53 protein-coding genes (2 of these 53 cut by a window edge) are annotated in these 57671 nt (G+C 37.8%); 36 read left to right on the plus strand and 17 right to left on the minus strand.

Annotation, left to right across the window (positions count from 1 at the left end):
* A protein-coding gene (locus tag ACE025_RS03975; protein ID WP_485937691.1) for a DEAD/DEAH box helicase crosses the window boundary here: on the plus strand, window positions 1-855 show its 3' portion. 597 nt of this gene lie to the left of the window's left edge; only the last 855 of its 1452 coding nucleotides appear in the window; its start codon lies off the left edge, out of view; it ends in the stop codon at window positions 853-855.
* Window positions 856-1109: 254 nt separating this feature from the next.
* On the opposite strand, the gene ACE025_RS03980 is transcribed toward ACE025_RS03975, so the two are convergent.
* Window positions 1110-2738 carry an ABC-F family ATP-binding cassette domain-containing protein gene (locus tag ACE025_RS03980; RefSeq protein ID WP_485937693.1) on the minus strand — a complete coding sequence of 543 codons (1629 nt, stop codon included), beginning with the start codon at window positions 2736-2738 and terminating at the stop codon, window positions 1110-1112.
* 202 nt (window positions 2739-2940) lie between these two features.
* On the opposite strand from ACE025_RS03980, the gene ACE025_RS03985 reads away from it, so the two are divergent.
* The gene (locus ACE025_RS03985; RefSeq protein ID WP_485937695.1) at window positions 2941-3402 is read left to right on the plus strand and encodes a Dps family protein; all 462 of its coding nucleotides are present in this window, start codon (window positions 2941-2943) and stop codon (window positions 3400-3402) included.
* A gap of 248 nt (window positions 3403-3650) precedes the next feature.
* A complete protein-coding gene (locus ACE025_RS03990) occupies window positions 3651-4604 on the plus strand; it encodes a phosphoglycerate dehydrogenase (RefSeq protein WP_485937697.1) in 954 nt (317 codons plus the stop codon).
* Window positions 4605-4651: 47 nt separating this feature from the next.
* Here the strand turns inward: ACE025_RS03990 and ACE025_RS03995 are convergent, their stop codons facing one another.
* On the minus strand, window positions 4652-5665 hold the full coding sequence (locus tag ACE025_RS03995) for a LacI family DNA-binding transcriptional regulator (protein WP_485937699.1): 1014 nt from the start codon (window positions 5663-5665) through the stop codon (window positions 4652-4654).
* 138 nt (window positions 5666-5803) lie between these two features.
* Between ACE025_RS03995 and brnQ the strand changes: the two genes are divergently transcribed.
* Window positions 5804-7156, plus strand: a complete 1353-nt coding sequence (gene brnQ / locus ACE025_RS04000; protein ID WP_485937701.1) for a branched-chain amino acid transport system II carrier protein — start codon at window positions 5804-5806, stop codon at window positions 7154-7156.
* A 98-nt stretch (window positions 7157-7254) separates the two neighbouring features.
* Complete coding sequence (locus ACE025_RS04005; protein WP_485937703.1) at window positions 7255-8013, plus strand: MerR family transcriptional regulator; 759 nt, start codon at window positions 7255-7257, stop codon at window positions 8011-8013.
* A 99-nt stretch (window positions 8014-8112) separates the two neighbouring features.
* Here the strand turns inward: ACE025_RS04005 and ACE025_RS04010 are convergent, their stop codons facing one another.
* From ACE025_RS04010 to ACE025_RS04020, 3 genes are all read right to left on the minus strand, one after another.
* On the minus strand, window positions 8113-10197 hold the full coding sequence (locus ACE025_RS04010) for an RNA degradosome polyphosphate kinase (RefSeq protein ID WP_485937705.1): 2085 nt from the start codon (window positions 10195-10197) through the stop codon (window positions 8113-8115).
* Between the two features lie 24 nt (window positions 10198-10221).
* Window positions 10222-11781, minus strand: coding sequence for a Ppx/GppA phosphatase family protein (locus ACE025_RS04015; protein ID WP_485937707.1), 1560 nt, complete (start codon window positions 11779-11781; stop codon window positions 10222-10224).
* A gap of 130 nt (window positions 11782-11911) precedes the next feature.
* Window positions 11912-12391 (minus strand): nucleoside 2-deoxyribosyltransferase, encoded by a 480-nt coding sequence (locus tag ACE025_RS04020; RefSeq protein WP_485937709.1) that lies wholly within the window; start codon window positions 12389-12391, stop codon window positions 11912-11914.
* A gap of 161 nt (window positions 12392-12552) precedes the next feature.
* Between ACE025_RS04020 and ACE025_RS04025 the strand changes: the two genes are divergently transcribed.
* The 3 genes from ACE025_RS04025 to uvrC all read left to right on the plus strand — a co-directional run bounded on the left by ACE025_RS04025 (window position 12553) and on the right by uvrC (window position 15922).
* Window positions 12553-13716, plus strand: a complete 1164-nt coding sequence (locus tag ACE025_RS04025) for a 3D domain-containing protein (RefSeq protein ID WP_485937712.1) — start codon at window positions 12553-12555, stop codon at window positions 13714-13716.
* Between the two features lie 24 nt (window positions 13717-13740).
* The gene (locus tag ACE025_RS04030) at window positions 13741-14001 is read left to right on the plus strand and encodes a hypothetical protein (protein WP_485937713.1); all 261 of its coding nucleotides are present in this window, start codon (window positions 13741-13743) and stop codon (window positions 13999-14001) included.
* 148 nt (window positions 14002-14149) lie between these two features.
* A complete protein-coding gene (uvrC, locus tag ACE025_RS04035; protein WP_485937715.1) occupies window positions 14150-15922 on the plus strand; it encodes an excinuclease ABC subunit UvrC in 1773 nt (590 codons plus the stop codon).
* A 42-nt stretch (window positions 15923-15964) separates the two neighbouring features.
* On the opposite strand, the gene ACE025_RS04040 is transcribed toward uvrC, so the two are convergent.
* Together ACE025_RS04040 and ACE025_RS04045 are read right to left on the minus strand one after the other, a co-directional pair.
* Window positions 15965-16312 (minus strand): iron-sulfur cluster biosynthesis family protein, encoded by a 348-nt coding sequence (locus ACE025_RS04040; protein ID WP_485937717.1) that lies wholly within the window; start codon window positions 16310-16312, stop codon window positions 15965-15967.
* Between the two features lie 87 nt (window positions 16313-16399).
* Window positions 16400-16744, minus strand: a complete 345-nt coding sequence (locus tag ACE025_RS04045) for an iron-sulfur cluster biosynthesis family protein (protein ID WP_485937719.1) — start codon at window positions 16742-16744, stop codon at window positions 16400-16402.
* 294 nt (window positions 16745-17038) lie between these two features.
* Between ACE025_RS04045 and ACE025_RS04050 the strand changes: the two genes are divergently transcribed.
* Window positions 17039-17605 carry a GNAT family N-acetyltransferase gene (locus tag ACE025_RS04050; protein WP_485937721.1) on the plus strand — a complete coding sequence of 189 codons (567 nt, stop codon included), beginning with the start codon at window positions 17039-17041 and terminating at the stop codon, window positions 17603-17605.
* A 64-nt stretch (window positions 17606-17669) separates the two neighbouring features.
* Here ACE025_RS04050 and ACE025_RS04055 read toward each other — a convergent pair whose 3' ends face one another.
* Entirely contained in the window at window positions 17670-18194 is a 525-nt protein-coding gene (locus ACE025_RS04055; protein WP_485937723.1) for an LURP-one-related/scramblase family protein, read from the minus strand.
* Window positions 18195-18437: 243 nt separating this feature from the next.
* Between ACE025_RS04055 and ACE025_RS04060 the strand changes: the two genes are divergently transcribed.
* Entirely contained in the window at window positions 18438-18707 is a 270-nt protein-coding gene (locus ACE025_RS04060; protein ID WP_485937725.1) for an ACT domain-containing protein, read from the plus strand.
* A 14-nt stretch (window positions 18708-18721) separates the two neighbouring features.
* Window positions 18722-20077 carry a DUF711 family protein gene (locus ACE025_RS04065; protein ID WP_485937727.1) on the plus strand — a complete coding sequence of 452 codons (1356 nt, stop codon included), beginning with the start codon at window positions 18722-18724 and terminating at the stop codon, window positions 20075-20077.
* Window positions 20078-20428: 351 nt separating this feature from the next.
* On the opposite strand, the gene ACE025_RS04070 is transcribed toward ACE025_RS04065, so the two are convergent.
* Window positions 20429-20593 carry a YvrJ family protein gene (locus tag ACE025_RS04070; RefSeq protein ID WP_092479180.1) on the minus strand — a complete coding sequence of 55 codons (165 nt, stop codon included), beginning with the start codon at window positions 20591-20593 and terminating at the stop codon, window positions 20429-20431.
* Window positions 20594-21000: 407 nt separating this feature from the next.
* On the opposite strand from ACE025_RS04070, the gene ACE025_RS04075 reads away from it, so the two are divergent.
* The 5 genes from ACE025_RS04075 (at window position 21001) to ACE025_RS04095 (ending at window position 25327) form a co-directional block, all read left to right on the plus strand.
* Window positions 21001-21837 (plus strand): Gfo/Idh/MocA family protein, encoded by an 837-nt coding sequence (locus ACE025_RS04075; RefSeq protein WP_485937729.1) that lies wholly within the window; start codon window positions 21001-21003, stop codon window positions 21835-21837.
* Window positions 21825-22142: a hypothetical protein gene (locus tag ACE025_RS04080; protein WP_485937731.1), complete on the plus strand. Its 318-nt coding sequence runs from the start codon at window positions 21825-21827 to the stop codon at window positions 22140-22142. The genes ACE025_RS04075 and ACE025_RS04080 overlap by 13 nt, the downstream gene beginning before the upstream one ends.
* Before the next feature lie 30 nt (window positions 22143-22172).
* Window positions 22173-23243, plus strand: a complete 1071-nt coding sequence (locus ACE025_RS04085; RefSeq protein ID WP_485937733.1) for a Gfo/Idh/MocA family protein — start codon at window positions 22173-22175, stop codon at window positions 23241-23243.
* A complete protein-coding gene (locus tag ACE025_RS04090) occupies window positions 23188-24054 on the plus strand; it encodes a sugar phosphate isomerase/epimerase family protein (protein ID WP_485937735.1) in 867 nt (288 codons plus the stop codon). Before ACE025_RS04085 ends, ACE025_RS04090 begins: the two co-directional genes overlap by 56 nt.
* 214 nt (window positions 24055-24268) lie before the next feature.
* A complete protein-coding gene (locus ACE025_RS04095; protein ID WP_485937737.1) occupies window positions 24269-25327 on the plus strand; it encodes a Gfo/Idh/MocA family protein in 1059 nt (352 codons plus the stop codon).
* A gap of 292 nt (window positions 25328-25619) precedes the next feature.
* Here the strand turns inward: ACE025_RS04095 and ACE025_RS04100 are convergent, their stop codons facing one another.
* Window positions 25620-26510 (minus strand): Cof-type HAD-IIB family hydrolase, encoded by an 891-nt coding sequence (locus ACE025_RS04100; RefSeq protein WP_485937739.1) that lies wholly within the window; start codon window positions 26508-26510, stop codon window positions 25620-25622.
* Window positions 26511-26661: 151 nt separating this feature from the next.
* Between ACE025_RS04100 and ACE025_RS04105 the strand changes: the two genes are divergently transcribed.
* The 13 genes from ACE025_RS04105 (at window position 26662) to ACE025_RS04165 (ending at window position 38400) form a co-directional block, all read left to right on the plus strand.
* Entirely contained in the window at window positions 26662-27357 is a 696-nt protein-coding gene (locus ACE025_RS04105; protein ID WP_485937741.1) for a uracil-DNA glycosylase, read from the plus strand.
* A gap of 136 nt (window positions 27358-27493) precedes the next feature.
* Window positions 27494-28468, plus strand: a complete 975-nt coding sequence (gene pta, locus ACE025_RS04110) for a phosphate acetyltransferase (RefSeq protein WP_485937743.1) — start codon at window positions 27494-27496, stop codon at window positions 28466-28468.
* 171 nt (window positions 28469-28639) lie between these two features.
* Window positions 28640-29113, plus strand: a complete 474-nt coding sequence (tsaE, locus tag ACE025_RS04115; protein ID WP_485937745.1) for a tRNA (adenosine(37)-N6)-threonylcarbamoyltransferase complex ATPase subunit type 1 TsaE — start codon at window positions 28640-28642, stop codon at window positions 29111-29113.
* Between the two features lie 4 nt (window positions 29114-29117).
* Window positions 29118-29648, plus strand: a complete 531-nt coding sequence (locus ACE025_RS04120; RefSeq protein ID WP_485937747.1) for a GNAT family N-acetyltransferase — start codon at window positions 29118-29120, stop codon at window positions 29646-29648.
* 121 nt (window positions 29649-29769) lie between these two features.
* Window positions 29770-30513 carry a tRNA pseudouridine(38-40) synthase TruA gene (gene truA / locus ACE025_RS04125; RefSeq protein ID WP_485937749.1) on the plus strand — a complete coding sequence of 248 codons (744 nt, stop codon included), beginning with the start codon at window positions 29770-29772 and terminating at the stop codon, window positions 30511-30513.
* A gap of 279 nt (window positions 30514-30792) precedes the next feature.
* Window positions 30793-31320, plus strand: coding sequence for a GNAT family N-acetyltransferase (locus tag ACE025_RS04130; RefSeq protein ID WP_485937751.1), 528 nt, complete (start codon window positions 30793-30795; stop codon window positions 31318-31320).
* Window positions 31321-31422: 102 nt separating this feature from the next.
* Window positions 31423-31809, plus strand: a complete 387-nt coding sequence (locus ACE025_RS04135) for a GntR family transcriptional regulator (protein WP_485937753.1) — start codon at window positions 31423-31425, stop codon at window positions 31807-31809.
* A 22-nt stretch (window positions 31810-31831) separates the two neighbouring features.
* On the plus strand, window positions 31832-32950 hold the full coding sequence (locus tag ACE025_RS04140) for a DUF1648 domain-containing protein (protein ID WP_485937755.1): 1119 nt from the start codon (window positions 31832-31834) through the stop codon (window positions 32948-32950).
* A gap of 193 nt (window positions 32951-33143) precedes the next feature.
* The gene (locus ACE025_RS04145) at window positions 33144-33968 is read left to right on the plus strand and encodes an aldo/keto reductase (protein WP_485937757.1); all 825 of its coding nucleotides are present in this window, start codon (window positions 33144-33146) and stop codon (window positions 33966-33968) included.
* Between the two features lie 85 nt (window positions 33969-34053).
* Window positions 34054-35331 (plus strand): extracellular solute-binding protein, encoded by a 1278-nt coding sequence (locus tag ACE025_RS04150; RefSeq protein ID WP_485937759.1) that lies wholly within the window; start codon window positions 34054-34056, stop codon window positions 35329-35331.
* Between the two features lie 220 nt (window positions 35332-35551).
* Entirely contained in the window at window positions 35552-36430 is an 879-nt protein-coding gene (locus tag ACE025_RS04155) for a carbohydrate ABC transporter permease (protein ID WP_485937761.1), read from the plus strand.
* A 13-nt stretch (window positions 36431-36443) separates the two neighbouring features.
* Window positions 36444-37271: a carbohydrate ABC transporter permease gene (locus ACE025_RS04160; RefSeq protein ID WP_485937763.1), complete on the plus strand. Its 828-nt coding sequence runs from the start codon at window positions 36444-36446 to the stop codon at window positions 37269-37271.
* 97 nt (window positions 37272-37368) lie between these two features.
* Window positions 37369-38400: a glycoside hydrolase family 43 protein gene (locus tag ACE025_RS04165; protein WP_485937765.1), complete on the plus strand. Its 1032-nt coding sequence runs from the start codon at window positions 37369-37371 to the stop codon at window positions 38398-38400.
* Window positions 38401-38918: 518 nt separating this feature from the next.
* Here ACE025_RS04165 and ACE025_RS04170 read toward each other — a convergent pair.
* The 3 genes from ACE025_RS04170 to ACE025_RS04180 all read right to left on the minus strand — a co-directional run bounded on the left by ACE025_RS04170 (window position 38919) and on the right by ACE025_RS04180 (window position 41850).
* Window positions 38919-39650, minus strand: coding sequence for an amino acid ABC transporter ATP-binding protein (locus ACE025_RS04170; RefSeq protein ID WP_485937767.1), 732 nt, complete (start codon window positions 39648-39650; stop codon window positions 38919-38921).
* Window positions 39643-41106 (minus strand): amino acid ABC transporter substrate-binding protein/permease, encoded by a 1464-nt coding sequence (locus tag ACE025_RS04175; RefSeq protein ID WP_485937769.1) that lies wholly within the window; start codon window positions 41104-41106, stop codon window positions 39643-39645. Before ACE025_RS04175 ends, ACE025_RS04170 begins: the two co-directional genes overlap by 8 nt.
* Window positions 41107-41316: 210 nt before the next feature.
* Window positions 41317-41850, minus strand: coding sequence for a 3'-5' exonuclease (locus tag ACE025_RS04180; RefSeq protein ID WP_485937771.1), 534 nt, complete (start codon window positions 41848-41850; stop codon window positions 41317-41319).
* A gap of 163 nt (window positions 41851-42013) precedes the next feature.
* Here ACE025_RS04180 and ACE025_RS04185 point away from each other — a divergent pair, with 163 nt between their 5' ends.
* The gene (locus ACE025_RS04185) at window positions 42014-43417 is read left to right on the plus strand and encodes a glycoside hydrolase family 1 protein (protein ID WP_485937773.1); all 1404 of its coding nucleotides are present in this window, start codon (window positions 42014-42016) and stop codon (window positions 43415-43417) included.
* A gap of 61 nt (window positions 43418-43478) precedes the next feature.
* Here ACE025_RS04185 and ACE025_RS04190 read toward each other — a convergent pair whose 3' ends face one another.
* Window positions 43479-44351, minus strand: a complete 873-nt coding sequence (locus ACE025_RS04190; protein WP_485937775.1) for a DUF368 domain-containing protein — start codon at window positions 44349-44351, stop codon at window positions 43479-43481.
* 331 nt (window positions 44352-44682) lie between these two features.
* On the opposite strand from ACE025_RS04190, the gene celB (ACE025_RS04195) reads away from it, so the two are divergent.
* Window positions 44683-46026, plus strand: a complete 1344-nt coding sequence (gene celB, locus ACE025_RS04195) for a PTS cellobiose transporter subunit IIC (protein ID WP_485937776.1) — start codon at window positions 44683-44685, stop codon at window positions 46024-46026.
* A gap of 62 nt (window positions 46027-46088) precedes the next feature.
* Here celB (ACE025_RS04195) and ACE025_RS04200 read toward each other — a convergent pair whose 3' ends face one another.
* Window positions 46089-46949, minus strand: coding sequence for an MBL fold metallo-hydrolase (locus tag ACE025_RS04200; protein ID WP_485937778.1), 861 nt, complete (start codon window positions 46947-46949; stop codon window positions 46089-46091).
* 207 nt (window positions 46950-47156) lie between these two features.
* Here ACE025_RS04200 and ACE025_RS04205 point away from each other — a divergent pair, with 207 nt between their 5' ends.
* Window positions 47157-48587 carry a 6-phospho-beta-glucosidase gene (locus tag ACE025_RS04205; RefSeq protein ID WP_485937780.1) on the plus strand — a complete coding sequence of 477 codons (1431 nt, stop codon included), beginning with the start codon at window positions 47157-47159 and terminating at the stop codon, window positions 48585-48587.
* Window positions 48588-48918: 331 nt separating this feature from the next.
* Here ACE025_RS04205 and ACE025_RS04210 read toward each other — a convergent pair whose 3' ends face one another.
* A complete protein-coding gene (locus ACE025_RS04210) occupies window positions 48919-51555 on the minus strand; it encodes a cation-translocating P-type ATPase (protein WP_485937782.1) in 2637 nt (878 codons plus the stop codon).
* A gap of 618 nt (window positions 51556-52173) precedes the next feature.
* Here ACE025_RS04210 and ACE025_RS04215 point away from each other — a divergent pair.
* The 3 genes from ACE025_RS04215 (at window position 52174) to ACE025_RS04225 (ending at window position 55986) form a co-directional block, all read left to right on the plus strand.
* Complete coding sequence (locus ACE025_RS04215; RefSeq protein ID WP_485937784.1) at window positions 52174-53568, plus strand: glycoside hydrolase family 1 protein; 1395 nt, start codon at window positions 52174-52176, stop codon at window positions 53566-53568.
* A gap of 245 nt (window positions 53569-53813) precedes the next feature.
* A complete protein-coding gene (celB, locus tag ACE025_RS04220; protein WP_485937786.1) occupies window positions 53814-55100 on the plus strand; it encodes a PTS cellobiose transporter subunit IIC in 1287 nt (428 codons plus the stop codon).
* A 175-nt stretch (window positions 55101-55275) separates the two neighbouring features.
* Entirely contained in the window at window positions 55276-55986 is a 711-nt protein-coding gene (locus ACE025_RS04225) for a GntR family transcriptional regulator (protein ID WP_485937788.1), read from the plus strand.
* A gap of 74 nt (window positions 55987-56060) precedes the next feature.
* On the opposite strand, the gene ACE025_RS04230 is transcribed toward ACE025_RS04225, so the two are convergent.
* Window positions 56061-56816 (minus strand): exodeoxyribonuclease III, encoded by a 756-nt coding sequence (locus ACE025_RS04230; RefSeq protein WP_485937790.1) that lies wholly within the window; start codon window positions 56814-56816, stop codon window positions 56061-56063.
* A gap of 124 nt (window positions 56817-56940) precedes the next feature.
* Here ACE025_RS04230 and ACE025_RS04235 point away from each other — a divergent pair, with 124 nt between their 5' ends.
* Window positions 56941-57671: the 5' portion of a Gfo/Idh/MocA family protein gene (locus ACE025_RS04235; RefSeq protein WP_485937792.1), read on the plus strand. The gene runs 172 nt beyond the window's last position; 731 of the gene's 903 nt are visible here — the first part of the coding sequence; the start codon lies at window positions 56941-56943; the stop codon falls past the right edge of the window.

Below are 57671 nucleotides of genomic sequence, written 5' to 3' on the forward strand. Positions count from 1 at the left end.
ATGAAAGAGGAAACTACCTCAATCAAAATCGAAGCTAGTGAAACCAACAAATCAACGATCCATCAATCATTTGTTAAAGTGCAAGAAGAAGACAAAGAACGCCAACTGTTGAATTTATTGACTGTCGAAAATCCAGATAACTGTATGATTTTCTGCAACACGCAAGTAGCGGTTAACGAGGTCTATGCTTACTTGAACAAAGCTGGATTACCGATTGACAAACTTCATGGCGGGATGTATCAAGATGATCGATTTGAAGTTATGAAAGAATTCAAAGAAGGTCGTTTCCGTTATTTAGTCGCTACAGATGTAGCAGCCAGAGGAATCGACGTGGATAACGTGACACACGTAATCAATTATGATGTGCCAGTTGAAAAAGAAAGCTTTATTCACCGCACAGGTCGTACAGGCCGTGCAGGTAAAGCGGGATTAGCATTGACGATGGTAACACCAAAAGAAATGAGCTGGTGGAGAGAAATACGTGAGTATGCGCAGCAAGAGTTCGAAGAAGTTCCATTGCCGAATGCTCGTTTAGTTCAACGTCACCAAAATGCATTTGATGAGAAAATTTCTAAACGCCCACCTTTAAAGCGTCCGCGTGAAAAAGACCTGAATAAAAATATTACTAAAGTCTATTTCAATGGCGGGAAAAAGAAGAAATTACGTGCAGTTGATTTCGTAGGAACGATTGCTAAAATTCCTGGAATCAATGCAGAAGACATTGGAATTATCACTATTCAAGAAAGCTCGACTTATGTAGAAATCTTGAATGGTAAAGGACAACATGTCATCGATGCAATGAAAGATCGCACAATTAAAGGAAAACAACTTAAAGTCTACAAAGCTAAAAAATAAAGAGAACGGAACAAAGCGCTCAGACCTACTGGCTATAAGAAGGAATAGCGCCGTTGATGCTTTTTATCAATCGGGCTATTTCAGCCTATAGACACGAAGTCTGCTTTGTGCAGCTCGTCTAAAAAAACAGACAATTGTTTACACAAAAAGATGAAGCAGAACGATAGGAACAAACTATCATTCTGTTTCATTTTTTTATTTTAAGACAAAAAAAGATTGGAACAGAAACTGTCCCAATCTGAAAATCGTATAAATTATTTTGCGTAAAGTTCTGCGATTTGTTTTTGAACTGTTTCATTTTCCAAGAAATCATCGTAAGTTGTTTCTGCACGGTCAACAACTCCATTTGGCGTAACCTCGATAATGCGGTTAGCGATGGTTTGGATGAATTGGTGGTCATGAGAACTGAACAATAATGAGCCTTTGAAAGCTATCAATCCATTATTCAAAGCCGTAATCGATTCTAAGTCTAAGTGATTTGTAGGATCGTCCATTACTAATACATTGGCTTTGCTTAACATCATTTTAGACAACATACAGCGAACTTTTTCTCCCCCGGAAAGGACAGAAACTTCTTTCAATACTTCTTCTCCAGAGAATAACATACGACCTAAGAAACTACGTAAGAAAGTATTGTCGCTTTCTTCTTTAGAAGCGTATTGACGCAGCCAATCCACAATAGTTAATTTACTATCTGAAAATTCAGCCGTAGTATCTTTTGGCAGATAAGCTTGAGAAGTAGTTACTCCCCACTTAATAGTACCAGAATCTGGTTCCATTTCTCCCATAATGATTTTGAAGAGAGTAGTAAGAGCAATATCGCTTTCTCCAGTGAAAGCTACTTTGTCGTCTTTGTTCAAGCTAAAGCTGATATTGTCTAAGATTTGTTTACCGTCAATGGTTTTAGAAATGTTTTCCACACGCAACAAATCGTTTCCAATTTCACGTTCAGGTTCGAAACCAACAAATGGATAACGACGAGTAGAAGGTTGAATATCATCCAAAGTGATTTTTTCCAGTGTTTTCTTACGAGAAGTCGCTTGTTTCGATTTAGATGCATTAGCACTAAATCGAGCAATAAATTCTTGTAGTTCTTTCACTTTTTCTTCTTTTTTCGAATTTTGGTCAGCTTGTAATTTGGCAGCTAATTGGCTAGATTCTAACCAGAAATCATAGTTTCCAACATACAATTTGATTTTACCAAAGTCTACGTCACACATGTGCGTACAAACTTTATTTAAGAAGTGACGGTCATGAGAAACTACGATGACTGTATTTTGGAAATTGATCAAAAATTCTTCTAACCATTCGATAGACTTTTTGTCTAAACCGTTAGTAGGCTCATCCAATAATAGAGCATCCGGTTTGCCAAATAGAGCTTGAGCTAAAAGGACTTTTACTTTTTGTCCACCAGATAATTCACTCATTTTTTGATAGTGCAAGTCTTCAGAAATTCCTAAACCTTGAAGCAAAGTTGCTGCTTCTGGTTCAGCTTCCCAACCATCTAATTCTGCAAATTCACCTTCAAGTTCAGCAACTTTAATACCGTCCTCGTCAGAAAAATCTTCTTTCATATAAATAGTGTTTTTCTCTTGCATAATGTCATATAAGCGTTTATGTCCCATAATAACAGTGTCTAAAACTGTTTGATCTTCATAGTCATAGTGATTTTGTTTTAAAGTTGCCATACGTTCATCAGTAGCCATTGAAACATTACCGGTAGATGGGGAAATTTCGCCAGACAAAATCTTCAAAAATGTTGATTTTCCAGCACCATTTGCTCCAATCAATCCATAACAGTTCCCTGGTTTAAATTGCAAATTCACTTCGTCAAACAATTTACGATCAGGAAATTGCAAACTTACATCAGATACAGTGATCATTAATTAATTACCTCTATTCTTTGTATTATCTGCATCATTTTAGCATACTAATAGGTAGAAAGCGATAGTATTGTTGGTTTTCTCATATTAAGAGGTAACAATTTGTTCAAACAAAGTAGCTTTTAGTTGACAGTAAAATTACGTTAGATTATACTTATTATAAAGTAATAGATAATACAAAAAGTATGAGGAGGAATTTTTCATGGCAACTCAAGAAGTACAAAAGTATTTGAATAATACAGTCGCAACTTTAGGTGTTTTTTACACGAAACTGCATCAACATCACTGGTATGTAAAAGGTTCGCATTTTTTCACGCTGCACGAAAAATTTGAAGAATTATACGATGATGTAAATGAGACGTTTGATGAAGTAGCTGAGCGCTTAATTACAATTGGTGGAAAACCTTACTCTACATTAAAAGAATTTCTAGATCATTCTATTATAGAAGAAACTCCGTATACAACAGAAAAATCTGGTGAAGATATGGTCGCGGAAGTGGTAGCAGATTTAAGAATCTTAGCAGATAACTTGTCAAAAGGTATCGAATTGACAGGGGATGCCGGCGACGACGTCACTCAAGACTTGTTGATCGGTTACAAAACGGATGTAGACAAACATATTTGGATGTTCCAAGCATTCCTTGGAAAAAGCCCAATAGAATAAATTAAATAGATATTGAGTTGAGAGACGGAAGAAATCTTCCGTCTCTTTTTTTGTATAAATGGACTTGGATGTTGTACGCTGTTTATGTGAATAGTATTTTGCTGCGTCCTCACTCACAAGAATCGGTTCAAAAGACCCTGAAATGTGAGTAAGGACCAAACAAGCACCCTAGCAAGAGTGATTTCTTTTCTAATAATCAGAAAAATGACATAATAGATAAGTGAAAAGGAATAAAAGGGGGAACAAAAATGAAAGAAAAAGGAATATGGTTATTAAACGACATCAAGCCGGAACACTTAGAAAAGCTGAAAGAATTAGCTCCAGATCATGAACTTGTAAATAGCGATAGTGATTTTCCGGTAGAGAATATAGAAATTGTTTATGGATGGGATAAAACGAAAACCAAAGAAGCCCATTTGCTTGAAACAGAGGGCAATTTGAAATGGATTCAAGTATCTTCAGCAGGTGTAGATTATATGGATCTGGATACATTAAAAGAACGGTCTATTATGTTGACAAATGCTAGCGGGATCCACAGTGTTCCAATCGCCGAATCGGTTATCGGTATGTTGTTGGCATACTGCAGAAAAATTCAGCAAGCAGTTGTGGATCAATCCCAACACCATTGGAGAGAAAATCAGCGGCTTGTTGAGTTATCTGGAAAGACGATTATGATTGTGGGGACTGGCAATATTGGAAAAGAACTAGGAAGATTGTCAAAAGCTTTTAATATGAAGACTATCGGAATTAACCGCAGTGGGCGGGAAGTAGAGTGTATGGACCATATTTACCGACAACCGGATATGGTCGATCACTTAGAAAAAGCAGACATTGTCGTGAATATTTTACCTTTAACTCCAGAGACAAAAAACTTTTTTGATCAAAGAATGTTTGCTGAAATGAAGGAAGGCACTTTGTTCATCAATGTAGGAAGAGGACCGACAGTGAATACAGAAGACTTGATCCAAGCTTTAGACGATGGAAAAGTTGTTTTTGCCGGGTTGGACGTTTTTGAAACGGAGCCACTCCCAGAAGACAGCCCATTATGGGATAGGACCGACGTTCTGATCACTCCCCATATTTCAGGAAATGCGGAGCATTACAATACAAGGTTATTCAATATTTTTGAAGAAAATGTACGAGCTTTTGTTGATGGAAAAGAACTGCCGCGTAATTTAGTGGATTACGATAAAAGTTATTAAAAAATAGACCATCAGACATAAGTGGATATGCCTGATGGTTTATTTTTTTAGTGAACAGGTCTTTTCGTAGATCCTCTTTGGATCAATTTGAAATCTAAGGGCTGTACTTCTTGCTCCTTGTTGACCAATCGTTGATAAATCAGGCGGAAAGCATTCTCGGCTTGCAGATCAACTGGATAATGGATAGTGGTGATGTCCAGCATTTCAGATAAGAATATATTGTCAAAGCCGATAATCGAATAATCTTCTCCAGCTATGTACCCTAAGTGCATCGCTTCAGCGACGAAACCAGCAGCTACTGAATCAGAGGCGCACATAAAAGCGTCGGGCTTTTCTGATTGCTGATGAAACCACCGTGCGGCTTGAGCCCCATCTTTGGTACCGGCAAGATTGATAAATAATGAAGGATCATGAGAAGGCAAATCGTACTTTTGAGCGAATTCTTTAAAAGTCTTGATTCTTATTTGGGTGTTTAATCCTGATTCGTTACTGTATAAATTGATGATCTTTCGGCATCCGTTATAATATAAATGTTCCAAACCTAATAAATAGCCGCTGGATTGATCCATGTAAACAGAAGGGATAATATCAGAATCCACTCTGTTTAGAGTAACGATGGGGCCATACTTCTCATATTTCTCGATAATATCCCATTCGTTTGTTCGATAAAGCAAAAAGATACCATCTAGTTGTTTGCTTTTCAACATTTCTAAAGCATCCAATTCTTTTTGTTTATTTTGATTGGTAATGAAGATCGTGACATTATACCCTTCTTTTTGTGCTTCCATTGTAAAACTTCTTAATAAAACAGAAGCTGTATCAAAAAAGTCGGTCGAGATGATGCCCAAGGTTTTAGTAGAGCCTTTTTTCAATGAAACGGCTTGGCTGTTGGGGACATAATCGAGTTCTTGAATAGCTTGTTTCACTTTATCTTTAGTGGATTTGCTGACGTAACCATTTTTATTGATCACTCTAGATACAGTAGCGGAAGATACATTTGCCAAATGAGCAATATCTTGAATAGTCGTCATGTCTTGTTTGCTTCCTTTCATTTGACTCATGGTTTATAAGGTAAAAGCGCTTCATTCACAGTATAACAAAGAAAGCATAATTTTGGGGAAAATATTGTTGTTGTCGCAGAAGGGAAAAGACGTTATTATAAGACTATTCGAATCTAGACTGATTGAAGGGAGAAAATAATGAAAAATGAAACAAAATTAACAGCAGCCTCTTATCTGACAATAGGGTCTATGTTGTTTGGGCTTTTCTTTGGAGCTGGAAATTTGATTTTTCCAGTCCATATGGGACAACTTGCCGGAGCCGAAGTGCATTCAGCTATTATAGGATTTTTAGTTACAGGGATCGGCTTGCCTTTCTTAGGAATCGTCGCTATGGGGATCACCAACAGCAATAGTCTGTTTGATTTAGCTAGTCGTGTTCACCCTATCTATGCTTATTTTATGACGATCGCTCTTTATTTAACGATCGGTCCGTTTTTTGCGACACCGCGTTTAGCAACGACTTCTTTTGAGGTTGGATTTTCATCTTATGTACCAGAAAACTATCGCACAATCGCTCTTGCGGTATTTACGCTCTTATTTTTTGGAACAGCGTTATTGTTATCGTTAAAACCGACCAAAATTTTAATGTATGTCGGTAAAGTACTGAACCCGCTCTTTTTGGTTTTCTTAGGTATTTTGATTGTTACGGCATTTATTCGTCCGTTAGGCTCTATCAATGATGTAATGGTCAGCGAATCCTATACCGCAGCGCCATTTGTTAATGGCTTTTTAGAAGGGTATAACACAATGGATGCTTTGGCTTCCTTAGCCTTTGGAGTGATCGTCATTCAAACAATCAAAGATTTAGGAGTGACAAAACCTTCTCAGATCGCTTTAGACACTATGAAATCTGGATTTTTAAGTGTCGTTTTGATGGGGATTATTTATGCCAGCTTGGCATACTTAGGAACCATGAGTATTGGACAGTTCCCGATTTCAAAGAATGGCGGAATCGCACTTGCTCAAATATCAAATTATTACTTTGGCACATTTGGCAGTATCTTACTAGCTGTTATTGTAACGGTGGCGTGTTTAAAAACGGCCATCGGATTGATTACAGCCGGATCGGAAACATTCCACGAGATGTTTCCGAGATTACTCAGCTATAAAGGTTATGTGGTTGTATTGAGTATTGTTTCAGGAGTGGTAGCAAACGTTGGGCTGACCAGCATTATTGCTTACTCCTTGCCTGTATTGATGCTGCTTTACCCATTTGCGATTACATTGATATTACTGGCTATTCTGTCACCGTTATTTAAGCATCGTCAGATCGTGTATGTGTGTACGACCTTATTTACGTTGCCGGTTAGTTTGGCAGACTTTTTCAAAGCAGCGCCAGATTTTATCAGTGATTTCAATTGGATACAAAATAGCTTAGCTTTTCTTAATGAACATTTGCCTTTATTCGAAGTTGGACTAGGATGGATCATTCCTTCTTTAATAGGGTTCCTTATTGGATGGGCAATTAGTTTAGTGAAAAAAACTTCTTAACAAAAAAAGATTCTGCAGTGAAATGGCAGAATCTTTTTTTTCTTGACCTTCACGTTGCGTAAAGGTTTAAAATGGATATCAAGAAAGGGGGAGGGTGAATGGAGTACACTGTAAACGCATTGAGCCGGTTAGCTGAGGTCAGCAAACGGATGCTTCGTTACTATGATGAAATTGGACTGTTGCATCCCAAGCGAAAAAGTTCCAACGGGTACCGGATCTACGGTGAGGAAGAAGTGGAAAAGCTTCAGCAAATCTTATTTTACCGTTATTTAGATATGCCGCTCGAGGAGATTCAGCGTATTATGAACGACCCGAAATTTGATGCACAAAAAGCTTTGAAAAGCCATCGTCAGCAGCTGGCAGCAAAGAAAGCCCAACTTGATCATTTATTAGCAACGATTGATAAAACCTTAGCCAGCAAGAGAGGAGAGACGGAAATGACAGATAAAGAAAAATTTGAAGGCTTTAAACAAGTAACCATTGAAAAGAACGAGAAGCAGTATGGTAAAGAAATAAGGGAGAAGTACGGCAGAGAAACTGTAGAAAAATCGAATCAAAAGTTTTCTGGTCTAAGCCAAGAGGAATACCAAATGATGCAGAAATCAACTGAAAAAATCCTTATAGAGTTGGAAAAAACCATGCAGACAAATGATCCAGCCAACGAAGAAGCGGTTAAATTGGCTCGTCTGCACAAGGAATGGTTATCTTACAGTTGGCCCGCTTATTCCAAAGAAGCCCACAGAGGTTTAGCGCAAATGTATGTGGATGATTCAAGATTTACGGCTTATTACGACGAGCAAGCAGGAATCGGGGCAGCAGAATTTTTAAGAAAAGCCATTTTTCACTATACCCGATAATAAAATTCAGCTGAACGAAAAGCACAGCTGGGAAATAATTCAGCTCCTTCATTTTTACGAATATTGGTTTCATAAACCTGCTCAAAAAGACGTTTAATTTTATTCAAAAAAGCCTCTTTCGTCCCGTTCATGGATAACTTGTTCCATAAAAAATTGTTGGCTGTTCACTAAAGGAGCTTCGTTTTGGATCAATTGGTAGGAACCATCTGCCATTTGTTCTCGTGCATTTACGTTGTCTTTTAAATAAGTTTCTAAAATAGATAAGATAGTCTGATTGATGGCTTCATCTAAAATCGGAAATTCGATCTCAATGCGTTTGACCATATTTCTTGTCATCATATCCGCAGAAGATAAATACAACTTATGAACTCCATTATGACGGAAGTAGTAAATCCTGCTGTGTTCCAAGAAACGACCGACGATACTGATCACACGAATATTCTCACTCACTCCTGATATCTGAGAGCGGAGACAACATATCCCTCGAATGATCAAATCGATCTTAACTCCAGCCTGACTAGCTTCATACAACTTTTCTATCACTACTTTGTCCGTTAAGGAATTCATTTTAGCAATCATGTGTCCATTCCCAAACTGTTGATGAAAAGCAATTTCTGCATCAATATCTTCTATATAAGAATCACGGATATCAAATGGAGATACAGATAAATGGTTATAAACAGGCTGTTCAGAATAACCGCTCAAATAGTTGAAGAAATTAGTGGCATCTTCGCCTATTTCCTTATGAGTAGTAACCAACCCCATGTCTGTATATAATTTAGCCGTAGAATCATTGTAATTTCCAGTTCCTAAATGAACATAACGGGTAAGATTGTTGCCGTTCTTTTTGACCACTAATGAGATTTTGCTATGTGTTTTAAGATTGTTCATTCCGTAAATCACATAGCAACCGGCTTCTTCCAATTCTTTTGCCCATTGAACATTTCGTTCTTCATCAAAGCGAGCTTTCAATTCTACCAGCACAGTTACTTGCTTTCCGTTATCAGAAGCTTGTTTCAAGGCCTGGACGATAGGTGAATCGCTGCTGACTCGGTACAACGTTTGTTTGATCGCCAACACCTGTGGATCTTCAGCTGCTTGTTGGATAAATTCAACGATCGGATAAAAGGAATCATAGGGATGATGAAAAAGAATATCTTTTTCATCCGCTAGTTCATAAATCGTCTTGTCGATCAATTCTTTAGGATACACTGGAGAAAAAGGCGGGTAACTCAAGGTCGGCAACTTTTCTGAAAGATAGGTTGAAATATCTCCTAAAACAGTCAAATCTAAAGGACCATCAATCAGGTAAACATCTTGAGCTTTCAATTCCAATGCAGCAGTTAAATAATCGATATCTTCTTGGATGGTTTCATAAGGATCACGAAAGTCGACCTCTAAACGGACAGCCATTCCTTTTTTTCGTTCTTTCAAATAGTCTTCGATTACAATGAGCAAATCTTCAGCACCTTGTTCATGGATCTCCAAATCAGCATTACGAGTCACTCGAAAATTGAATGTACTGGTGACAGTGTAGCCGTTGAACAAAGAACCGATATAATGAATCACTAAATCTTCTGTGTAGAGGAGAGTGACGTCATCGTCCAATTCAAGTGGAACGAATTGGTCCGCTAAAGCAGGTAAAGGAACAACAGCTACTTCTGATGCACCATCTTTTTCTAAGCGGACAAAGACGTTGGTCAATTTATTCTGCAAATTAGGAAAAGGACGATAAGCATCGATGCCTAAAGGCGTCAATGTTGGGAAGATAAGATTGAAAAAAATGTTTTCTGCCAACTGCATCTCTTTGGGAGATAAGTCGTTGATGGACTTAAAAAAGACGCTATGTTCTGTTAGCTTTTGAGTCAATTTACGGTACAGAGAATATTGATATTCTATATTTAAGCGGTTTTTTATTGAAATAGCTTCTAATTGTTCTTCTGGAGATAATTGAGTTTTGCTATCTGCTTGGTTGTAGTTGGACTTTACTTGATCTTGCAACCCAGCAACGCGAACCATAAAGAATTCGTCTAAATTCGAACTTCCTATCCCAAGAAAGTTCAGTTGTTCTAACAGAGGGTTGTTTTGAGAGTCAGCTTCAGATAAAACCCGGTAATTAAAATCCAGCCAACTCAACTCTCTATTTTCGTAAAATTTCGGATTCGTGTAATCTGTTTTTGACATTCATTTCACCCCTTGATTAGCCTGTTAAAGTTCATGAATTTGATCATCAGCTTCTATAAATTGGATATCCAATTTTGCATCTAATATACGCTCTAAATGTTTTTTTTGTCTATTGGCTCTGTATTCTTCAGCTAAAATGTCGCCTTTATGAAGAATCCGAAGGGTATAACTGTTATCATCTGCTTTTTCAATAGTCAGATCGTTGACGACGTTTATGTGAGAATCGTTTAAAGCTTCGCTGAATTTTATGATACCTCCTAGGTGGTGCAGTAAATTGAGCTCATCATCCGTAAACCAGTCTTTGATTTCTTTGATGTACTGTTTCAACAAGGACTTGTTTTTATAACTCGCTAAAAGAGCCAGTACAACACGGTCTTTATGGTTCATGCCGCCTAAGTTGCTGTTGGAGATAATATAAAAAGTATTTTGGGATTGAGCATCGTTATCGATGTAGCTGCCTAAGTAGTACAAGTAGGCCCCAGAGCGCAAATACGTTTTCCAATAATCATCAGCTTTTAAGATATTCTCATTGTCTAGTACAGAGAATAGTTTATCTGCGATAGAGACACGTTGTCTAGCTACCATAGGATGGATGTTATATAAGCGAGCCGTACGTTCTACAGTTTGTTTACGAATCTCATGCAAATCGAAGGGGTGGTTATGGTGGATATTCAAATATTCCATGATAACACCTTCACGCAATCCTTTGTTGCTGAAAATAAAAGTGGGTGCTTGAACAGTATCAAATAAGGCATTAAACACCAGATTTGCCGGCAAAATAATATCTGTCCGGTCGCGGCTCAAGCCATCTAGGTCGTTCAACTCCTCGGTGTCGAGTTCTTCCAATGTGTCTAACGTCTTATTTAAATGTTCCCTTTCCATTTGGTAACCGTGGATCCCGGCAAGAGGGTAATCGATCATCCGCTGATGGATATTGGCAATATTCCGAGCACTCCCGCCCATAGCAATAACAGGGACCTTTTTTTCTTGGATCCAAGGAAGAGAAGAAAATTGTTCATGAATAAAGTTGGCCGCTTTCTTGATTGCTTTGCGGTCATTATGAGCTTTCCCGTTAAAGAACATCTCTTTCAATGTTACGACCCCAAAAGGGAAACTGGTAGAATGCAATAATTTTTTGTTTTCAAAATAAGTGATCTCTGTACTTCCCCCGCCAATATCGATCGTAACCCCATTTGGCTCATCAATGGAGTGCAGTACAGCATAATTGCCGTAATAGGCTTCTTGTTCTTCCTCTAATAAGGTGATTTTGATTCCAGTTTCTTCTTTAATATGGTCTAAAATCTCTTGTTGATTTTTTGATTGCCTGATAGCTGCAGTAGCTACCGGCATCAAAGTGTCCACTTCATATTGAATCGCTACTTGTTTAAAACTGTGCATGATATCTGTGAGCTTATTAATACCTTCTTGGTTTAAGATCTTATCTTCTGAGAGATGGAGATACAAGCGAGCAGGTGTTTTTATATTCTGCAGTTCATGGAGATTATAATAAGCATCTGTTTCAAAAATAACCAACCGAACAGTGTTGGAACCGATATCTATCAAACCAATTCTTTCTGTTGACATAATAAAACCTCATTTCGTGTAAGAAACTTTAGATAAGTTTATCTTACTGGAATGAGGTTTTTTTGTCTAAAATTTAAGATATAGCAACGTTTTTAAGTGGAAATGAATATTCAGAAAGATGTCAGTAGTATTACAAATATGACTGAATGCCTTTAAGTAAGTCAGCTGAGTTAGTGTAGATAGTTCCATTCATTTTTATCAAGCCGACTGTATAAAGATTAATGTAAGCAAATTGCGACTCTGCCGGCTGTTGCAAAGCATTTAATTTTTGTTTGTTGGTTGCACCTTGTTGACGAGAATCGCTGAATAACCCAACAATTGGTATTCCAGCTTGGTAAGCTACACCGATCTCTGAAGCTACTCCAACATCTATTGCAGGACCGTCTAATACAGCTACCATTAAAGAACTGCTCAGTAAAGCATCTGTATCGTATTTGGCAATAGCTATAGAATCTGCATAAGCATTTTTATCATTGATGTCGCCCTGTTCTTGAGGAGCGTAAACCTCGACTTCAGGATAGTGATCACGAATTTTATTTATTAAAAATTCATTATAAGTATATTCCATTTCAGAAAAAAGTGGGCTGGCATAATAGATTTTTTTAGTCATTTTTTTCCTCCTTATGTATTGTTACAGAACCATTATACTATAAATGGATATTGTAATAAAAAGTAAAAGGAAAGAAATGTTGTAATCTTGTTTATTGGGTATAATGTAGAAGGCTTAATGAAACGGAAAAAAATACAAAACATTTAGAAAGGCGTTGTCTTATGAATAAGAAAACCATAAGTTTCTGTATAGTACTTGGAATGATGATGACAGTTCTTGTTCCCACAGTAGGAGAAGCAGCAACTTTAGAAGAAATCAAAATACAACAACAATCTAAACAGAGTGAAATGATTTTGCTAGATAACCAAATCAACGATAAATTGAGTGAGGTAAATGAAAAAAATGCTGAACTTGAATTGGTCGAACAAGAAATGGCCGCTCTAGAAAATACAGTAGAAGAAACAGGAAAAGAAATAGCGATCCAAGAAGAAGTTGTTGAAGAACGTTTAGAGCAAGCAAAAGACAGACTTAAAACGATTCAAACAACTGAAGTTAATCAAAATACAGTACTTAGTTTAATTGAATCAGAAAGTGTTACAGACTTTTTGAACAGAGCTTATGTACTTGTGACACTTCAATCTGCTGGAAATAATCAAGTAGATATGGCACAAGAAGAAGCTGAAGAATTGGAAGCTTTAAAAGAAGAGCAAGCAGCAGAAATCGCTGAATTGAAAGAACAATCTGTATTAGCGCAAGAACAAAAAGAAGAGTTAAATAAAGAAGTTGCGAGCTTGCAAGAGACAATGGATGAAAATAAGGCTTTATTAGATCAATTAGATAAAGAAAGAGCAGCTGAAGAAACTCGTTTGGCAGAAGAAGAGCGTTTGGCTAAAGAAAAAGCAGAAGCTGAGAAAGCTGCAGCCGAAGCCGAAGCTAAAGCTGAAAAAGTAAAAAATGAAAAAGTTGTCGCAACAAAAACAGTTTCAACTGAAAAAACAGCTCCTGCAACAACTAAAGTTGCTGTTAAAGAAGAAACTCCAGTCACCAGCAAGAAAACAGAAGAAAAACCAGAACCAGCAAAAACTGAAAATGGTTCAACAAGCAAAACTATCGTAGTATCAGCAACTGGTTACTCAACACAACAAGACGGGTTGAGCACTCATACTGCAACCGGTATTGATTTGAGAGTCAACTCGCGCGTAATCGCAGTTGATCCAAGTGTAATTCCTTTAGGTTCTAAAGTGGAAATTCCAGGATACGGTGTATTTATAGCTGGAGATACCGGCGGAGCAATCAAAGGAAATAAAATCGATATTCACTTTTCAACTGTTCAACAAGCATTGAGCTGGGGAAGAAGAACGATCACAATTAAAATTTTAGACTAAAAATGAGCTAAACAGGTGATGAGAATGGAAAATACAATAGATATTGATTTTTATCAAGATCAAGATGAAGATGCTTTCCTAGATGCATGGGAAAAAAAGTATGGCGAACTTGAAGAAAGTGAGATAGATGCACTTTATCAAGCCATTGCTGAGGATATTCATCAGCAAGTAGAGGCGCAAGAACACAAATTAGGCAAAAAATACGTCTATAAAGAAGTGTTTGTTGGGTACTCTGATTTCAATAACTTCAATCAGCTGTATTTATTCAGTCAAAAAAAGAACTAAATATTGTTACAAAAAAACAACGACAGAGCTCACATCTGTCGTTGTTTTTCAATTACTGATATAATAGAAGTCGTACGATAGTAACTAAAATCCCTATTTTATCAAAAAGCAGATGACACATAATACAGTAGACAGGAGAATTTAGTAAATGGCAAGCGATCTTATTAACAACAAACTCATGTTACTACCTGATTTACCAGGTTGTTATGTGATGAAAAACAAAGAAAATGAAATTATTTATATTGGAAAAGCTAAAAACTTAAAAAACCGCGTACGTTCTTATTTTAAAGGAAGTCACGAAGGAAAAACTCAATTATTGGTAGAAGAGATTCGAGATTTTGAAACGATCATCACGCAGACAGAAAAAGAGTCGCTGTTATTGGAAATCACACTGATCAAAAAACATCAGCCGAAGTACAACATCAAATTAAAACAAGGTACACATTATCCATATATTAAAATCACCAATGAGCGCAATCCGCAATTAATAATTACTTCTGATGTTAAAAAAGATGGGGGTTATTACTTTGGTCCTTATCCAAACGTTTATGCTGCTTCTGAGACACAGCAATTGATTCAAAAAATCTATCCGCTCAGAAAGTGTAATGGACGACAAACCAGAGCTTGCCTTTATTACCATATTGGACAATGTATCGGTCCTTGCGATCATGAAATCCCAGAAGAAGAGTACAAAGCTCAAATTGATCGCATCAGACGTTTTCTAAATGGTGAGGTAAAAGAAGTCAAAACAGAGCTGCGCAGACGGATGAAAGATGCTGCAGAAAAGCTTGAATTTGAAAGAGCGGCAGAATACCGCAATCAAATTCAATACATTGAGACCACGGTAGAAAGACAAAATATTATTACCAATGATCCGACTCCTAGAGATGTGTTCAGTTTCTATATGAATAAAGGCTGGATTTCGATTCAAACGTTCTTTATTCGTCAAGCAACGTTGATCAAACGAGAGGCAACGATTTTCCCTTGTTACGATACACCTCAAGAAGAGTTGGCATCTTATATCGTTCAATTCTACCAAGAAAAAAATCATATCCTGCCAAAAGAAATCTTGATACCTGAAGGAATGGATAATGACGTCTTGGAAGATGTATTGCAGATTGCGGTTCGGACTCCGCAAAAAGGGCGTAAAAAAGATATGCTGGACTTAGCGACTAAAAATAGTGAAGTCGCATTGAATGAGAAATTTAAATTGATTGAGATGGATGACAAAAAGACCGTTGGAGCTATAGAAGAGCTGTCTGAAGCTTTAGGCATTCCCTACATTCATCGCATCGAAGCATTCGACCATTCGAACATTCAAGGAACAAGTCCAGTTTCAGCAATGGTTTCGTTTAAAGATGGAACGCCGGATAAGAGCCAATACCGCAAATACAACATCAAAACCGTTGAGGGCAGCAATGAGTTGGCAACCACTAAAGAAGTCGTCCGCAGAAGATACTCTCGTCTGTTGAAAGAAGGCAGTCCGTTACCAGACTTGATTTTGATGGATGGGGGTAAGATCCAAGTCAATGGCGCGATTGATGTTTTGGAGAATGAGTTGGGTTTAGATATTCCAGTAGCTGGGATGGTAAAAGACAACAAACATAGAACATCATCGTTGATTTTTGGAGAATACCATCAAATTGTTCCGCTAGAGCCGACTAGCCATGCGTTCCATCTTGTTCAAAGAATACAAGATGAAGTTCACCGATTTGCGATCACTTTCCACCGTAAAGTGCGAAGCAAAAATAGTGTCGCTTCTAGATTGGATAGAATCGCAGGTATCGGACCTAAACGGAGAAAGAAAATCATGACCCACTTTAAATCCGTTAAAAATATTCGTGAAGCAACGGTTGAAGATATCACAAGTATCGGTGTTCCACTGGAAGTAGCTAAAAAAATAAAAGAAGAGATCAACTAAACAAAACTTCCTAGAATCATATGCGATTCTGGGAAGTTTTGTTTAGTATAATTTATTGTCATTGTCATCCACAACAGAGATGTCTGGATTGATCATTCCAGCGTCACCAGTCAAAAATAAAGTGTTTTTTTCTTTTTTGTAATCTAATTTTATATTTTCATTCAAGTCGTCTAAGTGAGTACTTTGAGTGTAGACTTCTCCAATAGTAGACTCGATAGGTGTATCTAATTCTGGATGATCAGATGTCACTAATTTTAAAGAAAATTCTCCTCTGATTCCACATGCAAAACCACCTGGAACATCGTTGTAAGAAAGAGCCAATTGCCCTTTGTGCTGCTCTTGAATATGAGCTAAGCGTTCTTGAGCTGATTCTGTTACCGTTAAAAACATGGAAAGCCTTCTTTCATTCGAAATTTTATTACTATTTGTAAGTGTTCACACTATAACGCATTTTTTACAAAAAGTCCATATCTTTACTTAAAGCAACTGTTGGCCTTCTTGATCTGTTATGATGACATTCGGGTTCAACATACCAGATTCACCTTTTAATTCGAGAGTATTTTTTGTTGGTTTATAATCTAAGGTCATATTTTGGTCTAGATAGGAAAGACTCCATTTTTGTATCGGCAGTTTTCCTAGAGAAGTTTCGATTTTACCATCCATATCAGGGTTGGGCGTTTTCCGTAATTGAAGAGTGAAAATGCCTGTATTCCCACACTCGCATCCGATATTTGATTCATAATAAACAGTCAAATCACCTGTGTTGTCAAAATCAGCTTTTTTGATCCGCTCGTGAGCAGCATCTGTGATAGTTAAAAACATCAGACTAACCTCCTTTATAGATCAAATGGTAGATCTATTCTTTAGCAGCATACCAAATTCGAATAAGTATGTTTCATCTATAGTATACTATTTTTTCAACAAGTAACCAACCATCCCTAAAGCGTTTTTTGAAGGAATAGCAAGAAGAAGTTGTTTAGAGGCAGGATACTACACAAATAAGAATGTTAAACCAGATAAAAAATGATTTAGCTGTATCTCTAGTTGGATTTGTTAAACAATTACTTTTCATGTAGTATAGGTTGAAAGAAAATCAAATAATAAGAGGTGCAAAAAGTGATTCGACAAGCTGAGCTGAGGGATGCAGAAAAATTGATTGAAGGGATTCTAGCCATTTGGAGAGATATGGAAGCTCCATTTGTGACAGAGATTCCTTTAGCAGAGTTGAAAGAAATAATAAGTGAAAGTATGAAGCAGGAAGATTTTCGATTTCATTACGCGAATGGAATCGTTTATGAAATAGAGGGTGACATTGCCGGGTTTGCGTATGGATACAAAGGCGAAATGGAAGAAGGAATAGATCAAGGTTTCAAACAACTTCTGATTGATCGAGGTTATCATCATAAAATCAATTTGACGTTTGATTTGGAAACTGAGGCTGGAGAATGGTATTTAGATATGTTATATACCTATCCTGATTATCGAAAGCAAGGAGTAGCGACTAAATTACTAGCGGAACTACCTGCTGCGGCAGGTAGAGCTGGAGAGACTATTATAGGATTAAACTGTGATGTAGCCAATCCAAAAGCAAAAGAGTTGTATGAAAAGCAAGGGTATCGTAAAGTAAAGACGATTTCTATTGTTGGCCATGAATATGATCATATGGTAAAGAACATTGATTAAAACAACTTGAATTTGCACAAAACGGCATCAGAGCCACTTGACTCTGATGCCGTTTTTATAATTTTTAAAACGGGTGTATCGCAATTGTTTTTTTCTTCTTTGTTGTTAAAAAATCTTGCTGACGTCTTCGTGCATAATGATCCACGATCAAAGCAATGACCACACAAAGAGGAGCTTGATGTGGTTCGTGTACAGTTAAAGCATAAAAATCGCCTCGTGCAAAGCAACTTTTTTCCATTTCCATAATGGTAGTGGTGCCACGGCGAATGAAGTAGTGACCGCGTTCAAAGTCGCCAGAGACTATCCAATTCAATTTATGAATTTTGAAATAGGTTTTAGAAAAAGCTACATGCTTGGTAATAGTACCGATTTTTTCTCCCCGTACATACAAATCAAATCTAGGTAATAATGAGAGCGTCGCTTGTTTTACCTTTACAAGCAGCGAACCGTTCATAGCATATAGAGAAATAGAGTCTCCTACTCGTCCCCAAGTCCCTACAGCTAAAAATACATCTTCTCCAGCATGGTTTTTCACGATTACTTTATCTTGTTTTGAGACAAATTCTTCTCTCATATAAAGTCGAACCATTTTATCCACACCTCTAATGATTATGACTTAGTTTACTGTGCTAGAAAATAAGCAACACTTGTATCGTTTAGTGAAATAACGACTATTCTATACCATACTTATTATACCAAAAAAATAAGAAAAATCGAAGACCTTACTTTTACTATCCTTTATCTTACGAAATAAGAAAGTAACAGAACTTTAAATTATAAAATGGTAAACTAAGCTAAGATACAAAAAAAGTTCATCTAGGGGGAATTAGTTATGAAAGCTATCGTTACGGTTATTGGGAAAGACAGAGTAGGGATTGTTGCAGGAGTCAGTAAGAAACTAAGTGATTTAAACATTAATATCAATGATATTTCTCAAACGATTATGGAAGGCTATTTTACTATGATGGTACTGTGTGATTTGTCAAATGGTGAATTAGAGTTCAGTCAAGTGAAAGAAGAACTCGCTGCAGTGGGAGAAGAGTTGGAAATAAAGGTGCGCATCCAACGTCAAGAAATATTTGATGCTATGCACACGTTATAAAAGGAGCGCACAAAATGGAAATCACAAATATAGTCGAAACAGTTCGTATGATCGAAGAAGAAAACTTGGATATTCGTACAATAACGATGGGAATTTCATTGTTGGATTGCATTGATGCAGACGGAGAAAAAGCTCGTCAAAAAATCTATAACAAAATCACTACTAAAGCAAAAGACTTAGTCAGAGTAGGGGAAGAGATTGAAATGGAATACGGAGTACCGATCATCAACAAACGAATCTCTGTCACTCCTATTTCACTCATCGCGGGGGCTTCATCTGACAGCGAGTATATTGCTTACGCTAAAACGCTTGATGCAGCGGCAAAAGAAGTAGGCGTCAATTTTATAGGTGGTTTTTCAGCACTAGTAGAAAAAGGGTATCACAAAGGAGACGAAATTCTTCTTCGCTCTATCCCTAGGGCTTTAGCGGAAACTGAAAGAGTCTGCTCTTCTGTTAATATTGGGTCTACAAAAGCTGGAATCAATATGGATGCTGTTCGAGATATGGGAGAGATCATTAAAGAAACTGCTGAATTGACTGCAGATACTCAAGGCTTGGGTTGCGCAAAACTAGTCGTCTTCGCAAATTCGGTAGATGATAACCCATTTATGGCCGGTGCGTATCATGGAATAGGAGAAGCTGATTGTGTAGTGAGTGTTGGAATCAGCGGACCAGGGGTTGTGAAAAAAGCCTTAGAAAAAGTAAAAGGCGAACCCTTTGATGTGTTAGCTGAAACAGTGAAGAAAACAGCCTTCAAAATCACTAGAATGGGTCAATTAGTAGGTCAAGTGGCTTCTGAACGATTGAATGTTCCATTTGGTATCGTAGATTTATCTTTAGCTCCTACACCCGCAATAGGAGATTCTGTTGGTCGTATTTTAGAAGAAATGGGACTAGAGAGAGTAGGAACTCATGGGACAACAGCTGCTTTAGCTTTGCTGAATGATGCGGTGAAAAAAGGCGGTGTGATGGCTTGTGGTCATGTAGGCGGTCTGTCTGGAGCCTTTATTCCAGTATCAGAAGATGAAGGAATGATTGAAGCTGTAGAGATTGGGGCACTTAACATTGAAAAATTAGAAGCCATGACCGCTATTTGTTCCGTTGGGTTAGATATGGTAGCTGTTCCAGGTGAAACTTCAGCGGCTACATTATCTGCTATTATTGCTGATGAGGCAGCTATTGGAGTATCCAACAATAAAACGACAGCTGTGCGCATCATTCCGGCACCAGGAACAAAAGTAGGAGATAGAGTCGAATTAGGCGGACTTCTAGGGACCGCCCCAGTAATGGCCGTAAACCCATTCGGATCAGAAGCATTCATCCAAAGAGGCGGAAGAATCCCAGCACCACTACACTCATTCAAAAATTAGAGCGCTAAAAAAAGCGGTCAGCTCACCGAACAAGATCTCTTTAAGGACTGTTAGGTTCTCTTTACCTAACAGTCCTTAAAGAAATCTTGGCAGTGTGAATTGTTTTTTTTAGTGCGTTTAAGACAAGAGCGTGGAGAAAAACGTTTTGGCTTTCGTAGAGTTCACCTTTTCCTTTTTAGTTTGGTGCTTTTCCAAACAAAAAAGGAAAAGTGAAATCATAGAAAGACAGTTTTTCGCAACGCGTTTTAAACCAAGAGCGTGGAGAAAAAAGTTTTGGCTCTAAACGACAAGCCCATAAAAAGACAGCTTATCCAATAGGGATAAGCTGTCTTTTTGCTTAGAAACAATTGACTATGCGGCTGATTTGATGACGGTACTCAAATCGTGCAGTGCTTTTACCACGTCATCCAGTTTCGTTTCCATGCGTTGCAATAAAATCAATGAAATAAAAATTGGAAAGCCAACATTACTGATCAATTCTATTACAGAAGTCCACCACTGTATTTCTGTTCCCATGCACTCACTCCTTTCAAAATATACTTGTCTCTAATGAAATAACGTTCGAAACTAAAATCTGTCACCTTAAATTATCGATAATTTCGAACTAGAAAGCGGGTTCGGTCAATTTTAAGTGTCCAACTGCACATGGAGAGACAATGAAATAGATTTGTGGAAGCGTTATACTAAAAGAGCATTAATAGAAACCGATTGCGCAACAAAATCTATCTCTCTTATTTCTATAAATCTTTAAAGAAATAAAGACCTTCTATCTCCCTCTGATCAAAGCGGTTATAAAAAATGGAATGCGATTTTAAGCGTTCAGGTGACTATGCTTTTAAACAATAATAATCTAAGGACAGGTGAAGATAACATGACAAAAAAAGGTTAGACTTGGTATTATTGGGCTCGGAGCTCAAGGAAGCATGTATGCTAAATTCATCAATGACGGCATAGTACTAAGTATGGAAATTGGAGCTATTTGCGACGATGACACGAGTAAAGAAGCTGATGCAAATACAGATTATCCAGGAGTTCCTTTCTATGAAGATTATATTGAAATGATGGAAAGTGGAAAAGTGGATGCTATTATCACTACTGTTCCGCATTACCTTCACCCTGAAATGGGAATTGAAGCTTTGAAACGCGATATTCATGCATTGGTTGAAAAACCTGCTGGGGTATATACAAAACAAGTGAAAGAATTAAATGAATATGCAGCATCTAAACCGGAATTGACATTCGGAATTATGTTTAACCAACGAAAAAAAACTTTATACAAAAAAATCAAAGAGATTGTAGACAATGGCGAAATCGGAAAAATTCGTCGTACGAACTGGATCATTACAAACTGGTGGAGACCTCAACCTTACTATGATCAAAGTGAATGGAGAGCAACATGGGGCGGAGAAGGTGGAGGAGTTTTAGTCAATCAAGCACCTCACCAATTAGACTTATGGCAATGGATTTGCGGTGTTCCAGAGTCGGTTTACTCTAAAGTAGCCTATGGATTCAAACGTGACATCGTAGTTGAAGATGAAGTTACTGCAGTAGTTGATTATGGTGATGGAGCGACTGGAACTTTTGTAACAGCAACTTATGACATCATTGGAACAGACCGTTTTGAAATTTTAGGAGATCAAGGGGAAATCGTTGTTGACGGAAGCAAAACAGCCACTGTCAGCCGTTTGAAAAAGCCAGAACGTGAATTAAGCGACAGCATGGATATGGAAGACGTGAAAAATTATTCATGGGTCAAATGAACGTAGAAGAACTATACAGCCAAGAAGTCATTGAATTTGACAGTCCATGGGGCGAACAGCACTCAGGTGTATTGGAAAACTTTGCAGCAAATATTCTAGATGGCACTCCTTTATTGGCACTTGGTTCTGATGGAATCAAAGGAGTCCGCTTAGCAAATGCAATCCATCTTTCAAGTTGGACAGGCCAAGAAGTTAGTTTAGAAAATCTAGACGAAGAATTGAATTTAGAAGAATTAAACAAACGTATTCGTGAAGAAGGTAAAATTTCTGAAAGAAAGTCTTCTGTAAGCAATTCTGTTGACTAAAGAAGCGGCAATGACAAGGAACGAATAACTATGTTAAGGGTTGATTTAATTGGATTAGGAGAAGTTTCGGGTGTACACGTGAATGCAATCAATGCTAGTGAATATGGAGAGTTGGTTGCCGTATGTGATAGTGATCCGGATAAAAAAAGTGAGTGGACAGAATTCCCATTTTTTAATGACATGGAATCGATGCTGCAAAAAATGAAGTTAGACGTCGTTCACACTTGTTTACCTCATTATTTGCATCAGTCGGCAACGGAATTGTGTGTGAAATACGGAGCTCATGTCTATTTGGAGAAACCTGTTGCTATCAACTATGAGGAGTCTTTAAAACAGCTCGAATTAGCTGAAAGCACAGATCGCAAAATCTGTGTGAGCTTCCAAAACCGTTACAATAAAAGTTTCATGAAGTTGGTGGAGATCCTTCAAAATGAAAATGTCGGAAAAATCACGTCCATCAAAGGATTAGTCACTTGGTTCAGACCAGAAAGCTACTACACTTCTAAGCCATGGCGGGGACGAAAATCAGAAGCTGGATACGGATCTATTATCAATCAATCGATCCATACACTGGATTTGATTCAACTCATTGGCGGCAAATTAGAGAGCTGCAAGGCTACTTTATCTAACTTGACGGACTACGATATTGAAGTAGAGGACACAGCCAGTGCGACATTCACGTTCCAATCAGCGGTGAAAGCTTTCTTTCATGCAACCAATGCCTATACAGAAAATTCGTCCGTCGAATTGCAAGTCATTACAGAAAAAGAAAAGTTTACAATCAAAGACAGCCGTTTATACTTTACGAATGAAAATGGAAGAAAAGAAGTCATCGAAGAAGACGACCGGATTCCAGGGTCAAAATTCTATTATGGAATGGGACACCGAATCTTGATAGAGCGATTCTATAGAAGTATTTTAGATCATACAGAAGACTATGTTCATATAAGAGAAGCTGTTCCTTCAATGGAAATGATTGAAGTGATGGACCGTTCTTCTAAAGAAATGGGAAACGCACAACGCGTGAAAAGAGAGGAGCTTTTACATGGGACAAAAAGCGAAAATCGGAGCGCAAGGGTATACACTGAAGAAACAATTTAGTGAACTAGGACCTTACGAAACCTTAAAAGGAGTGAGCGAGTTAGTCTATAACGCAGTGGAAATTTCTCAAGTAGAAATGACTCCGGAAAATGTTGCAGAAATCAAACGAGCTTCACAGGAATTCAATATGGAGATTGCTTCTTTATCAGCAGGATTAAAACCTATGACGGAAGGGCAAGAATCATTGTCTACTCATTTAGACAAGATCATTGAAGATTGCAAAACATTGAATACTGATATTGTCCGTATAGGTATGTTGCCGTTTGAAGCGATGGCTTCATTGGATAAAGTAGTAGAATTTTGTCATGAAGCAATTGCAGTAGCAGAAAAGATGAAAGAACACGACATCAAATTGTACTACCACAATTACCACGTAGAATTTGTTAAATACGATGGACGCTATTTATTGGATATCATTCGCGATGAAGCTCCTTTGTTGGGCTTTGAATTGGATGTTCACTGGGTACAACGCGGAGGACGCAACCCTGTAGAAGTATTGAAAGAATATGCTGGAAAAGTGGACTTGGTTCATCTGAAAGATTACCGAATCGTTCCAGTTCCTCAAGAAGCAGTAGATGAGTTATTGAAAGGCAATGGAGGAGACTTCATGGATGCATTCACCAACTATATCCAATTTGCTGAATTAGGACAAGGAACATTGGACTTGCCAACGATCATCGAACAAAGTATCGCCAGAGGAGCTCGTTATTTGCTGGTAGAACAAGACGAGCAGTATGGACGCGATCCGTTTGATTGTTTAGCAGATTCTCGCGACTATTTAAAAGAAGCAGGATATGCAGACTTATTTTAATCATTCAAAAACACATAGAGGAGACGCTGGGAAATAACTTTCATATTTTGCATATTTACGAGTAGTGGATTCGTAAACGTGTTCAAAAAGGTAGCCCCGACGACCATCCACGAATCATGGGTCTAAGCACCTTTTTTCCCACTCTCCTCTTTTCTATTGATGAAGAATGAAAGAAGGGGAGATGAATTTATGGCAAATAATGATGGAATGAATCATGCTCCAAAAAGGAAAAGTAAATAGAGTTGTAAAAGAAGGCGAATTCAATTTTGCCGTAACGGCTTTAGATCATAAGTATATTAATGAGATGACTAACGGACTACTCGAAGCAGGTGCTGCTTTAAAATGGGTACACGATCCAGATGCAGAGAAAGTAGCTGCTTATAGAGAACAATTCCCGCAAGCGCAAGTAGCGGAATCATTAGAACAAATTTTAGGAGATTCAGATATTCATTTGGTAGCTGCAGCAGCTGTTCCGAACAAACGTAGTGAACTAGGGAACCAAGTGATGAAAGCTGGCAAAGACTATTTCACAGACAAGACAGCTTTCACAACATTGGATCAATTAGAAGAAACCAAACGTGTCGTTGCTGAAACTGGTCAAAAATTCTGGGTGTATTTCAGTGAAAGATTGCACGTAGAAGGTGCCGTATTTGCCGGTCAATTGATCAAAGATGGTGCTATTGGAGATGTGATTCAAGTTACTGGATTCGGTCCGCACCGTTTAGACAAAGAAAAACGGCCAAAATGGTTCTTAAACAAAGAACAATATGGCGGGATTTTGTGTGACATTGGAAGTCACCAAATTGAACAATTTTTATGCTTCAGAGGGAATGAAGATGCTGAGATATTGCACAGTAAGGTAGGAAATTACGCAAACCCAGATACACCGGAATTGGAAGATTACGGGGACGCTACGTTGGTCGGAGCGAACGGGGCTGCATTTACCTTTAAAGTAGACTGGTTCACTCCTGGTGGCTTAAATACATGGGGAGACGGACGTGTCTTCGTTACTGGAACAAAAGGGACGATCGAGGTTCGCAAATATATTGATGTGGCGCGGGAAGAAACAGGAGATCATTTATACTTGGTAACAGCTGAAGGAGAAAAACATTACTCTTTAGCTGGAGAAGTGGGATTCCCATTCTTTGGTGAAATGATTAAAGACTGCATCAATCGCACTGAACATGCGATGACTCAAGAGCACATCTTTAAAGCGCAAGAACTTTGCTTAAAAGCTCAAGAGCAAGCAATGGTTATTCAATCTAACATATAACAAAAAATCCTATAGAAGACACGTTGCTAGTGTACTACTATAGGATTTATTTTGTTGGTCTAAACTTTTTCCTTTATAGCATTCATAACTTGAGTTTTAATGGAGAATTTAGTTTCTCTTTGAGTCTTTAACATATTTTCAAATACCTCAACACCAATTTCTGATATTAAATATATAAAACACTAAGAGCAATTCCGCTAGCAGCAATATATTTTAACATAGATGATTTTCCCTTATGGTTGAGATTAGAAAAGCTGAGTAACTACACAAGTATTTAAATGAAAAAGTTTAATTAATTAACGTTCAATTTTTCTTCTAAGCGGTTGTTGAAAATCAAGGATATTCCTTCTGCAACACCATTTTCACTGTTGGAAGATGTCAGGTATTTTGCTACCCGTTTCGCTTCTTCAGCACCATTTTCCATAGCAAAACTGTATCCAGTGATTTCCAGCATAGATAAGTCATTGATGTTATCGCCAAACGTCATCACATCTTCCAGATCGATATCCATTCTATTAGCCAACTCACGAACGGCAATTCCTTTTTGAGCTTCAATGTGGTTGATCTCGATATTATTCTCAAAAGAAGAAGTGATAGCCAGATCACCAATCATATTTAATTCAGCTGAAATAGGATTTAGCGTTTTTGCACCGTCTTGACTGAAAGCAATGATTTTCAAGACATCTATTGTCTCATCTTCAATCAATTCATCATAATCATCGATGTAATGGATATTCATGATCTCCAAACGAGCTGCAGCTAATACGACAGCCATTTTATAAGTAGTATCAGGGTTTGTTTCAAAAAGCAAAGACGCAACAGACTCGATACGTTTTGCTTTATTGTCTGAAAATATCCCTTTACCAGTTGTGATCTCGCAGTACAAATTGTTCTCTCTGATAATCGTCAGGATTTTACGAGCTGTAGTTTTGTCGATACCAGCTGTTTTCAAAATCGTTCCATTTTCATCATAAACTTGAGCACCATTTAACGTAATGATCGGGCAGTTCAACTCTACTTCTTCTAACAAAGGTTTCGCTTCCGTGTATCCACGTCCAGTAGCTACTACAAAAGGAATCCCTCGTTTTTCCGCTTCGCGAATAGCTGATGCATTTGCTTTTGATATCTGCATCTTTTCATTCAACAATGTTCCATCCATATCCGATACAATCAATTTTACCATTTTCCAGCCTCCAGAATTGTTTGATTACTTCCAGTTTAGCATGACAAAGTCAAAATAGCACATTAAAATAAGGAGGGGTTATTTCTTGTGAAAGAAAAATAACTCTTGTAGGATAAAGGCAAGATAATAGAGATAGAAAAGAGGAATAAATGTGACAATTCCAGTTGAAAATGATTGGGCACCCATTTTAAAAGAAGCTAGTGAGACAACTAGTTACCAACAATTGAGAGAATTTTTAAAAAAAGAATACGAAACAGAAACTATTTACCCAGAAAAAGAAAATATTTGGCAAGCATTTGAGTGGACGCCTTACAGCAAAGTCAAAGCGGTTATTTTAGGGCAGGATCCTTACATTAGAGAAAAACAAGCGCATGGACTAAGTTTTTCTGTAAAACCAGGGGTAAAAGTACCGCCTTCATTAAAAAATATCTACAAAGAGTTAGAATCCGACTTAGGATATCCGCCGGTCGATCATGGGTATTTAAAATCGTGGGCAGAGGAAGGAGTATTGTTGCTGAATACTGTATTGACTGTTAGAGAAGGTCTGTCCCATTCCCACAAAGGAAAAGGCTGGGAAGCATTGACCGATTTTGTGATCCAAAAGTTGAATGAACGAGAGGAACCGATCGTGTTCATTTTATGGGGGAATCCTTCTATCAAGAAAAGAGTGTTGATTGATGAGACGAAACACATTGTTTTAACCTCGCCGCATCCAAGTCCTTTGTCAGCCAGGAGAGGTTTTTTTGGGACTAAGCCATTTTCTAAAACGAACGAAGCTCTGATCCAAAGCGGACAAGAGCCGATCAATTGGAAATTGCCTGTTGCAGTAAAAGAAACAACAACTTGAAACTGTAATAGTTTTGTCCTATAAATAAAAGTTATTTGTGTAATAAGTATAAAAGATAGTTGAAACGACTGTATTTTTTCGTGATATAGTAGTATCATAGAAACTGTAGTATAAAACGATGTTGGAGGGAATTAGATTGGAACTATTTGAAAGTTTAAAATCCAAAGTTTTAGGAAAAAATGTACGCGTGGTTTTTCCAGAAGGAACTGAACCTCGTATTTTAGGAGCAGTTGTGCGTTTACAAGCAGAAAACTTAGTACACCCGGTACTTTTGGGAAACATTGATGAAATCAAACAATCGGCTAAAAATCATGGGTTTAGCGTTGAGAATATTGAAATTATCGAACCAAGCAGCTATGGCGAAATGGAAGAAATGATAGCAGCTTTTGTAGAACGCCGTAAAGGGAAAGTAACAGAAGAACAAGCTCGCGAAATCTTGAAAGACGAAAACTACTTCGGAACAATGCTGACTCACATGGGCAAAGTAGACGCTCTTGTAAGTGGAGCTGTTCATTCAACTGGAGACACTGTTCGTCCTGCATTGCAAATCATCAAAACTAAACCAGGCGTTAGCCGTACAAGTGGTGCGTTCATCATGATGCGTGGCCGCGGACAAGAAAAATACTTGTTCTCTGACTGTGCAATCAACGTGAACCCTTCTGCACAAGAATTAGCAGAGATCGCTGTTGAAAGCGCTAAAACGGCAGAAATGTTCGATATTGAGCCTAAAGTAGCGTTGTTGAGCTTCTCAACTAAAGGTTCTGCTAAAGCTGAAGAAGTTACAAAAGTAGCTGAAGCTGCAAGAATCGCTAAAGAATTGGCTCCACAATACGAAATCGATGGAGAGATGCAATTTGATGCAGCTTTTGTTAAATCTGTAGCAGATCAAAAAGCACCAGGTTCAAACGTTGCTGGAGAAGCTTCAGTATTCGTATTCCCAGAATTGCAATCAGGAAACATTGGTTACAAGATTGCTCAACGTTTTGGTAACTTTGAAGCTATTGGACCAATCTTACAAGGATTAAACAAACCAATCTCTGACCTTTCTCGTGGATGTAACGAGGAAGATGTTTACAAAACAGCGATCATCACAGCTAACCAAGCACTATAATCTACTGGTGTTCACTCAAAAATGGACAGACTAAAAAGGCGCTCTTAGGAGCGTCTTTTTTTATGAGCTGGTTTTGAAGTCGATTAAGTTTGTTTTTCGAAAGTAAAAGACTTCTTTTCCAATCAGTGTTAAAATAATCCATAACTACTTGTCTAAAGAAAGGTGAGTTTGATGCTGACATTTTATGCAAAAGACGAACAAGAAACTAAAAAAATCGCCGCAAGCTTGGCAAAACTGTTGAACGCCGGGGATGTCGTATTGCTGGAAGGAAATCTAGGTGCTGGAAAAACAACCTTTACTAAAGGATTAGCTGAGGGGCTTGGTATTAAAAGAGTCATCAAAAGTCCCACGTATACTTTGATTCGCGAATATGACGAGGGAAGAGTGCCTCTTTACCATATGGATGTTTATCGTTTGGAAGAAACTGGTGGTACAGATCTAGGTTTAGAAGAATATTTTGAAGGAGAAGGTGTCTCTGTGATTGAATGGGCCACGTTTATCCCAGAAGATATTCCAGAGCAGCATTTAGAAGTCCAATTAAAACCAGTAGGGGAAGAGATGATGGAACGTAAAATCACTTTTATCCCAAAAGGTGAACGCTATGAAGCAATGATTGAAGAGTGGAAACAACAAGAAGGAGAATAGGTCTATGGGAGAAAAAGTAGATGTTGTCATCAGAGAGGCTGTCCCAAAAGACGCTGAAGGCATCTTAGCTCATTTAAGCAGTACAGCTCTTGAAACTGGGTATATGACGATGGGAGAAGAAGGTCCAGGCATCACAGTAGAAGAAGAACAAGAGCAATTGGCGAAATTGTATGAGTCCGATAATAATGTCTTGATGGTAGCCATGATCGACGAGAAAATCGTTGGTACAGCTTCTATCCACGGTTCCTCAAGCCCTAAGCTGAAGCACATCGGTGAAGTCGGTATCGTTATTGCAAAAGAGTATTGGGGTTTCGGTTTGGGAACAACGATGATGGAAGAGTTGCTTTATTGGGCCAATGAACAATCCAAGCTCAAACGATTAGAATTGACAGTACAAGCCAGAAATAAAACAGCGCGCCATTTGTATGAAAAACTAGGGTTCCAATTAGAAGCCATCATGCCACGCGGAGTGAGAGACAATGGAGAATATTTAGACGTTTGTTTGATGAGTATGATGATTGGTGAGATAGACTAAATTAGTCGTACATAAGGCTAATTTCGAGTAAAAGAAAAAAGCAAAGATTTCCTGCAGGCCAATATACATCAGTAAGCTATAAACATTAGGCAATGCAGATACAAATGATAAGAGGGATAAAATGAAAAATATTAAAATGACGATCGAGTACGATGGCGGCAGATACTTAGGTTGGCAGAGGCTTAGTGACTCAGATAAAACTATTCAAGGAAAGATAGAGAATATCTTAACAAATATGACAGGAACCAAAGTTGAGATCATCGGATCAGGACGTACAGATTCAGGAACTCATGCTAAAAAACAGATCGCCAATTTCAAAACGGCTTCGAATATGGACTTTTCAGCAATGCTGGATTATCTCAACCGTTATCTTCCGCAGGATATTGTGGTAAAGAAATTAGAAGAAGTACCGGAAAGATTCCATGCACGATACAACGCTGTTGGAAAGACATACAGTTATCGAATCTGGAATAATGCGATCCCGTCTGCATTTGAGCGGAATTACAGCTTTCAGTATCCAGAAAAATTGGATATCGATAAGATGAATAAGGCGTGTGAAAAACTTGTCGGAACACATGATTTTATTGGTTTTTCTTCGCTTAAAAAGTCGAAAAAATCAACTGTCAGAACGATTGATGAAATAAAGATCCAAAGAGAAGGCAGCATCATCCACTTTACTTTTACGGGAAATGGTTTTCTTCATAAAATGGTCAGAATCATCATGGGAACTCTTTTGGATATTGGAGCCGGAGTGATGGAACCGGAATACATCGACACGATTTTTAAAAGCGGCATCAGAAGCAATGCAGGAATGACAGTACCTTCTCAAGGGCTGTTTTTAGATGAAGTTTATTACGAGCAATGATGCTGGTCTTACTGGTCATCGGACAACCAAAATACTGAATGCATGTCCTTACTCTCTCTTTAATAGAGGGAGTTTTTTTGTACAAAAAAATGACAAAAATTTTATAAAAAAAAAGATTGTTTCTCGCCCTTTCACCGTATATAATTTGATTTGCCGCAAAGATGAAGGGAACTACATAACCAAAAACTTGATCCTATAGAGTAGACAGACTAGATGGTTCGAATTGGACTTGCGAGTAGAAAATAGGTTGACGAAAGTCACAAAAAAGGAGAATTAAAATTGTTAAACGTAACCTATATTATGCCAAAAACTGGTATTCGCAAAGCTGCTCTTTCAGATTTACCAGACATAGTAAGAATTTATAATGACGCTGTTTCGTTAGGCGGAATTACTTGCGACATTGATCTATTCACGACAGAAGAAAGAGTTCCTTGGTTTGAATCACATCAATCCAACGAATATCCATTGTTTGTCTATGAAGTGGATGGAGATATTGCAGGATACAGCCATTTAAGTGCTTATCGAGCTGGAAGAAGAGCTGTAGAAAAAGTAACAGAGATCAGTTACTACGTAAATAAACAGTACCGCAAACAAGGAATCGGATCACTTCTGGTCAGTCATACGATCAATCAAGCTATAGAGATAGGATACGATCAAATTATTGCTATGATTGTTGAAGGAAATCACGGAAGCGAAAATATGCTTCTGAAACATGGTTTTTCTCAATGGGGACGTATGCCCAAAGTAGCTGTATTCAATGGAAATAGACATGATCATATCTATTATGGATTAGATCTTACTCAATAGAGAAAAACTTTTACGTTTTGTTTTAACGTAAAAGTTTTTTTTATTGACTACTACCTAAACTTTGTTATACTTATTATATAACAAACAGAAGGGTGATGAATAATGATTATCGAAATCAATCCCCATGATGAAACACCGATCTACACGCAATTGATGTATCAGATCAAAAAAAATATTATTCTGGATCGACAAGCAGTAGAGGATGGATTGCCGAGTGTTCGAAGTCTGGCAAGCGACTTGGGAATCAATATGCACACTGTAAACAAAGCATACAACCTGTTAGTAGATGAAGGCATGCTGATCAAAAGCAAAAGAGGATATTTTATTCAAGATAAAGCTTCTTTGAAGCCGCATGATAACGTGAAACAAGCGATGTTAGAAAAGTTGGCACAAGTACAAATCGATGCGGAAATTTATGGTGTGTCTGAACAACTGATTGAAGAATGGTTGACGGATATCAAAAAGCAATTGAAAGAAGAGGTGAAATAACATGTGGCTATTTTATAGTATAATGATAGGTATTTTTCTGATTTTAGGTTTTGTCAATGGATTGACTCCTTACTATAGTAGAAGGGGAACACCATTTGGGATAACCGTTCCAAGTTCTCACCAACAAGATTCGTTTATTCAAATGCGAAAGAAAAGATTTTTCATCCATAATGTTCTGCTGAGCATTCTTTTATCTATACCTATTGTGTTCTTTTCCAATTTTGAAGATCAAACTGCACAAGACATGTGGATCAGTATCTATGTAATAGGTGCTATGTTGGTGTTTTTTGTACTAACTTTTATATTGTATCTGCAAAATAGAAAAGCTATCCAACTGTGGAAAAAAGAAGAGCAGATTATTGTAGAAACTAAAAAAGAACGCATTGTGGTGGATACCAACTATCATAGAGACCTTAACGCCGTTTCTACTCGAACCATAGTCATTGTCCAATTGGTAATCGTCTTGATATCGGTTGCTGTAATAGGATTCTTCTATGATCGGATTCCAAATCAATTTCCGATTCATTGGAATAGTCAAAATATTCCGGATCGGTCAGTAGAAAAGTCGCCATTATCAGTTATGATGATGCCTGCAATGCAATTGTTGATGATACCAGTTTTAGCTTTCAGCCATTATGCTTTTATCAAATCAAAACAAAAATTACTAGTAAATTATCCTCAAATCACGAGCTATCAAAGCAAAAAGTTTCGTCGAGCTTGGTCCATCAATTTTTTAGTAACATCAATAGCTACCCAACTGTTATTGACATCGACGAATTTCTTTTCTCTGTTTTTCGCGGAAGATATGGCTTTTGGATGGATGGGACTGTTGATTGGCATATTCATCTTAGGTATTGTGGGTTATAGCTCATTCTTAACATGGAAATATGGGCAAGGCGGAGAAAAGCTGGTCTTTTCGGAAATAGACGAACCTATAGAAGAAGTGACAGAAATGGATGAAGAAAAGTATTGGAAATTAGGCGTCTTTTATTATAATCCAGAAGATCCGTCCATTTTTGTAGAAAAAAGATTCGGTATCGGCAGTACAATCAACTTGGCAAGATGGCAAGCTTGGGTCAGTATTGCAGGATTAGTACTTTTTTGTATTTTTATTGGAGTTATTCCATTGATTATGGAATGAAATTTACACAGGGTTTTACCTGAGAGTATTCATTGCAACCTTGCAGTGAATGCTTTTTTTTGTTTATTTGAGTTCGATAGGTTTAGTAAAAATTTACTTTTTAGGAGTCTTGTTTTTTGTATTTCAGGATTAAAAGAAGTTATAATAAGTCTGTAACAATGAAACCGATTTCTAATAACTGGAGGATGATACTATGACTTTAAAAAGTACAATAGAATTAGCTAACGGAGTAGCCATGCCGACATTTGGTTTAGGCGTTTGGCAAATGAAAGATGGAGAAGAAGTTTCTAATGCAGTTAAATGGGCAATAGAAGCAGGCTATATCAGTATTGATACAGCTGCAGAATATGGCAATGAAGCTGGAGTTGGAAAAGGTATCAAAGAATCTGGTATCAACAGAGAAGACCTTTTTGTAACGACCAAGGTCAGAAGTGAAATGCAAGGATATGAAAGTACTTTGCAAGCGTATGAAGACAGTTTAGAACGTTTAGGACTCGATTATGTTGATTTGTACTTGGTGCATTGGCCAGTTGAAGGAAAAACAAAAGATACATGGCGTGCATTAGAAAAATTATATAAAGATAAAAAAGTAAGAGCTATTGGGGTATGTAATTTCCACGTCCATCATTTTGAGGAATTGTTGAAAGATGCCGAAATCGTTCCAATGGTTAACCAAATTGAGCTTCACCCCCTATTATCTCAAGAACCGATTCGCGAATACTGCAAAGAGCACGATATTGTAGTAGAAGCTTATTCCCCACTAGGAAGCGGAAAAATCTTAAACCACCCAGTGATTCAAGAAATTGCTGCAAAATACAATAAAACAGTGGCCCAAGTGTTGCTGCGTTGGGACATCCAAATTGGTGTTGTGACGATACCTAAATCAACCCATAAAGAAAGAATTTATGAAAATGCTGATATTTATGATTTTGAATTGACACAAGAAGATATGGATAACATCAATGCGTTGAACAAAAATGAACGTGTTGGAGGAGATCCAGAAAACTTGCCAATCTAAAAAGATTGGTTTTCTTTGGGCAAATTTTAGTTTTTGAAGGATCGAGTTGGACAGGTGAATAATCATTTTATAGGAGGATAAGAATATGAAAAAAGTATTGTTGTCTACTTTATTAGTAGGTTCGCTATTTTTAGCAGCTTGTGGAAACGGTTCTGGCGGAGGAAATGCCAATGAAACTGAAGATGGTAAAGTGCAAATCACTTTCTTAAACGGCTTTACGGGCGGTGATGGTGGTTACATGAAGAAAATCACGGATGGGTTCAACGAGTCTCAAGATGAATATGTGGTAGAAGAAGTACAAGATAAAGATCATTACACAAAATTTAAAACAGGAGATTATGATTTAGTGGTGATCCATGCCAACAACCTTGAAACATATAAACAAGATGGCATGATCCAAGATATTAATCCTTTAATGGAACAAGCTGGATTAAGTATCGGTGACTTTCATGAAGCTGCAGAAGATTTAGTGACTTTTGATGATGGTACCTATGGTATTCCATTAGACATCCATCCGTTAACTGCATTTTACAACAAACAATTGTCTCCAGAAGCTCCAGAAAACTATGAAGACTTGGTAGCTTTGACAGAAGAATTGCAAAATCAAGATCCTAACTTGTACGCAGCAGGTGTCCCTAATGCAGGACTAGTAGAATATTATATTATGACAGCTGCTATTCAAAACAATGTTGAGCTGCTTGATGGAAATCATTTGAATTTTGCTCAAGAAGACTTGGCAGATTCATTAATGGTCTTCCATGATATGGTTTGGAAAGATAATATCTCGCCAGCTGGATTAGGATTAGATGGTGAATTCCAAGCCTTTATGAAACAAGTAGAAGAAGGAAATACCGGTGTTCAAACAGCGGTAGCACTTACAGGACCATGGTACTATCAAGCTGTTTCTGAAACGTATGGTGAAGATCTAGGTATCACTTCTATGCCGCAAATTGGAGATGAGCCTGGTGTATACGGAGGATCACACACGATCGCTTTACCATCCTCTGTTACAGATGAAGAGGAAATGGCTGCTATTTCCGCATTCGTTGAATACATGTATCAACCAGAAAACTTAGCTAATTGGGCAGAATCCGGACAGGCTCCGCTGCACACAGCAACGTTGGACCTGATTGCAGAAGACACAGAAAAATATCCTTTGGCTAACGAAAATGCTAAACAATTCGATACAGTAACTGGTGCTCCTCAAGTTTATCAATTTGGAGAACAAATGAGATACATGATTGAAAACGTGTTTAGTATGTTAGTGACGGAAGAAAACTTGACGAGGGAAGACTTGATGGCTGAACTGCAAATCGCCACAGATAACGCGCAGCAAATTGCCGATACAGCTCCTGAACAGTAATTTAAATTAAATCTATGCACTACATTGTTTGGAATTGGGAAATCACTTTCAGATTTGCACATTTAGGAATATTGGATTCGTAAACGTGCTCAAAAAGGCAGCTTCGACGTACATTCACGAATCACGCTCGGGTGGTCGATGACCATTCGAGCATGATTCGTGGATGAACATGAGGCTAAGCGCCTTTTTTCCCACTCTCAAATAGAAAAGGAGGATTCAAATGAAGATTTCTAAATTATGGTCAACAGTGATGTATTTGCCTTTTTTTATTTGTTTTGTCCTGTTCTGGGCTATACCGGTTTTTTACGGTGTTTATATTAGTCTTCATGACTGGTCGCTCTTTGGAGGAAATGGAGGTTTTGTCGGTTTAGAAAACTATACGACTGTACTGTCTGGAGATAATATGTTCAGTATTTCTTTTTATAGAGGCTTGGAAAATACATTGGTGTTTGTAGGGTTTAGTGTGATTCCCTTAGTATTAGTCAGTTTAGGGTTGGCCTTATTAGTAAATAATATTCCTAAGAAACTAAAAGTTTTTTTCAGAACAACCTTTTTTATTTCCTATGCTGTTTCTGTCACAGCCGTATCAGCTATTTTTAAATGGTTGTTCACAGGAAATGGAGGATATATCAATAATGTTTTGAATACGCTCAATATTGCTCCTTTGAATTGGCTGAATGAACAACCGTATGCTTGGATAACGATTTTGATCGCTACAGTCTGGTGGACGATCGGATATAACATGATCTTATTTATCAATGCTTTAGACGAAGTGGATTATAATTTATATGAAGCAGCAGGACTGGATGGGGCCAACTGGTGGAAGAAATTTCGCTATGTTACCTTCCCCTCTATAAAAGGTGTTTTTATCTTTGTGCTGATGACGACAATTATTGCTTCATTCAACCTATACGGACAAACATTGCTTATTACTGCAGGAGGACCGCAGCAAAGTACACAATCACTTATCATGGTTATCCAACAAGTGGTCTTTTCTCAAAATAATCTAGGCATCGGTACGACTATGGCAGTTATTATGGGAGTTATCATGATGGTGATAACAGGTGCACAATACTTGTATGCCTACAGAAAAGACTAGGAGGGGATAGAAAATGAAATCAAAGAAAAAAGACATTACTGTAACGCTGATCTCTACAGGCGTGGCTCTGATTTTTCTATTGCCGATCGTCTGGATGATCTTCACTTCTTTTAAAGAACTAGGTGAATCATTGTCTACTTCATCATTAATACCGAAAAGTTGGACAATAGAAAACTACACGAGTATTTTTGGAGCTGATGCGGATGCTCCCATCTTAACTTGGTTAATGAACACAGCTATTGTTACTACAGCGGGGACAGCCTTGGTGGTTTTCGTGGATGTATTAGCAGCTTATACATTAGCTCGATTGAATTTGCCGGGGAAAAAAATATTTTTGAGTATTGTTGTGGGTGCTTTGACCATCCCTGGAATTGTCACACTGTTTCCTGCTTTCTTTCTATTTAGAGAAGTTGGATATCTGGATACCTATGCACCGTTGATATTACCTTACTCAGCTGGAACGATGGGCGTTTTCCTGATTTATAACTTCTTGCGGGATTTTCCTCGGGATTTGGAAGAAGCGGCAATCATTGACGGAGCAAGCTTATGGCATATCTTGAGACATGTAATCATGCCTACGATCAAACCAATTGTAGCAACTTTGACAGTCATTACTTTTTTAGCGATTTACAACGATTTCCTATGGCCTTCTCTGGTAACGAGTTCGGATGATATGAAGACAGCTACAGTAGGACTTGCTAACTTGATTCAAGGGTCAAACTTTGTCAATCCTGGTAAAATGATGGCTTCTACAGTGGTCGCCACGGTGCCTGCCTTGATTATCTTTATTTTTGCCAATAAATACTTTGTTCGAAGCGTGACGAATACAGGAATCAAATAATTTACGTAAGAAACGCAATACCTTGAGTTTAGAAAGAAGGGTATTGCGTTTTTTATTGAATAATAACTTCGTTTTTTATGCGAGAAAGGAGCAGACTATGAAATGGAATAAACGGAATAAGATTATTGTTTTCATTGTTCTGAGTATCATTCTGATTGCAGGAATGGTTTTGATTTATACTCAAAGTCGCCCGACTTATCAAAATCCTATCGGAGAAATGACAGATATTGGGGACCCTTATGTGTTAAAAGTCGAGGATCAATATTATATGTATGCCACATCAGAACCGCATGTTGGTTTCAAAGTATGGCAGTCAGATAATCTCGTCAATTGGGAAGAACAGGTAGAGTTAGCCTACGACCACGAGCTACAAGAGGACAAGTGGGCAATAGGAGACTTTTGGGCTCCTGAAGTGATTGAATATGAAAATCAATTTTATATGGTCTATAGTGCTAGAGAATATGTCGGCAGCTTAAAAATCGCCATAGCGGTCAGTGATAGTCCGTTAGGTCCATTTGAAGATGTGGCAGTAGACATTATCCCTGAGGAAGGTTCTTATATCGATGGGCATATCTTTATAGATGAGGGCTCAGGACAACCATACTTATATTATGTAAAAGACAATTTTGAAAACATTATTGATGGAGACCATGTCAGCCAAGTTTATGTTAGAGAAATGAGTGACGATTTGCTGACAGTAGAAGGGGAAGAGACATTATTATTGACCCCAGATCAATCTTGGGAGACACCATATGGGGAATATCAATGGAATGAAGGACCCTATGTATTGGAAGAGGATGATACTTACTATTTGATGTACTCTGCCAATTACTTTGCCAGTCCTTTGTACGCTGTCGGCTATGCCACAGCAGATAATCCGCTGGGACCATTTGAAAAAGCCGAAGAGAATCCTATTCTGTCGGAAGATGTAGATAACGGGATTTCGGGACCTGGGCATAATAGTGTAACAGTAGGGTTGGATAACGAAACGCTATATACCATTTATCACATGCATACGGATCCCACGAAACCTAGTGGCGACCGAAAAGTAGGGATGGATCTGATATATTTTGAAAATGGCAAATTGATTATTGAGGGACCAACTTATACAGAGCAGGAATTGAAGTAAAGTGATGGAATTAGGATATACAATTTTGATTATAGTTACTAGACAAGTTTAGTTTCCTTAGCTTGAACTGGTTTAAAGATGCTGTGTAAGGGGGTTAATGGTTCTACTTGATAAGCCGGCACAAAAAACGAGTTAGGATGATAAGTAGACAGGTCCTACTTGATGAGCCGGCACAAAAAACGAGTCAGGATGATAAGTAGACAGGTTCTACTTGATAAGCCGGCATAAAAAATGGGTCAAGATGATAAGTAGACAGGTTCTACTTGATAAGTGGTCACAAAAAAAGAGTTAGGATATCAAGTAGACAGGTTCTACTCGATAAGTAGGCACAAAAAATGGGCCAGGATGATAAGTAGACAGGTTCTACTTGATAAGCAGGTACAAAAAACAAGGTAGGATGATAACTGAAAAGGTTTTACTCGATAATTAATGAAAAAAAAACAAAGAGAACGCTCATTGGATGCTGATCCAATGAGCGTTCTCTATTTATAGAAAAAATTTTCTTTCTTAGAGAAGTATTAAATCAATACTTTATCTAGGAAGTCCTTTGTACGTTCGTGTTGTGGATGGTTGAATAGTTGATCTGGTGGTCCTTCCTCAACAATGTAACCACCGTCCATGAAAATAACGCGATCTGCAACCTCTTTAGCAAATCCCATCTCATGGGTAACTACTAACATCGTCATTCCCTCACTAGCTAATTTTTGCATAACTTGCAGAACGTCTCCAACCATTTCAGGGTCAAGAGCACTGGTTGGTTCATCAAACAACATAATATCAGGCTGCATCGCTAAAGCACGAGCAATTGCCACACGTTGTTTTTGACCACCGGAAAGAGATTTCGGATAATCGTCTGCTTTTTCAGCTAACCCAACAGTTTCCAACAAACCTAAAGCTCTGTTGCGAATCTCTTCATCTGATTCGTCTTTTAATTCTTTAGGAGCCAGCATGATATTTTCGATAACCGTTAAATGCGGAAACAAGTTAAAGTGTTGGAATACCATTCCTATATTTTCGCGAATCTTATTGATATCTTGAGAAGGGTCAGTCAGGTCACGATCATTGATAATGACTTTTCCGCCGGTAATTTCTTCTAAATTATTTAAGCAACGAAGGAAAGTACTTTTACCAGATCCAGAAGGACCAATGATGCAAATAACTTCTCCTTCTTCTACTTCTGCGTTTAAATCTTTTAAGACTTCTAAATCGCCAAAACTCTTTTTAAGGTGTTCTACTTTTAATTTAGTCATTTGACAATCTCCTTTCCAATACAGATGAAACCCATGTCAGAAGTGTGATGATCAGAATATAGATGATTCCGACAATCAACCACATACTACCTGATGAGTACGTACGAGCAATAATGATTCGTCCTGTTTGTGTTAATTCTACTATACCGATTACCGAAAGAATAGAAGTATCTTTCAGAGTAATAACAAATTGGTTGATCAATGATGGAATCATGATTTTAATAGCTTGCGGTAAAATGATTTTTCTCATTGAAGTATTGTAAGAAAGCCCCAAACTTCTACCGGCTTCTAATTGTCCTTTGGCAACAGCTAAAATACCTCCACGTACTTGTTCAGAGATATAAGCGGCTGTATTCAACGTCAATGTTGACACACCTGCCACAAAAGCTGTCATTTTAATATTAAACAATTGTGGTACTGAGAAGTAAATAAAGAAAGCCAATACGATCAATGGAATACCACGCATGATTGTAATATAAATAGATGAAATGGCATTTAATACTTTATTTGGGCTGGCATTGAATAGACCAAGAATAGTTCCCAATACTAAGGCAATACCAAATGAAATCAATGTTAATAATAGAGTTTGACCTAAACCACGAGCTAAATCTGGCCAGTTACTCGCAATTAAGCCAAATATCCCATTTCCTGTTGATTCTTCTGCATCTTCACTAATGTAAGTGTCAATGATCTCGTCATAAGTTCCATTTTCTTGGATATTTGCCAAACCTTCGTTGAACATTTCTAATAATTCAGGATTTTGGTCTTTGTTTACAGCAAATCCATAAACATCTCCTGCTTCGGGTTCAAGCGGGAATTTCAAAGCTAAGCCTTGTTGAACAGCGTACGCCATAACAGGGTAGTCATCGAATACGGCATCTGAGTGACCAGCGATAACGTCTTCGTACATTGTAGCAGAGTCATCGAATTGGTTGACTTCAATATCATATTCTTTTGTTAACTCATTGACAAAATTTGCACCAGTCGTTCCAACTTTTACAGCTACTGTTTTGCCTTCAAGGTCTTCATAAGTAGCGATTTCGTCATTGTCCTCAGCGATGGCCATTACAGTTCCCGCTTCAAAGTAAGGATCAGAAAAATCAAATGATTCCTCGCGTTCTGGTGTAATACTCATAGCAGCGATCATACCATCAACTTGATTAGTCTCTAAGGCTTGCAAGCCGGCACTAAAGTTTAAAGGTCTTAATTCAATTTCAAAACCTTGATCTTCTGCAATAGCTTTTATGATATCAACGTCAATTCCGACGTATTCGCCGTCAGCATTTTGAAATTCAAATGGAGTGTAAGTAACATCCGTTGTAATGAGGTATGGATTTTCGGGGGTTCCTTTGTTGCTTTCTGTTTCTGTTGCTTCCGCTTGTAAGGGAATAAAAATGGCAGCCATACTGGCTAAGGCCATCATAAAGGTAAATAATTTCCTTTTATATTTGTACATGGTTCTCTCCTCCAATTTTTTTATACCCTTAACATTACTTTATGAATGGCGCCTTTTCAAATATAATGCCTTAAAACATCCAGATTTTCTACAAAGTAAAATATATAGTAAATCAATAAAAGGTTTTCTAATGCTGCAACAAAGGGATACCCAACAAACGAAAAAACCTATATCAGTTCCATTTAGGATTCTGATATAGGGGAATGATGATTAAACATATTTGACGAGCTTTTTCAATGGATCAGTTCCAAAGTGTTCTTCTAAATACAATAAGATATTTGCACAAGCAACGCTATCGGCTAAAGCGTTATGATGATTGTCTAGTCTGATGTCTAAAGCACCGCAGACGGTATTTAATTTGTGATTAGGCAATTCATACAATAATTTTCGGCTGGACTGAACAGTACACAAGGTTTGGTAATTTGGACGTTCGATACCGTAATAATCCAAACAACCGTGAAGTACGCCTCGGTCAAAAGGAAGATTATGAGCCACGATCAACTGGTTTTGAGTGAACAAAGGTTGAATCTCAGGCCATATTTGCGCAAAATTTGGCGCATCAATGACATCCCGTTCGTGTATGCCGTGTATTTGGATGTTTTTTTGATTGAAAAAAGTATCTGGTTTCAAGAGTGTATAGTAATTGTCTACGATCTTACTGTCACGAACGATCGTAAGAGCTACAGAGCAGGCACTATGTTTCTGGAAGTTGGCTGTTTCAAAGTCGATAGCTGTAAAATTCATTTCTTCCCTCCGCTTTCTGACACATTAAAGATAAAGATATTGTAGCACAACTTTTTTAAAGAAAAATCATTATTAAAAGAAAATGATTTTTCTGCTTGAATGTAATCCATTACACAAGATATAGTCTATTTGTGAAAGCGGTATAAACTAAGGAGGATGAATCATGAAACATCAAACATTGAGACCATTTCCAAATGACTTCTTATGGGGAGGATCCACTAGTGCTTACCAAATAGAAGGAGCATGGAATGAAGGCGGAAAAGGACCTTCAGTTCAAGACACAAAAACCATTCCTAGTGACACGTCAGATTTTAAGGTAGCTGCTGACCATTACCATCACTACAAAGAAGATGTAGCGATGTTAGCAGAAATGGGCTTTAAAACGTACCGGTTCTCGATAGCTTGGACACGCATTGTTCCAGATGGCGATGGAGAAGTGAACGAAGAGGGGATCCGATTTTACGATAACTTGATCAATGAATTGTTAAAACATCGTATTGAACCTTTAGTAACAGTTTACCATTTTGATTTACCTGCAGCGCTTGAAGAAAAAGGCGGCTGGAGCAGCAGAGAAACGATTGATGCTTTTGTACGTTATTGTGGAATTTTATTTGACCGCTTTGGGGATCGCGTTAAATTCTGGCAAACGATCAATGAACAAAATATGATGATTTTATCTGCTGGAGCAGTTATCGGCGGCGGAGCAACAACGATGAAAGAAACTTATCAGCAAAACCACCACATGCTATTGGCTCAAGCTCGTGTGATGAAAGAGTGTCATGACAAATTGCCAGATGCTAAAATTGGACCTGCACCAAATATTTCAACGATTTATCCAAAAACCAATGATCCATTGGACATCCAAGCGGCACAAACCTTTAATGCAGTCCGCAACTGGTTGTATTTAGATATGGCTGTTTATGGAAGATACAATAATGTAGCATGGTCTTTCTTAGAAGCAAATAATGCCACTCCAGATATGGAACGAGGCGATGAAGAGACATTGAAGTCTGGATTAGCGGATTTCATTGCTTTTAATTATTACAGTTCCGGTACCGTAGAATATTACCCGCTGGAAGAAGAAACAGATTCTATGGAAGCTGATCAGCAAAAAGGGCAAGGTGTACCAGGTTTTTTCCGACAAGTAGAACATGGAGCACTTGGCAAGACCGAATTTGGCTGGGAAATAGATCCAGAAGGATTGCGTATTACTGCAAATGATATTTACTCTCGTTATGCTTTGCCGTTAGTGATCACCGAAAATGGTTTAGGCGGACGTGATGCATTGACAGAAGATGGGAAAATTCATGATACTTACCGAATCAATTACTTGCGAGATCACATCAAGCAAGTTCAATTGGCCATCACAGATGGAGTAGAGTTGTTTGGTTACTGCCCATGGAGTGCAATTGATTTAATCAGTACTCATGAAGGTTTCCGCAAGCGATATGGATTTGTCTATGTAAACCGTTCTGACTTTGATTTGAAAGATCTATCTCGATTACGCAAAGACAGCTTCTATTGGTATAAAGATGTTATTGCATCAAATGGTGAAAATCTAGGATAAACCAAAAGCAGTTTAGAGACGAATTCGTCTCTAAACTGCTTTTATTGTTTATAAAAAGGATTTATTTAGAATATTTTTCTTCAATTCCGCTGAACCAGTAAGAAAAAACAATACCGATGATGAGCATCACGATAGAGAATACCAGTGTCATAGCAAATGAAAGTCCTGATGAAGCCAAACCTTCAGTTGAAAAAGCAGGGAAGATGACAGTCGGGAAAATAGCTACCGATGAACCGATGACCATGCCTAGAATAAAGTGGTACATTTTAGCGTAAAAGCGATCGAATAACCAACTGGCTAATTTTGCTAACAATAGTACACACAATAAACCGCCAAGAGCTAATGGAATGATAACGCTGAAATCAAAAGCGCTGATACCGGCAGACATTTTTTCATATAAACCAAAATAGATCAAGAAGTTGCTGGGGCTCATTCCGGGAACGATAACACCAAGACCAATCAAAGCACCAGAGAACATCCAGGTTAAAAAGCTGGGAGCTAATTGAGTCAACGATTGTCCACCAATCACCATCAACAAGAACAACCCAACAGCACTGACAGCAAGAATACTCATGTCTGCTGCACTGCGACCTTGTTTTCCGGCACTCTTCCATAAAGAAGGGAAAGTCCCTACAACGAATCCGATAAACAAACAAGTAAACATAGCTTCATATTGCCCGAATGCTTTCTCAACAAATGTTGCAAATAAGACGACACCTATGATTCCACCGATACCAACTGGCAGAAAGTATCGTACGTTTTTTATAAAATTTTTGGTGATATTTGCTAAAAAATCAATAATTTCATCATAAAGACCAAAAATAACGGCTAATACACCACCAGATAAACCTGGTAAGATTCCACCGATTCCGACAGCAGCTCCTTTAAGTAATCTAATAAACCACTCTTTCGATGAGCTCTTCTCATTTATCACTAGTTTTCTCTCCTTTAAGAATTACAATAAGAACTACATTTTTTCACTAAGGCTTATTATAAACAGATTTTGAGAAGATACACAAGTATTTATGAAAAACGTAATAAAACATTAAAAGTATATGGAGAAACAAATTTTCTTAAAAAATTATACGAAAACGCTTGCTAAAATTATTGAGTTATATTAAAATCAAATCAGATAAAAGTAAGCGCTTACAAAATGAGGGGAGGTATAACATTAAGCGCAAAGGAAGCCTGTATTTTTTTGTCGCGTTTTTCTGTTACTCGTTTGTTATAAGGCATGATTAATGCATTTATTAGGAGGAAAAACAATGGATAAGGTTATGAATTTTCTAGAAGAAAAAATGGCGCCAATTGCTTATAAATTAGATTCCAATCGGTATTTAACAGCTATTAAAAGTGGTTTTTTTGCAGCAATGTCTATCTTGATCATTGGTTCGATTTTTTTACTATTAGCTAACTTGCCAATCAATGGATACGCAGATTTTATGGCCAATATTTTTGGTGACAACTGGGCAGAATTCTTCATGGTCCCTTATAACATGACCATGAACATCATGACACCTTTTGTAATTGTAGGGATAGCTAAATCATTGTCAAGCCATTATAAAGTAGATGATGTAGCAGGTATCGTATTATCTTTAGTAGCATTCCTTATTCTTACACCTAGTTTAGTAACACCTGAAGGAGCAACTGGAATTCCAGCTTCTAATTTAAGTGCCAGCGGTTTGTTTGTGGGTATGATCACAGCGATCTTAGCTACTGAAATTATGAGAGCTGTCGTACAACGCGGTTGGGTCATCAGAATGCCTGAGTCTGTTCCAAGTAACGTAGCTCGTTCTTTCTCTTCATTGATTCCTGGACTTTTTGTTATTCTATCTTTTAATATTATCAGAATGTTGTTTACTTTGACTCCATTTGAAACAGCGCACAACTTTATTTTTGAAGTGTTGCAAACACCTTTGTTAGCTTTAGGCGGATCACTTCCAGCTATGATCATTGTCCTACTATTTGAAGCTATTCTATGGTCATTTGGTATCCATGGTTCTCAAATCGTATCTGGTGTAATGTCACCGATCTGGTTGTCTTTGACCGCTGGAAATGCTGAAGCTTTTGCAGCAGGACAAGCATTGCCTAACATCATCAACTCTCAATTTTATGATAACTTTATCAAGCTTGGGGGAGCAGGAAGTACATTAGGATTAGCTCTTTGTGCATTATTCTTTGCAAAATCTAAACAATTCAAAACATTAGGTAAACTAGCTATCGGACCCGGGCTATTCAATATCAATGAGCCATTAGTATTTGGTATTCCGATTGTATTGAACCCAATCATGCTGATTCCGTTTATTATCAACCCAATCATTATGGCGGTTATTGCATATGTTGCGATGTCTACAGGTTTGGTTAACGTTGCTAATGGTGTCAATATTCCTTGGACAACTCCTCCGATCTTCTCCGGATTTTTAGTTAGTGGTTGGACAGGGGCTTTATTACAAGTCTTCCAAATCGGATTAGGCGGATTAGTATATTATCCATTCTTCAAAATGGTTGACCAAAAAGCTTATATGGTAGAACAAGGGAAATCTGAAGAAGAGATTCTTGCAGAACAAACTTCTGATACTAATGCACCAACTGGAACACCAACTGCTTAACTTCAAAAGATAAAAAGACGATTCATTCTAGTGAAATAGAATGAATCGTTTTTTTTACTCTATTATGATTTAGATGAGTCATCAACGAACTTTCCATTACTGGGAACAGCCAATTCATCAAAATGATCCGCAAGTTGTTTTAATTTCTCCGTTAATTCAGCGCCTTGCATTAGAGGACCATGTCCGGTCACTGCAATAATGGGTTCTAATGAAGCTAACTTCTGTACAGATTCTTTAGCCGCTAACCAATCCGTTGTTAAATATCTTGGAGGTCCGCTCAATTCTTTCTTTTGTGTCAGTACATGGTAAAGAGATTCTTGTTTAGTCGTTACGAAAGCATCAGCTGCTATTAAGAGACGATCTTTTTCTCTAAACAAAGCCACTTGCCCTGGGGTATGTCCGGGAACGTGAATCCATTTGAACTCAGATAAATGAGGAACAGAACCGTCGTTTGGCAAAGGATGGATATGTGAAGCCAAATTGATTGGTTCGACAGGGAAAGCTGCTGACATTTTAGCAATTAATCCACCTTCAACAGCAGAATCTCCCGTAGGATAACTTTCTTCACCTGTGAGGTAAGGAAGTTCCAATTCATGAGCGTATACGGGAACATCCCAATAATTTACCAGCTCAATGACTGAGCCTACGTGGTCGAAATGGCCGTGAGTCAAAATAATGGCTTTTGGACGACTGTTTTTTCCAAATCGGTTTTCTACAGCTGCAATAATGTCTTCTGATCGATTAGGTGTACCAGCATCAACGAGAACAAAATCACCACTTACGATATCTCCAATCATATACAAATTAACAAATTGAACGGTGTACAAATAAACATCAGGGGTCACTTCTCTTCCTTGATTTCTTTTGCGAGAGGTCATAGGAATAGTTTTATAATCTTTTCCATAATATATAGATGAATCCATAATTAGCCTCCTTATAATAAAGTTTTAGACATCATTATTCTAACAAGTAAATGAAAAAAGTTCAGTTGATACCTCTTGGTTGGCTATAATTTTCTTGAGGAATTCTTTTGCTGAAGATTCTTTTAGAATAAAGCTTGACTGTAATGGATTACACAAATTATAGTGAAGACGTAGTTAAAAAGAAAACGTTTTCTAAGGAGGATAACAATGACTAAAGAAGCTTTGAAAATTGTTACAATTGGTGGAGGTTCAAGTTATACACCTGAATTGATCGAAGGATACATCAAGCGTAAAGATCAATTACCTATCAAAGATATCGTGCTGGTGGATATTGAAGAGGGTAAAGAAAAGTTGGAAATTGTTGGTGAAATGGCAAAACGAATGGTGAAAGCTGCGGGACTAGATTGGAATGTTGAACTGACATTAGACCGTAAAGCAGCTTTACAAGGAGCTGACTTCGTGACCACTCAATTTAGAGTCGGTTTACTGGATGCACGTGTAAAAGATGAACGAATTCCTTTATCACATGGCGTTTTGGGACAAGAAACAAATGGAGCAGGCGGAATGTTGAAAGCTTTCCGTACAATTCCGGTTATTTTAGATATTATTGAAGATATGAAAGAACAATGTCCAGATGCTTGGTTGGTCAACTTCACGAATCCCGCTGGAATGGTCACTGAAGCAGCGATCAAAGTAGGCGGATGGGAAAGAACGGTTGGTTTATGCAACGTGCCTATCGGTCACTGTTCATCAGCTTCTGAAAAACTAGGTATTCCTGAAAATGAATTGTTCTTTAAATTTGCAGGAATCAATCATTTCCATTGGCACCGTGTATGGGATAAAACTGGTAAAGAAAGAACAGCTGAATTGATCGACATTCTTTACGGACCAGATCAAAATGAAGATGACAATCATTTGAAAAACATTCATAGTGCTTCATTCCACTACGAACAAATCAAAGACTTGGGTATGCTGCCATGTGGATATCACCGTTACTACTACATTGAAGACGAAATGCTGCAGCATTCGATCGAAGAATTTGAAAGAGGAGAAACAAGAGCTCAAGTTGTAAAAGAAACGGAAAGACGTTTGTTCGAGCTTTATAAGGATCCAGCATTAGATTACAAACCGGAAGAGTTGTCTCAACGGGGTGGAACGCACTATAGTGATGCAGCTTGTGAGATCATCGCTTCTATCCAAAACGACAAACGTACAGAAATGGTCGTGTCGACTCAAAACAACGGAACAATCACTGATTTGCCATATGACAGTATCGTTGAGGTTTCAGGCGTGGTTACTGCTCATGGAGTAGAACCGTACAATTGGGGAGCATTCCCGTCAGGAGCAGCAAGAGGAATCATCCAAAACATGAAAGGGATGGAAGAGACGGTTATCCGTGCAGCAGTAGAAGGCAATTACGGCGCTGCATTGCAAGCCTTCACAGTTAATCCTTTAGTACCAGGCGGAACGATGGCTAAAACGATTTTAGATGAATTGCTTTACGCTCACAAGAATCACTTGCCGCAATTTGCCGATAAAATCAAAGAGATAGAAGAGACACAACCTGAGACAGTCGCTTATGTAGATGAATTGATGAAAAGCAATACTCCAGATTTAGTAGGAAATGTAGAAAACTAATCAAAAGAGAAACAAGCAGCCGATTTTAGTAACTTGGCTGCTTGTTTTATTTCGACAACAGAAAGAGAGACTGACATTAAGCAAAAGGGTTCTGTTTTAGGCCATGGTGATTAAGAATGATGAGCTCATGGCCGATAGTAATTGATGTTCAGCCGTGAACTCTGTTTTGTAATGGCTCATGGCTGAAAAACGATTCACAGTCAGCCATGAGAGAGAAAAATCAGCTGTTCTTGGCCGAATTTTTGTTGAAAAGGAGCAACACAAATTTAGGCAAACGAAAAACCTCCGACAAGAAATGTTTTCTTGTCAGAGGTTTTACATCATGAACAAATTATTTATCTTTTGGTGGGAAAACAATTTTTCTTAATTCCATAAGGACAACTGCAGCTAAGGCTAAACCAGCAGCAATTCCCCATTGTTCTAGACCGAAGTCAGCAGGAATATCAAAGATCGAACGTACACCCGGCAACATTGTGACACCATATAATGCCATACAGAAGATAAAGGCATAAATAGCATACATATTAGAGAAGAAACCTGCACCAATAGATGTTTGTGTGTTTGAACGAGCTGGGAAAACTTGCAATGTACGAGATAAGATCAATGTCGTAAAGGCCATTGCAACACTCATTTCGTCAGAGTAACCTAAACCAATGTATTGAGAGATGATAACAGCTGTACCAATCAAGACACCACGGAAGACAACTGAAGTGAACGTACCACCTGCAAAAATACCTTCATTAGGATCACGAGGTTTACGTTGCATTACGTTTGGTTCACCAGGCTCCATACCTAAAGAAATAGCTGGGATAGAGTCGTTTACTAAGTTAATGAACAATAATTGTAAAGCAGTGAACGGGCTGACCCAGTTCATCAATAAAGCTGCGATGATTGCGATGATCGCACCTAAGTTACCTGAGAACAAGTAAGCAATAGCTTTTTTGATGTTGTCATAAACATTACGCCCAACTTCAACAGCATTGATGATTGAAACAAAGTTGTCGTCAGTCAATACCATAGCTGCAGAGTCTTTCGCAACGTCAGTACCACTACCCATAGCAACCCCGATATCAGCTTGTTTCAAGGCAGGAGCATCATTAACACCGTCACCCGTCATAGCAGATACTTTATCTTGATCTTGCCATGCGCGAACGATACGAATTTTGTTTTCTGGAGAAACACGAGCGTATACAGAAATGTGTTCCAATTTGCTGTGTAATTCTTCTTCGCTAAGAGCATCTAACTCTTGACCAGTTAAAGCAATGTCGCCTTCTTCAAAGATACCGATATCACGAGCAATAGCACGAGCTGTTGTTTTGTGGTCACCAGTGATCATAACTGTTTTGATTCCAGCGCTTTTAGCTTCTGCAACCGCACCATATACTGCTTCACGAGGAGGGTCGATCATAGCCATCAAACCAGCTAAAATCAAATCATTTTCATCGTCGAAGCCTAATTCATTACCTTCAGGAAGCGGCTTGTAAGCAAATGCCAACACACGCAACGCACGGTCTGAGAAAGATTCGTTTTGATCTTGTAAAACTTTTAGACGTTCGTCCGTCAATTCAACGACTTCGCCATTCAACAACATTTTAGTGCTGCGGCCAAATACAACATCTGGACCACCTTTAGTCAATAGAAGACGTTCGCCATCAATCGTGTTGACTGTTGACATCAATTTACGATCAGAGTCAAATGGCAATTCAGCTTCACGAGGATACATTTTACGTACATTTTCGTATGGCTGATTCATTTTGTTGCTGAAAGCAATCATAGCTATTTCAGTAGGATCGCCTAGCTCTTGTCCCGCTTCATTGATGTTAGAGTCATTAGCTAAAACAGCAATTTCCATAAGACGTTTTTCATCAGCTGACCATGATTCAGGAGAAGCATTAAACTCGCCAGATTGACCGTTTGGCAAGAAGTAATCTACGATCGTCATCTTGTTTTGAGTCAATGTACCGGTTTTATCCGTACAAATGATACTTGTTGATCCTAAAGTTTCTACAGCAGGTAATTTACGGATGATCGCGTGTTTCTTAGCCATCTTATTCGTTCCAACTGATAATACGATCGTTACGATTGATTGCAAAGCTTCAGGGATAGCAGCAACTGCGACAGCTACAGCAAACATGAATGCATTCAATAATTCAGTTTGAACATCTGCAACATCACCGAAGAAAATACGAGCAGCTTGGATACCGAAAATCAAGATACTTAATAGTAAGATACCGACACCCAATTTTTTACTGAATGAATCTAATTTCTTTTGCAACGGTGTTTGTTTAGTTGAAGCGTCATCGATCAAGCTGGCAACTTTACCCATTTCCGTGTTGTTTCCAGTTCCAGTAACAACAAACAGACCACGTCCATAAGTTGTTAGTGTTCCACTAAATACCATGTTTGAACGGTCGCCTAAAGGAACGTCTCCGCTCAACTCTTTAGTATCTTTCTCAGAAGCGACAGACTCACCTGTCAGCATACCTTCTTCGATTTGCAATGAGCCGGCTTCGATCAAACGTCCATCTGCAGGAACATAATCTCCGGCATCTAGACTTACGATATCTCCAACAACCAATTCTTTTGCAGGGATAGTTTCTTTTTTACCGTTACGTTGTACTTTGGCAGAAGGAGCCGACATATTTTTCAAAGCATCTAATGACCCTTCAGCTTTTCTTGTTTGAACAACACTTAAAATCGAGTTGATCATCAATACAGCAAAAATGATAAGTGATTCTGTTACTTCACCTAGTAATACTTGAATGACTGCGACAATTAAAAGAACGATAACCATTGCATCTTTAAATGTTTCTAAAAACAGCTTCAGAACTGAGTCGCGTTTCTTTTGCTTTAACTCATTAAGGCCATCACGTTCTTGTCTGCGTTTAACTTCCGCATCTGATAGCCCCTCTCTTGAAGCTTCGAATTCCTGAAAAATTTCTTCAGTACTTTTTTGATAATTTTCCAAATTTTACACCCTTTCTTAATTTCGTAGCAGTATGTTGATAAGTAGTGCTAAGGAGAACTTTTACTACTATTGAGATAGTTGTATTATATTTATACATCTAACATACTATTCTAGCTGTTTTTTCACAAGAAACAGAACTTGTAGTTGAACTGTCAAAATGCCTAACTGAACTTATTTTGGCAGCTGATCAGCTGGATTAAAATGTGCTATCTCTTCTATCGACTCCTCCTTAATAAATTTGACAATAAAATCGAAAAAAAAAGAGACTTATGCGGAATTGTTTATGGTTCAACAACTGCATAAGTCTCACTATTTAAGACAACACCAGTAGACCGTTACCTCTACTTGCTGGTGATGTTGCCACAGCATCTGCTGCCAGTTACTCCCTTATTGGTTCTTATCGATTTCATCGTTATTTAGTATATCGTATTCTGAAACACGACGCAACAAAAAAAAGACAAACTGTTTACGTAAAAATCTTTCCAGGACACAAAAGAAAAATGAAAACGATTTAATTTTTTTTGAAATATGCGAGACAAATCAAATTTTTTTTGTTATGCTTTAAAAGTATAAAGGTTAAAAAATAAAAGTATAGTCATTTAAAAGGAGCTAATAAACATGCAATATACATTTCCCGAAAATTTTTGGTGGGGTACAGCAGCAAGCGGTCCACAAACTGAAGGCGTTTTTGAAGGCGATAACAAAGGAGACAGCATCTGGGATTACTGGTATAAAGAAAGCCCAGAACTATTCTTCAATCAAGTAGGACCAGAAAAAACTTCTGTCTTCTATGAAAAATTCAAAGAAGACATTCAATTAATGAAGGAAACAGGACATACGACATTCCGTACATCTATTCAATGGAGCCGATTGATTCCAAATGGTACAGGAGAAGTAAACCAAACTGCAGTCAGCTTTTATAATGAAGTCATTGACGAATTGATTGCTAATGATATTGAACCGTTTATTAATCTTTATCATTTCGACATGCCGATGAAAATGCAAGAAAAGGGCGGCTGGGAAAGTCGTGAAACAGTAGAAGCTTATGTTGCTTTTGCAAAAGTATGTTTCGAATTGTTTGGAGACCGTGTTAAAAAATGGTTTACACATAATGAGCCAATTGTACCTGTAGAGGGCGGTTACTTATATCAATTCCATTACCCAGCAGTAGTAGACATGAAAAAAGCTGTTCAAGTAGCTTTCCATGAAATTTTAGCAAGCGCTAAAGCAATCAATGCTTATCATGGAATGAACTTAGACGGAGAAATCGGGATCATCTTAAACTTAACTCCAAGTTACCCACGTGATGAAGCAAATCCTGAAGATGTAAAAGCAGCTAAAGCAGCTGACGCATTCTTTAACCGTTCATTCTTAGATACAGCTGTAAAAGGTGAATTCCCAACTGATCTAGTTGAGATCCTAAGTGAAATCGATGTTTTACCAGTGATCGAAGAAGGCGACTTAGAAACAATAAAAGAAAATACTGTTGATTTATTAGGTGTTAATTATTACCAACCTCGTCGAATCAAAGCTAAAGAATCAACAAAAAAATTAGCTGATGGTCCAATGCCGGATGACTTTTTTGACAACTACGAGATGCCAGGACGTAAAATGAATCCTTACCGTGGATGGGAAATTTACGAAAAAGGTGTTTACGATATCTTGACGAATTTGCGCGAAAACTATGGCAATATCAAATGCTACATTTCAGAAAACGGAATGGGTGTCGAAGGTGAAGAGCGATACGTCAATGATCAAGGAATTATTGAAGATGATTACCGTATTGAATTCGTACAAGATCATTTGAAATATGTGCATCAAGCTATCCAAGAGGGAAGTAACGTGCGAGGATATCATATGTGGACATGCATGGACAATTGGTCATGGACAAATGCCTATAAAAACCGCTATGGATTGATTGCAGTAGACTTAGACAACAACTACAAACGTACAATCAAGAAAAGTGGACGTTGGTTTAATGAATTGGCAAAAAACAATGGTTTCGAAGCTTAATATACAATTATTGAGAAGCAACAAAAAATGCACTTTGCCGTATTGGCATGAGTGCATTTTTTGTCCGCTTAGGCAATAAAAAACTTTAGTGATCTATTGAATTGTGAACGATCTGTGAAACATACAAACTTCTTTTATAAAAGACTAGACATTTAAGGTAGAAGTGTTATACTTTGTTTTGTAAACGTTTGCTATAATAATCAAAATTATTCAAAAAATCAAAAAAGGAAAAGAGGATTTTACTTATGAATGGCTTTATTGATAAGTTAAGTGAAAAATTGTTACCGATTGCAGGAAAGCTGGGTCAAAACAAATATTTACTAGTATTACGTGACGCTTTTATGTTGGCTTTCCCGATTACTATGTTTGGTTCATTGGTTGTAGTAATCAACAACCTGCCTTTCTTCAGTGATGAAATGAAAAGTACTTTAGGAACATTGTTTGGTAGTGGACAAAACGCTACGATGTCTATTTTGACTATATTCGTTACATTTGGTATTGGGTATTATTTATCTAAAACACATGATGTGGATCCTGTTTATGGAGGAGCTGTATCCCTAGCTTCATATTTAATTTTAACACCTTTTGTTATGACACTAGAATCTGGTGAAGTAGTATCAGGAGTATTGACACTTGACCGTCTAGGTGCTAAAGGTATGTTCGTTGGTATGATCGCAGCATTTATCGCAGCTGAAATTTACAGCCGAATCACTAAAAAAGGAATTATTATCAAAATGCCGGACGGTGTTCCGACAGCTGTTTCTAAATCATTTGCAGCTATGATTCCTGCTATCATTACTTTAAGTGTCTTCACTATTGTTAACGCTATCGTAACTGGTGCATTTGATACTAACTTGCATGACTTTGTATATAACGTAATCCAACAACCATTAACTGGTTTAGGTAGTGGATTGCCTGCAACATTGATTGCAGTATTCTTTGTTCAATTGCTTTGGTTCTTTGGATTACATGGACAAATCATTGTCAACTCAGTAATGGATCCAATCTGGAACACTTTGATGTTAGAAAACCAAGAAGCATTCAAAGCAGGAGAAGAATTACCGCATATCGTTACAAAATCATTTATGGAAATGTATACAGTTGGTATGGGTGGATCAGGTAGCACGTTAATCGTGGTTATCTTGATGGCATTCGTAATGAAGAGTCGTCAGATGAAAGATGTCGGTCGTTTAGCTTTAGCTCCAGGAATCTTCAATGTTAACGAGCCAGTAATCTTTGGTATGCCGCTTGTATTGAATGCTTCAATCTTCATTCCTTGGATCTTAGCTCCATTAGTAACAACAACTTTGAACTATATCGTAATGGACTTAGGTATCTTCCCAACTCCAACAGGGGTATCAGTACCATGGACAGTTCCAGTGTTCTTTAACGGTATGTTAGCAACCAACTCTGTAATGGGTGGGGTTCTGCAATTGATCAACATGGCTATTATTGGTGTGATCTGGTTCCCATTCTTGAAAGTAGTGGACAAAGCAAACCTTCGTTCAGTCGATTTAAGTACAGCAGAATAATCAACATTTATTAATTAAATAAAAAGCAGTTCTGAAGATTTTATTTAGAACTGCTTTTTTTATACAAAAGTATACACTTTTTTTCATATAAGACATATTGTATGTTCAAAAAAACTAGTCTTTTGTCTTTTGTTAGAGTATGCTAGGTATAGAGAATAATTGATGGAGGTAAATGATGATTAAGTACGAAATGATAGCCAATAAAATTAGACAACGTATCCAAGATGGAGTCTACCTAGTAGATTCTCTCATACCTGATCAAGTTTCTTTAGCTAAAGAATTCAAGGTAAGCAGAATGACTGTAAAAAAAGCTATGGATGTTTTAGCATTTGAAGGGTTGATTTTCAGGAAACGCGGGTCCGGGACTTATGTAAAGAAGACAGCTTTTAAAAATGGATTGAACGCGAACTTGATGGAGTATGAAGGGCTGACCAAACAATTATCTGGTCATGAAGTAAAAAGCCAAGTGATTTCTTTTACAGTGGAATTTCCAAATGATGCAATAAGAGAAACGTTGATGCTGGACAAACATGATCCGGTTTACAAAATCATACGCTTGCGTATTGTTGACGGAGATCCATATATTATCGAGCACACTTTTATGAGTGTAAAATGTATACCAGGATTAAGCGAAGAGGCTTTAGATACTTCTGTATATCAATACATCCATAATGAGTTAGGCTTGCAATTTGGAGGAGCCTACCGTAAGATTCATGCGGCTAAATCTTCTGAATATGATCAAGAATACTTAGGGTGTGCTGTGGATGATCCTGTACTGGAAGTAGAGCAAGTCGTTCATTTAGAAGATGGAACACCATTTGAATATTCCAGAAGCAGAAACCGCTATGACAAACGCAGTTATACAGTAGTAGATTTGCAAAAATAAAAATTTCCAATTAAAAAGGATTGTTTCATCGCGAAACAATCCTTTTTAAATCCTGATATGCAGTTGCTGTTTATTTATATATTCAGAGTCAATTCAACTGGACAGTGATCGGAACCCATAATAGTATCATGGATTTTTGCATCTTCAAGTTGAGAAGCTAGTCTTTTTGAAACGCAGAAATAATCAATGCGCCATCCAGCATTGTTTTTGCGTGCGTTGAAGCGGTAATTCCACCAGGTGTAAGTGCCTTCTCTTTCTGGATAAAAGTAACGATAAGTATCGATGAATCCTGACTCCAGAAGGGTGGTAAATTCAGCTCTTTCTTCATCTGAGAAGCCAGCATTGCCTCGATTGCGTTGCGGATTTTTTAAATCGATATCTTTATGAGCAACATTCAAATCACCGCATAAGATAACGGGTTTTTCCTTATCTAATTTCTTAAGGTAGTCGAGAAAATCTTTTTCCCAACGAATTCGATAATCCAATCTTTTTAGTTCCGCTTGTGAATTGGGTGTGTAACAGGTCACTACATAATAGTTATCGTATTCCAAGGAAACGACACGACCTTCTGTATCGTGTTCAGGAACGCCAATTCCGTAAGCAGCACTTAACGGTTCATGTTTAGTAAAAATAGCTGTACCAGAATAACCTTTTTTCTCGGCGTAATCCCAAAAAGAGTAATAGCCTGGGATATCCAAATCTATTTGCCCTTCTTGCAGTTTAGTTTCTTGCAAGCAGAAAAAATCTGCATCAAGTTCTGCAAAAATGTCTAAGAATCCTTTTTTAACGATAGCGCGTAATCCGTTTACATTCCATGAGATTAGTTTCATTTTAATGGTTTGCTCCTTTAACGTAAAATGGTACTATTATTGTACAGGAAACAAGAATAAACATGAAGCAGCTTAACTTGTAAAAAAATTAGTAAAAATAACAGAAAAAGAAAAGAGGAAGAAAATGAAAATAGGTGTAGTTGGTTTAGGAAGTATTGCTCAAAAAGCTTATTTGCCAGTAATGATGGCAATGAGTGAGAAAGTAGAATGGCATTTTTACACGCGGGATCAAGAAAAATTAGCTAAAATCGGCAAACAATACCGCGTATCAAATCTACACCCGACGGTAGAATCAATGATCGACAGTGGTGTAAAAGGAGTATTTATCCATACAGCTACACACACACATGCTGCTTTGATCCAACAATTTCTAGAAAATGGGATTCATGTTTATGTAGATAAACCAATTAGTGAAAATTTGGATGAAGTGGAAGCCTTGATGGCATTGGCTGAAGAAAAAGAGTTGCTGCTGGTAACTGGATTCAACCGTCGTTTTGCTCCAATGATACAAGAATTGAAAAAAGTTTCGAACAAAAATATGATTTTCATTCAAAAGAATAAACCTAACGGATCAGGAACGGTTCAATTCGGGATTTTCGATATGTTCATCCACGTGATTGACACAGCCGTTTACTTATTAGATGAAGAAATTCTAGAAATGTCGCATACCGTTACTGAAACTGATGGACAATTAGAAAATTGCGTCGTTCAATTAGAAACTGAAAACACGGTTTGTATTGCTTCTATGAACTATAAAGCAGGTGCAAACCTTGAATTAGTTGAAGTACAGTCGCTTGAAGGAACGTATAAGGTAACAAATTTGACAGATTACGCGAGCGACTCTTACGGAGAACA

Source organism: Desemzia sp. AGC72, from assembly GCF_057334175.1.

What these genes read in the sequence shown, in the direction of transcription:
- ACE025_RS04155 (WP_485937761.1), top strand. Translation starts at nt 35,552, where the DNA reads ATGAAGATTTCTAAATTATGGTCAACAGTGATGTATTTGCCTTTTTTT.
- ACE025_RS04120 (WP_485937747.1), top strand. Translation starts at nt 29,118, where the DNA reads ATGGGAGAAAAAGTAGATGTTGTCATCAGAGAGGCTGTCCCAAAAGAC.
- ACE025_RS04145 (WP_485937757.1), top strand. Translation starts at nt 33,144, where the DNA reads ATGACTTTAAAAAGTACAATAGAATTAGCTAACGGAGTAGCCATGCCG.
- ACE025_RS04010 (WP_485937705.1), bottom strand. Translation starts at nt 10,197, where the DNA reads ATGTCAAAAACAGATTACACGAATCCGAAATTTTACGAAAATAGAGAG.
- ACE025_RS04030 (WP_485937713.1), top strand. Translation starts at nt 13,741, where the DNA reads ATGGAAAATACAATAGATATTGATTTTTATCAAGATCAAGATGAAGAT.
- celB (WP_485937776.1), top strand. Translation starts at nt 44,683, where the DNA reads ATGGATAAGGTTATGAATTTTCTAGAAGAAAAAATGGCGCCAATTGCT.
- ACE025_RS03995 (WP_485937699.1), bottom strand. Translation starts at nt 5,665, where the DNA reads ATGAGTCAAATGAAAGGAAGCAAACAAGACATGACGACTATTCAAGAT.
- ACE025_RS04025 (WP_485937712.1), top strand. Translation starts at nt 12,553, where the DNA reads ATGAATAAGAAAACCATAAGTTTCTGTATAGTACTTGGAATGATGATG.
- ACE025_RS04205 (WP_485937780.1), top strand. Translation starts at nt 47,157, where the DNA reads ATGACTAAAGAAGCTTTGAAAATTGTTACAATTGGTGGAGGTTCAAGT.
- ACE025_RS04225 (WP_485937788.1), top strand. Translation starts at nt 55,276, where the DNA reads ATGATTAAGTACGAAATGATAGCCAATAAAATTAGACAACGTATCCAA.
- ACE025_RS04015 (WP_485937707.1), bottom strand. Translation starts at nt 11,781, where the DNA reads ATGTCAACAGAAAGAATTGGTTTGATAGATATCGGTTCCAACACTGTT.
- ACE025_RS04175 (WP_485937769.1), bottom strand. Translation starts at nt 41,106, where the DNA reads ATGTACAAATATAAAAGGAAATTATTTACCTTTATGATGGCCTTAGCC.
- ACE025_RS04185 (WP_485937773.1), top strand. Translation starts at nt 42,014, where the DNA reads ATGAAACATCAAACATTGAGACCATTTCCAAATGACTTCTTATGGGGA.
- ACE025_RS04090 (WP_485937735.1), top strand. Translation starts at nt 23,188, where the DNA reads ATGGGACAAAAAGCGAAAATCGGAGCGCAAGGGTATACACTGAAGAAA.
- ACE025_RS04095 (WP_485937737.1), top strand. Translation starts at nt 24,269, where the DNA reads ATGCTCCAAAAAGGAAAAGTAAATAGAGTTGTAAAAGAAGGCGAATTC.
- ACE025_RS04140 (WP_485937755.1), top strand. Translation starts at nt 31,832, where the DNA reads ATGATAGGTATTTTTCTGATTTTAGGTTTTGTCAATGGATTGACTCCT.
- ACE025_RS04170 (WP_485937767.1), bottom strand. Translation starts at nt 39,650, where the DNA reads ATGACTAAATTAAAAGTAGAACACCTTAAAAAGAGTTTTGGCGATTTA.
- ACE025_RS04045 (WP_485937719.1), bottom strand. Translation starts at nt 16,744, where the DNA reads ATGTTTTTAACTATCACAGATGCTGCTCACGAGCGGATCAAAAAAGCT.
- ACE025_RS04065 (WP_485937727.1), top strand. Translation starts at nt 18,722, where the DNA reads ATGGAAATCACAAATATAGTCGAAACAGTTCGTATGATCGAAGAAGAA.
- ACE025_RS04150 (WP_485937759.1), top strand. Translation starts at nt 34,054, where the DNA reads ATGAAAAAAGTATTGTTGTCTACTTTATTAGTAGGTTCGCTATTTTTA.
- celB (WP_485937786.1), top strand. Translation starts at nt 53,814, where the DNA reads ATGAATGGCTTTATTGATAAGTTAAGTGAAAAATTGTTACCGATTGCA.
- truA (WP_485937749.1), top strand. Translation starts at nt 29,770, where the DNA reads ATGAAAAATATTAAAATGACGATCGAGTACGATGGCGGCAGATACTTA.
- ACE025_RS04100 (WP_485937739.1), bottom strand. Translation starts at nt 26,510, where the DNA reads ATGGTAAAATTGATTGTATCGGATATGGATGGAACATTGTTGAATGAA.
- ACE025_RS04005 (WP_485937703.1), top strand. Translation starts at nt 7,255, where the DNA reads ATGGAGTACACTGTAAACGCATTGAGCCGGTTAGCTGAGGTCAGCAAA.
- ACE025_RS04135 (WP_485937753.1), top strand. Translation starts at nt 31,423, where the DNA reads ATGATTATCGAAATCAATCCCCATGATGAAACACCGATCTACACGCAA.
- ACE025_RS04040 (WP_485937717.1), bottom strand. Translation starts at nt 16,312, where the DNA reads ATGTTTTTAACGGTAACAGAATCAGCTCAAGAACGCTTAGCTCATATT.
- ACE025_RS04075 (WP_485937729.1), top strand. Translation starts at nt 21,001, where the DNA reads ATGTATGCTAAATTCATCAATGACGGCATAGTACTAAGTATGGAAATT.
- ACE025_RS04070 (WP_092479180.1), bottom strand. Translation starts at nt 20,593, where the DNA reads ATGGGAACAGAAATACAGTGGTGGACTTCTGTAATAGAATTGATCAGT.
- uvrC (WP_485937715.1), top strand. Translation starts at nt 14,150, where the DNA reads ATGGCAAGCGATCTTATTAACAACAAACTCATGTTACTACCTGATTTA.
- ACE025_RS04085 (WP_485937733.1), top strand. Translation starts at nt 22,173, where the DNA reads ATGTTAAGGGTTGATTTAATTGGATTAGGAGAAGTTTCGGGTGTACAC.
- ACE025_RS04215 (WP_485937784.1), top strand. Translation starts at nt 52,174, where the DNA reads ATGCAATATACATTTCCCGAAAATTTTTGGTGGGGTACAGCAGCAAGC.
- ACE025_RS04080 (WP_485937731.1), top strand. Translation starts at nt 21,825, where the DNA reads ATGGGTCAAATGAACGTAGAAGAACTATACAGCCAAGAAGTCATTGAA.
- ACE025_RS04230 (WP_485937790.1), bottom strand. Translation starts at nt 56,816, where the DNA reads ATGAAACTAATCTCATGGAATGTAAACGGATTACGCGCTATCGTTAAA.
- ACE025_RS04020 (WP_485937709.1), bottom strand. Translation starts at nt 12,391, where the DNA reads ATGACTAAAAAAATCTATTATGCCAGCCCACTTTTTTCTGAAATGGAA.
- tsaE (WP_485937745.1), top strand. Translation starts at nt 28,640, where the DNA reads ATGCTGACATTTTATGCAAAAGACGAACAAGAAACTAAAAAAATCGCC.
- ACE025_RS04180 (WP_485937771.1), bottom strand. Translation starts at nt 41,850, where the DNA reads ATGAATTTTACAGCTATCGACTTTGAAACAGCCAACTTCCAGAAACAT.
- ACE025_RS04055 (WP_485937723.1), bottom strand. Translation starts at nt 18,194, where the DNA reads ATGGTTCGACTTTATATGAGAGAAGAATTTGTCTCAAAACAAGATAAA.
- ACE025_RS03985 (WP_485937695.1), top strand. Translation starts at nt 2,941, where the DNA reads ATGGCAACTCAAGAAGTACAAAAGTATTTGAATAATACAGTCGCAACT.
- ACE025_RS04165 (WP_485937765.1), top strand. Translation starts at nt 37,369, where the DNA reads ATGAAATGGAATAAACGGAATAAGATTATTGTTTTCATTGTTCTGAGT.
- ACE025_RS04200 (WP_485937778.1), bottom strand. Translation starts at nt 46,949, where the DNA reads ATGGATTCATCTATATATTATGGAAAAGATTATAAAACTATTCCTATG.
- ACE025_RS03990 (WP_485937697.1), top strand. Translation starts at nt 3,651, where the DNA reads ATGAAAGAAAAAGGAATATGGTTATTAAACGACATCAAGCCGGAACAC.
- ACE025_RS03980 (WP_485937693.1), bottom strand. Translation starts at nt 2,738, where the DNA reads ATGATCACTGTATCTGATGTAAGTTTGCAATTTCCTGATCGTAAATTG.
- brnQ (WP_485937701.1), top strand. Translation starts at nt 5,804, where the DNA reads ATGAAAAATGAAACAAAATTAACAGCAGCCTCTTATCTGACAATAGGG.
- ACE025_RS04060 (WP_485937725.1), top strand. Translation starts at nt 18,438, where the DNA reads ATGAAAGCTATCGTTACGGTTATTGGGAAAGACAGAGTAGGGATTGTT.
- ACE025_RS04160 (WP_485937763.1), top strand. Translation starts at nt 36,444, where the DNA reads ATGAAATCAAAGAAAAAAGACATTACTGTAACGCTGATCTCTACAGGC.